This window comes from Synechococcus sp. UW69, from assembly GCF_900474185.1.
GTDB lineage: Bacteria > Cyanobacteriota > Cyanobacteriia > PCC-6307 > Cyanobiaceae > Parasynechococcus.
In genome coordinates this window covers 110,392-160,935 of sequence record NZ_UCNW01000006.1, presented here as the reverse complement: position 1 = coordinate 160,935, position 50,544 = coordinate 110,392, and the positions used below count along the sequence as shown (strand labels likewise).

At 54.1% G+C, this 50,544-nt stretch carries 66 protein-coding genes and 2 tRNA genes (1 of these 68 only partly in view); 49 read left to right on the top strand and 19 right to left on the bottom strand.

The window, feature by feature from the left end; all coding sequences use genetic code 11:
• The first annotated feature begins 148 nt into the window (after positions 1-148).
• Positions 149-1,606 (top strand): glycoside hydrolase 100 family protein, encoded by a 1,458-nt coding sequence (locus DXY29_RS03610; RefSeq protein WP_115023022.1) that lies wholly within the window; start codon positions 149-151, stop codon positions 1,604-1,606.
• A gap of 76 nt (positions 1,607-1,682) precedes the next feature.
• Here the strand turns inward: DXY29_RS03610 and petD are convergent, their stop codons facing one another.
• Both petD and petB read right to left on the bottom strand, forming a co-directional pair.
• Entirely contained in the window at positions 1,683-2,165 is a 483-nt protein-coding gene (petD, locus tag DXY29_RS03605) for a cytochrome b6-f complex subunit IV (protein ID WP_115022998.1), read from the bottom strand.
• A 39-nt stretch (positions 2,166-2,204) separates the two neighbouring features.
• Positions 2,205-2,861, bottom strand: coding sequence for a cytochrome b6 (petB, locus tag DXY29_RS03600; protein WP_011363493.1), 657 nt, complete (start codon positions 2,859-2,861; stop codon positions 2,205-2,207).
• Between the two features lie 67 nt (positions 2,862-2,928).
• Between petB and ctpZ the strand changes: the two genes are divergently transcribed.
• From ctpZ to DXY29_RS03565, 7 genes are all read left to right on the top strand, one after another.
• The gene (gene ctpZ, locus DXY29_RS03595) at positions 2,929-4,206 is read left to right on the top strand and encodes a carboxyl-terminal processing protease CtpZ (protein WP_115022996.1); all 1,278 of its coding nucleotides are present in this window, start codon (positions 2,929-2,931) and stop codon (positions 4,204-4,206) included.
• On the top strand, positions 4,203-5,477 hold the full coding sequence (locus tag DXY29_RS03590) for an HD domain-containing protein (protein ID WP_115022994.1): 1,275 nt from the start codon (positions 4,203-4,205) through the stop codon (positions 5,475-5,477). Before ctpZ ends, DXY29_RS03590 begins: the two co-directional genes overlap by 4 nt.
• The gene (gene minC / locus DXY29_RS03585; protein WP_115023020.1) at positions 5,474-6,112 is read left to right on the top strand and encodes a septum site-determining protein MinC; all 639 of its coding nucleotides are present in this window, start codon (positions 5,474-5,476) and stop codon (positions 6,110-6,112) included. Before DXY29_RS03590 ends, minC begins: the two co-directional genes overlap by 4 nt.
• A 56-nt stretch (positions 6,113-6,168) precedes the next feature.
• Positions 6,169-6,981 carry a septum site-determining protein MinD gene (gene minD / locus DXY29_RS03580; protein ID WP_115023019.1) on the top strand — a complete coding sequence of 271 codons (813 nt, stop codon included), beginning with the start codon at positions 6,169-6,171 and terminating at the stop codon, positions 6,979-6,981.
• Between the two features lie 4 nt (positions 6,982-6,985).
• A complete protein-coding gene (gene minE, locus DXY29_RS03575) occupies positions 6,986-7,273 on the top strand; it encodes a cell division topological specificity factor MinE (protein ID WP_115022992.1) in 288 nt (95 codons plus the stop codon).
• Positions 7,274-7,291: 18 nt separating this feature from the next.
• The gene (locus tag DXY29_RS03570) at positions 7,292-7,549 is read left to right on the top strand and encodes a response regulator transcription factor (protein ID WP_115022990.1); all 258 of its coding nucleotides are present in this window, start codon (positions 7,292-7,294) and stop codon (positions 7,547-7,549) included.
• Positions 7,540-7,611 (top strand) — tRNA-Thr (locus DXY29_RS03565). The genes DXY29_RS03570 and DXY29_RS03565 overlap by 10 nt, the downstream gene beginning before the upstream one ends.
• A 9-nt stretch (positions 7,612-7,620) precedes the next feature.
• On the opposite strand, the gene DXY29_RS13315 is transcribed toward DXY29_RS03565, so the two are convergent.
• The 5 genes from DXY29_RS13315 to DXY29_RS03545 form a co-directional block, all read right to left on the bottom strand.
• The gene (locus DXY29_RS13315; protein WP_170951120.1) at positions 7,621-7,794 is read right to left on the bottom strand and encodes a hypothetical protein; all 174 of its coding nucleotides are present in this window, start codon (positions 7,792-7,794) and stop codon (positions 7,621-7,623) included.
• Positions 7,791-8,405, bottom strand: coding sequence for an L-threonylcarbamoyladenylate synthase (locus DXY29_RS03560; protein WP_115022988.1), 615 nt, complete (start codon positions 8,403-8,405; stop codon positions 7,791-7,793). The genes DXY29_RS13315 and DXY29_RS03560 overlap by 4 nt, the downstream gene beginning before the upstream one ends.
• Complete coding sequence (gene prmC / locus DXY29_RS03555) at positions 8,405-9,310, bottom strand: peptide chain release factor N(5)-glutamine methyltransferase (RefSeq protein ID WP_115022986.1); 906 nt, start codon at positions 9,308-9,310, stop codon at positions 8,405-8,407. The genes DXY29_RS03560 and prmC overlap by 1 nt, the downstream gene beginning before the upstream one ends.
• On the bottom strand, positions 9,289-10,305 hold the full coding sequence (locus DXY29_RS03550) for a DNA-processing protein DprA (protein WP_115022984.1): 1,017 nt from the start codon (positions 10,303-10,305) through the stop codon (positions 9,289-9,291). Before DXY29_RS03550 ends, prmC begins: the two co-directional genes overlap by 22 nt.
• A 110-nt stretch (positions 10,306-10,415) precedes the next feature.
• Positions 10,416-10,820 (bottom strand): acyl-CoA thioesterase, encoded by a 405-nt coding sequence (locus tag DXY29_RS03545; RefSeq protein ID WP_115022981.1) that lies wholly within the window; start codon positions 10,818-10,820, stop codon positions 10,416-10,418.
• Between the two features lie 83 nt (positions 10,821-10,903).
• On the opposite strand from DXY29_RS03545, the gene DXY29_RS03540 reads away from it, so the two are divergent.
• Positions 10,904-11,752 carry a universal stress protein gene (locus DXY29_RS03540; protein ID WP_115022978.1) on the top strand — a complete coding sequence of 283 codons (849 nt, stop codon included), beginning with the start codon at positions 10,904-10,906 and terminating at the stop codon, positions 11,750-11,752.
• A 2-nt stretch (positions 11,753-11,754) separates the two neighbouring features.
• Here the strand turns inward: DXY29_RS03540 and psbM are convergent, their stop codons facing one another.
• Positions 11,755-11,859 carry a photosystem II reaction center protein PsbM gene (gene psbM, locus DXY29_RS03535; protein ID WP_115022976.1) on the bottom strand — a complete coding sequence of 35 codons (105 nt, stop codon included), beginning with the start codon at positions 11,857-11,859 and terminating at the stop codon, positions 11,755-11,757.
• Between the two features lie 59 nt (positions 11,860-11,918).
• Positions 11,919-12,395 carry a 2Fe-2S iron-sulfur cluster-binding protein gene (locus DXY29_RS03530; RefSeq protein WP_115022974.1) on the bottom strand — a complete coding sequence of 159 codons (477 nt, stop codon included), beginning with the start codon at positions 12,393-12,395 and terminating at the stop codon, positions 11,919-11,921.
• Positions 12,396-12,577: 182 nt separating this feature from the next.
• On the opposite strand from DXY29_RS03530, the gene psbB reads away from it, so the two are divergent.
• From psbB to DXY29_RS03475, 11 genes are all read left to right on the top strand, one after another.
• The gene (gene psbB, locus DXY29_RS03525; protein ID WP_115022971.1) at positions 12,578-14,137 is read left to right on the top strand and encodes a photosystem II chlorophyll-binding protein CP47; all 1,560 of its coding nucleotides are present in this window, start codon (positions 12,578-12,580) and stop codon (positions 14,135-14,137) included.
• Between the two features lie 21 nt (positions 14,138-14,158).
• Positions 14,159-14,254, top strand: a complete 96-nt coding sequence (locus tag DXY29_RS03520) for a photosystem II reaction center protein T (RefSeq protein WP_011128841.1) — start codon at positions 14,159-14,161, stop codon at positions 14,252-14,254.
• Positions 14,255-14,467: 213 nt separating this feature from the next.
• A complete protein-coding gene (gene nrdR / locus DXY29_RS03515) occupies positions 14,468-14,950 on the top strand; it encodes a transcriptional regulator NrdR (RefSeq protein ID WP_115022969.1) in 483 nt (160 codons plus the stop codon).
• A gap of 118 nt (positions 14,951-15,068) precedes the next feature.
• On the top strand, positions 15,069-16,160 hold the full coding sequence (locus tag DXY29_RS03510) for a 30S ribosomal protein S1 (protein ID WP_115022967.1): 1,092 nt from the start codon (positions 15,069-15,071) through the stop codon (positions 16,158-16,160).
• 6 nt (positions 16,161-16,166) lie between these two features.
• A complete protein-coding gene (locus DXY29_RS03505) occupies positions 16,167-16,940 on the top strand; it encodes an HAD family hydrolase (RefSeq protein WP_115022965.1) in 774 nt (257 codons plus the stop codon).
• A gap of 23 nt (positions 16,941-16,963) precedes the next feature.
• Complete coding sequence (gene metK, locus DXY29_RS03500; protein ID WP_115022963.1) at positions 16,964-18,214, top strand: methionine adenosyltransferase; 1,251 nt, start codon at positions 16,964-16,966, stop codon at positions 18,212-18,214.
• Positions 18,215-18,217: 3 nt separating this feature from the next.
• Complete coding sequence (locus DXY29_RS03495; protein ID WP_115022960.1) at positions 18,218-19,456, top strand: FGGY-family carbohydrate kinase; 1,239 nt, start codon at positions 18,218-18,220, stop codon at positions 19,454-19,456.
• A 181-nt stretch (positions 19,457-19,637) separates the two neighbouring features.
• Entirely contained in the window at positions 19,638-19,913 is a 276-nt protein-coding gene (locus tag DXY29_RS03490) for a DUF2470 domain-containing protein (protein ID WP_115022958.1), read from the top strand.
• Between the two features lie 54 nt (positions 19,914-19,967).
• Positions 19,968-20,627, top strand: a complete 660-nt coding sequence (locus tag DXY29_RS03485) for a ComF family protein (protein ID WP_115022956.1) — start codon at positions 19,968-19,970, stop codon at positions 20,625-20,627.
• A gap of 30 nt (positions 20,628-20,657) precedes the next feature.
• Positions 20,658-20,730: transfer RNA gene (locus DXY29_RS03480), tRNA-Phe, on the top strand.
• An 85-nt stretch (positions 20,731-20,815) separates the two neighbouring features.
• On the top strand, positions 20,816-20,992 hold the full coding sequence (locus DXY29_RS03475; protein ID WP_371411061.1) for a hypothetical protein: 177 nt from the start codon (positions 20,816-20,818) through the stop codon (positions 20,990-20,992).
• Here the strand turns inward: DXY29_RS03475 and DXY29_RS03470 are convergent, their stop codons facing one another.
• Positions 20,993-21,457, bottom strand: coding sequence for a hypothetical protein (locus DXY29_RS03470; protein ID WP_115022952.1), 465 nt, complete (start codon positions 21,455-21,457; stop codon positions 20,993-20,995). It abuts the gene before it with no gap.
• 64 nt (positions 21,458-21,521) lie between these two features.
• Between DXY29_RS03470 and DXY29_RS03465 the strand changes: the two genes are divergently transcribed.
• From DXY29_RS03465 to DXY29_RS13660, 11 genes are all read left to right on the top strand, one after another.
• The gene (locus tag DXY29_RS03465) at positions 21,522-22,178 is read left to right on the top strand and encodes a TVP38/TMEM64 family protein (RefSeq protein WP_115022950.1); all 657 of its coding nucleotides are present in this window, start codon (positions 21,522-21,524) and stop codon (positions 22,176-22,178) included.
• A gap of 109 nt (positions 22,179-22,287) precedes the next feature.
• Positions 22,288-22,713 carry a hypothetical protein gene (locus DXY29_RS03460; protein ID WP_115022949.1) on the top strand — a complete coding sequence of 142 codons (426 nt, stop codon included), beginning with the start codon at positions 22,288-22,290 and terminating at the stop codon, positions 22,711-22,713.
• A complete protein-coding gene (locus tag DXY29_RS03455) occupies positions 22,710-23,285 on the top strand; it encodes a phycobilisome polypeptide (RefSeq protein WP_115022948.1) in 576 nt (191 codons plus the stop codon). The genes DXY29_RS03460 and DXY29_RS03455 overlap by 4 nt, the downstream gene beginning before the upstream one ends.
• 72 nt (positions 23,286-23,357) lie before the next feature.
• Positions 23,358-24,116 (top strand): phycobilisome rod-core linker polypeptide, encoded by a 759-nt coding sequence (locus tag DXY29_RS03450; protein ID WP_115022947.1) that lies wholly within the window; start codon positions 23,358-23,360, stop codon positions 24,114-24,116.
• A gap of 1 nt (position 24,117) precedes the next feature.
• Positions 24,118-24,831 carry a pentapeptide repeat-containing protein gene (locus DXY29_RS03445; protein ID WP_115022946.1) on the top strand — a complete coding sequence of 238 codons (714 nt, stop codon included), beginning with the start codon at positions 24,118-24,120 and terminating at the stop codon, positions 24,829-24,831.
• A gap of 171 nt (positions 24,832-25,002) precedes the next feature.
• Positions 25,003-25,887 carry a phycobilisome linker polypeptide gene (locus DXY29_RS03440; RefSeq protein WP_115022945.1) on the top strand — a complete coding sequence of 295 codons (885 nt, stop codon included), beginning with the start codon at positions 25,003-25,005 and terminating at the stop codon, positions 25,885-25,887.
• Positions 25,888-25,942: 55 nt separating this feature from the next.
• Positions 25,943-27,589, top strand: a complete 1,647-nt coding sequence (locus DXY29_RS03435) for a phycobilisome rod-core linker polypeptide (protein ID WP_115022944.1) — start codon at positions 25,943-25,945, stop codon at positions 27,587-27,589.
• 74 nt (positions 27,590-27,663) lie between these two features.
• The gene (locus DXY29_RS03430) at positions 27,664-28,407 is read left to right on the top strand and encodes a phycobilisome rod-core linker polypeptide (RefSeq protein WP_115022943.1); all 744 of its coding nucleotides are present in this window, start codon (positions 27,664-27,666) and stop codon (positions 28,405-28,407) included.
• Positions 28,408-28,688: 281 nt separating this feature from the next.
• The gene (locus tag DXY29_RS03420; RefSeq protein WP_115022941.1) at positions 28,689-29,231 is read left to right on the top strand and encodes a phycobiliprotein lyase; all 543 of its coding nucleotides are present in this window, start codon (positions 28,689-28,691) and stop codon (positions 29,229-29,231) included.
• Positions 29,232-29,240: 9 nt separating this feature from the next.
• Positions 29,241-29,855: a chromophore lyase CpcT/CpeT gene (locus DXY29_RS03415; protein WP_115022939.1), complete on the top strand. Its 615-nt coding sequence runs from the start codon at positions 29,241-29,243 to the stop codon at positions 29,853-29,855.
• A 1-nt stretch (position 29,856) separates the two neighbouring features.
• Positions 29,857-30,162 carry a CpeR family transcriptional regulator gene (locus tag DXY29_RS13660; protein ID WP_115022937.1) on the top strand — a complete coding sequence of 102 codons (306 nt, stop codon included), beginning with the start codon at positions 29,857-29,859 and terminating at the stop codon, positions 30,160-30,162.
• An 8-nt stretch (positions 30,163-30,170) separates the two neighbouring features.
• On the opposite strand, the gene DXY29_RS03405 is transcribed toward DXY29_RS13660, so the two are convergent.
• From DXY29_RS03405 to DXY29_RS03395, 3 genes are all read right to left on the bottom strand, one after another.
• Positions 30,171-30,404, bottom strand: a complete 234-nt coding sequence (locus DXY29_RS03405; RefSeq protein WP_115022935.1) for a Nif11-like leader peptide family natural product precursor — start codon at positions 30,402-30,404, stop codon at positions 30,171-30,173.
• A gap of 61 nt (positions 30,405-30,465) precedes the next feature.
• Complete coding sequence (locus tag DXY29_RS03400; protein ID WP_115022933.1) at positions 30,466-30,747, bottom strand: Nif11-like leader peptide family natural product precursor; 282 nt, start codon at positions 30,745-30,747, stop codon at positions 30,466-30,468.
• A gap of 2 nt (positions 30,748-30,749) precedes the next feature.
• Positions 30,750-31,070, bottom strand: coding sequence for a hypothetical protein (locus DXY29_RS03395; protein ID WP_115022931.1), 321 nt, complete (start codon positions 31,068-31,070; stop codon positions 30,750-30,752).
• A gap of 242 nt (positions 31,071-31,312) precedes the next feature.
• Between DXY29_RS03395 and DXY29_RS03390 the strand changes: the two genes are divergently transcribed.
• The 7 genes from DXY29_RS03390 to DXY29_RS03360 all read left to right on the top strand — a co-directional run bounded on the left by DXY29_RS03390 (position 31,313) and on the right by DXY29_RS03360 (position 38,259).
• The gene (locus DXY29_RS03390) at positions 31,313-32,509 is read left to right on the top strand and encodes a HEAT repeat domain-containing protein (RefSeq protein ID WP_115022929.1); all 1,197 of its coding nucleotides are present in this window, start codon (positions 31,313-31,315) and stop codon (positions 32,507-32,509) included.
• A gap of 177 nt (positions 32,510-32,686) precedes the next feature.
• Positions 32,687-33,223 (top strand): bleomycin hydrolase, encoded by a 537-nt coding sequence (locus DXY29_RS03385; protein ID WP_006850273.1) that lies wholly within the window; start codon positions 32,687-32,689, stop codon positions 33,221-33,223.
• Between the two features lie 46 nt (positions 33,224-33,269).
• Positions 33,270-33,767: a class 2 C-phycoerythrin subunit alpha gene (gene mpeA, locus DXY29_RS03380; RefSeq protein WP_115022927.1), complete on the top strand. Its 498-nt coding sequence runs from the start codon at positions 33,270-33,272 to the stop codon at positions 33,765-33,767.
• Between the two features lie 351 nt (positions 33,768-34,118).
• A complete protein-coding gene (locus tag DXY29_RS03375) occupies positions 34,119-34,988 on the top strand; it encodes a phycobilisome rod-core linker polypeptide (protein ID WP_115022925.1) in 870 nt (289 codons plus the stop codon).
• 157 nt (positions 34,989-35,145) lie between these two features.
• Positions 35,146-36,042 (top strand): HEAT repeat domain-containing protein, encoded by an 897-nt coding sequence (locus DXY29_RS03370; RefSeq protein ID WP_115022923.1) that lies wholly within the window; start codon positions 35,146-35,148, stop codon positions 36,040-36,042.
• Positions 36,043-36,306: 264 nt separating this feature from the next.
• Positions 36,307-37,290 carry a helix-turn-helix domain-containing protein gene (locus DXY29_RS03365; RefSeq protein ID WP_244279295.1) on the top strand — a complete coding sequence of 328 codons (984 nt, stop codon included), beginning with the start codon at positions 36,307-36,309 and terminating at the stop codon, positions 37,288-37,290.
• Positions 37,291-37,293: 3 nt separating this feature from the next.
• Positions 37,294-38,259, top strand: a complete 966-nt coding sequence (locus DXY29_RS03360) for a helix-turn-helix transcriptional regulator (RefSeq protein WP_115022919.1) — start codon at positions 37,294-37,296, stop codon at positions 38,257-38,259.
• Between the two features lie 32 nt (positions 38,260-38,291).
• Here the strand turns inward: DXY29_RS03360 and DXY29_RS03355 are convergent, their stop codons facing one another.
• Complete coding sequence (locus DXY29_RS03355; RefSeq protein ID WP_170952098.1) at positions 38,292-39,443, bottom strand: HEAT repeat domain-containing protein; 1,152 nt, start codon at positions 39,441-39,443, stop codon at positions 38,292-38,294.
• 404 nt (positions 39,444-39,847) lie between these two features.
• Between DXY29_RS03355 and DXY29_RS03350 the strand changes: the two genes are divergently transcribed.
• Positions 39,848-40,192, top strand: coding sequence for a Nif11-like leader peptide family natural product precursor (locus tag DXY29_RS03350; protein ID WP_115022916.1), 345 nt, complete (start codon positions 39,848-39,850; stop codon positions 40,190-40,192).
• 11 nt (positions 40,193-40,203) lie between these two features.
• Here DXY29_RS03350 and DXY29_RS03345 read toward each other — a convergent pair whose 3' ends face one another.
• The 5 genes from DXY29_RS03345 to cpeB form a co-directional block, all read right to left on the bottom strand.
• Positions 40,204-40,842 (bottom strand): HEAT repeat domain-containing protein, encoded by a 639-nt coding sequence (locus tag DXY29_RS03345; RefSeq protein ID WP_115022914.1) that lies wholly within the window; start codon positions 40,840-40,842, stop codon positions 40,204-40,206.
• 77 nt (positions 40,843-40,919) lie between these two features.
• Entirely contained in the window at positions 40,920-42,239 is a 1,320-nt protein-coding gene (locus tag DXY29_RS03340; protein ID WP_115022912.1) for a HEAT repeat domain-containing protein, read from the bottom strand.
• Between the two features lie 495 nt (positions 42,240-42,734).
• Positions 42,735-43,169 (bottom strand): DUF2656 family protein, encoded by a 435-nt coding sequence (locus DXY29_RS03335; protein WP_115022910.1) that lies wholly within the window; start codon positions 43,167-43,169, stop codon positions 42,735-42,737.
• A gap of 136 nt (positions 43,170-43,305) precedes the next feature.
• Positions 43,306-43,800, bottom strand: a complete 495-nt coding sequence (gene cpeA, locus DXY29_RS03330) for a class 1 C-phycoerythrin subunit alpha (protein ID WP_115022908.1) — start codon at positions 43,798-43,800, stop codon at positions 43,306-43,308.
• A 61-nt stretch (positions 43,801-43,861) separates the two neighbouring features.
• Positions 43,862-44,416, bottom strand: coding sequence for a class 1 C-phycoerythrin subunit beta (cpeB, locus tag DXY29_RS03325; RefSeq protein ID WP_115022906.1), 555 nt, complete (start codon positions 44,414-44,416; stop codon positions 43,862-43,864).
• Between the two features lie 310 nt (positions 44,417-44,726).
• Here cpeB and DXY29_RS03320 point away from each other — a divergent pair, with 310 nt between their 5' ends.
• From DXY29_RS03320 to DXY29_RS03275, 10 genes are all read left to right on the top strand, one after another.
• A complete protein-coding gene (locus DXY29_RS03320) occupies positions 44,727-44,960 on the top strand; it encodes a hypothetical protein (RefSeq protein WP_115022905.1) in 234 nt (77 codons plus the stop codon).
• Between the two features lie 60 nt (positions 44,961-45,020).
• On the top strand, positions 45,021-45,632 hold the full coding sequence (locus tag DXY29_RS03315; RefSeq protein WP_115022903.1) for a phycobiliprotein lyase: 612 nt from the start codon (positions 45,021-45,023) through the stop codon (positions 45,630-45,632).
• A gap of 5 nt (positions 45,633-45,637) precedes the next feature.
• A complete protein-coding gene (locus tag DXY29_RS03310) occupies positions 45,638-46,345 on the top strand; it encodes a 15,16-dihydrobiliverdin:ferredoxin oxidoreductase (protein ID WP_115022901.1) in 708 nt (235 codons plus the stop codon).
• Positions 46,342-47,115, top strand: a complete 774-nt coding sequence (locus DXY29_RS03305; RefSeq protein WP_115022899.1) for a phycoerythrobilin:ferredoxin oxidoreductase — start codon at positions 46,342-46,344, stop codon at positions 47,113-47,115. Before DXY29_RS03310 ends, DXY29_RS03305 begins: the two co-directional genes overlap by 4 nt.
• Before the next feature lie 176 nt (positions 47,116-47,291).
• Positions 47,292-47,810, top strand: coding sequence for a phycocyanin subunit beta (locus DXY29_RS03300; protein WP_115022897.1), 519 nt, complete (start codon positions 47,292-47,294; stop codon positions 47,808-47,810).
• Positions 47,811-47,852: 42 nt separating this feature from the next.
• On the top strand, positions 47,853-48,341 hold the full coding sequence (cpcA, locus tag DXY29_RS03295) for a phycocyanin subunit alpha (protein ID WP_115022894.1): 489 nt from the start codon (positions 47,853-47,855) through the stop codon (positions 48,339-48,341).
• A gap of 74 nt (positions 48,342-48,415) precedes the next feature.
• The gene (locus tag DXY29_RS03290; RefSeq protein ID WP_115022893.1) at positions 48,416-49,009 is read left to right on the top strand and encodes a chromophore lyase CpcT/CpeT; all 594 of its coding nucleotides are present in this window, start codon (positions 48,416-48,418) and stop codon (positions 49,007-49,009) included.
• Positions 49,009-49,782, top strand: coding sequence for a HEAT repeat domain-containing protein (locus tag DXY29_RS03285; protein ID WP_115023017.1), 774 nt, complete (start codon positions 49,009-49,011; stop codon positions 49,780-49,782). Before DXY29_RS03290 ends, DXY29_RS03285 begins: the two co-directional genes overlap by 1 nt.
• Complete coding sequence (locus DXY29_RS03280; protein ID WP_115022891.1) at positions 49,782-50,414, top strand: HEAT repeat domain-containing protein; 633 nt, start codon at positions 49,782-49,784, stop codon at positions 50,412-50,414. The genes DXY29_RS03285 and DXY29_RS03280 overlap by 1 nt, the downstream gene beginning before the upstream one ends.
• Positions 50,411-50,544, top strand: the beginning of a protein-coding gene (locus DXY29_RS03275; RefSeq protein WP_115022889.1) for a low molecular weight protein-tyrosine-phosphatase. 346 nt of this gene lie beyond the right edge of the window; only the first 134 of its 480 coding nucleotides appear in the window; its start codon is at positions 50,411-50,413; the stop codon falls past the right edge of the window. Before DXY29_RS03280 ends, DXY29_RS03275 begins: the two co-directional genes overlap by 4 nt.

Genomic DNA, 50,544 nt, shown 5'->3' with positions numbered 1-50,544 from the left:
CGCGCTCGCCTCTCGGCTCCCGCGCAAGACAAAACCATAACACCACAGCTCACACTCGCGCAACAGGCACGTCGTATTCAGATCTGAAGAGTTGCTTCCACTGGCGAAACCCATTGCAAGAACTACGTTTCAGATGGAGGTCACCGCGATGCCAACGCGCTTCACCGAACAGAGCCAGCGTTTCCGCCCCAATTCGAACGAAGACCAGGTGCTGCAAAAAGCACGTGAACACTTCGAAGCCACGCTGATCGGCGTACAAGGAGAACTCGCCGGCAGCGTTGCGGCGATGGAGCATCGTCGCTCTGACGAAGCTCTCAACTACGGAGAAATCTTCCTACGGGACAACGTTCCCGTGATGATCTATCTGATGCTGGAAGGCCGCTTCGCCATCGTGAAGCAGTTTCTAAGCGTCAGCCTTCACCTGCAAAGCACCAGTGTTCAAACGCGCGGTGTCTTTCCCACCAGTTTCGTTGAAGAGGAAGGGGAACTCGTTGCGGACTACGGCCAACGCTCAATCGGTCGCATCACCTCAGTGGATGCAAGCCTGTGGTGGCCGATTCTTTGCTGGATCTACGTCAAGCGAAGTGGAGACACGGATTTCGGTCGAAGTCCTGAGGTGCAGCGTGGTTTGCAACTGCTGCTCGATCTCGTTCTTCACCCAAGTTTCGAGGGAACACCGGTGCTGTTCGTTCCGGACTGCGCCTTCATGATTGACCGCCCCATGGACGTATGGGGTGCTCCATTGGAGGTGGAAGTGTTGCTCTTTGCTGCACTCCGCAGCTGCGTGGGACTGATGGAGCTGTGCCAACGCCAGGAGAACAGTGTTCTTTTAGGAGAACGGCTGCGCTTAAGCCGGCAATGGACCCATGACTTGCGGCAGTTCCTGCTGAAGCACTACTGGGTCACCAGTAAAACCATGCAAGTGCTTCGACGACGTCCGACGGAGCAGTACGGAGACAACCAGCATCAGAACGAGTTCAACGTTCAACCGCAGGTCATCCCGGACTGGTTGCAGGACTGGCTCGAAAACCGAGGCGGTTACATGATCGGGAACATGCGAACCGGACGACCGGATTTCCGCTTCTATTCCCTGGGAAACTCACTGGCATCCCTGTTCGGGCTGCTGACCGCGCCGCAGCAACGGGCCATGTTCCGATTGGTTCTGCACAACCGGGATCACCTCATGGCCCAGATGCCGATGCGCATCTGTCATCCACCCATGGAAGGGGTGGAGTGGGAGAACAAGACAGGGTCCGATCCCAAAAACTGGCCATGGAGTTATCACAACGGCGGCCACTGGCCGAGCCTGCTCTGGTTTTTCGGAGCGTCCATCCTTCTCCATGAACGCCTGAACCCCCAAGCCGACGTGTTGCTGATGGGGCAAATGAAAACCCTGTTGGACGAGTGCTATTGGAGCCATCTCAACCAACTGCCCCGTCAGCAGTGGGCCGAATACTTCGACGGACCGACAGGGACATGGGTTGGACAGCAGTCACGTACCTATCAGACCTGGACCATCGTTGGTTTTCTGCTGATGCACCATTTCCTCCACGTCAACCCAGACGACGTCCTGATGCTGAATCTGGACGAATCCATGGGTCACTAACCAAGCTCCAATCCATCAGCACAAAAAAACCCCGACTCCATGAGTCGGGGTAAGAGATCTGAAATCTTGCGATTGATCAGAAAAGTCCGAGGGTGAGGGACTTGTCGATAGGGAGTGCAGCGCCGATACCCAGGTAGATCGTGGTAACGGTTCCGAACAGGAACACAGTCATTGCAACGGGACGACGGAACGGATTCTGGAACTTGTTGAAGCTCTCAATGAAAGGAACAAGCATCAGACCAAGGGGAACCAGAGTCTGGAGTGCAATGCCCAGAAGTTTGTTCGGAACAACCCGCAGGATTTGGAAGACCGGATAGAGGTACCACTCGGGAAGAATTTCCAGGGGTGTCGCGAAGGGATCAGCCTTGTCGGCGAGCATCGCGGGATCCAGAACAGCCAGACCCACCACACAAGCGATGGTGCCGAGGATCACCACCGGAAAGATGTAGAGCAGATCGTTGGGCCAGGCGGGCTCGCCGTAATAGTTGTGACCCATACCCTTAGCGAGCTTGGCCCGCATCTTGGGATCGGAGAGATCAGGCTTCTTGAGAATGTGCATCGGTTAGTCCAGGTGTTGAGGGAACAGTAGGAACGCAGATCACAAGGGACCGGAAATGCCCTGCTTCCGAATCATCAGGAAGTGCATGAGCATGAACACAGCCAGCAGCCAAGGCATCACGAAAGTGTGCAGGCTGTAAAAGCGCGTAAGGGTGGCCTGACCAACGCTCTCACCACCGCGAAGCAGTTCAACCATGAAGTCGCCAACCACTGGAATGGCTGCGGGAACTCCGGAGACGATTTTCACAGCCCAATAACCGACCTGATCCCAAGGGAGGGAGTATCCGGTCACGCCGAAGGACACCGTGATGACAGCCATGGTGACGCCAGTGACCCAGGTGAGCTCACGGGGGCGTTTAAAGCCACCGGTGAGATAGACGCGGAACACGTGGAGGATCAGCATCAGCACCATCATTGAGGCGCTCCAGCGGTGCACGGAGCGGATCAACCAGCCGAAGCTGACATCGGTCATCAGGTACTCGACCGACTTGTAAGCCTCCGCGACGGTGGGCTTGTAATAGAAGGTCATCGCGAACCCGGTCGCGAACTGGATCAGGAAGCACACCAACGTGATGCCACCCAAGCAATAAAAGATGTTGACGTGGGGAGGCACGTACTTGGAGCCGATGTCGTCTGCAATGTCCTGGATTTCCAGACGTTCCTGGAACCAGTCGTAAACCGGTGATGAGTTCGCCATGCACAAGCGGGCTCGAGTTGCGAAAGTCTACTGAGCACGCTTCTGCCATCGAGGCGAACCCCCCGCGATGTATCCAACTGTTAACGATCTTTCAGACTGGTTGCGGCGCAGTGGGTTTCGAGCACTGCGCCAACTGATCACAGCTGCTCTTTGCTGCTTTTTGGTGCTGGGGAACGTGTGCACAGCCGTTGCACTCAGCGATACACAACAGCTTGTGGTGGACAGCTGGCGCCTCGTGAACCAGGGCTTTTGGAACCCCGAGCAACTCGATGAGGTCCGCTGGCGACGTCAACGCCAGAAGGCCATGGAACGCAGCATCGAGAGTAGTGACGATGCCTACGCGGCCATCGAAACCATGCTCGCTCAGCTGGGAGACCCTTACACCCGGCTGCTCCGTCCGGAGGACTACGCAGCTCTGAAAAACAGCACCAGCGGAAATCTCAGCGGTGTGGGATTGCAACTGGGACCGGACGAAGGCGGCAATGGCGTTGTGGTGATTTCAGCACTGGAAGGCTCGCCAGCTGGAGAGGCAGACATCACCAGTGGAACCCAGCTGCTGTCCGTTGATGGCAAAGCGGTGGTGGATTTAGGTCTCGAGGGAACGGTGGCAGCGTTGCGGGGAGACGTGGGCTCGCAGGTGGTTCTGACTCTGGCAAACAGCAATGGCGAATCGAACGAACTGACCCTTGAGCGCCGCAGCGTTGATCTCAGGCCGGTGCGAACACGGCGCTTGCGCAACGGCAGCCACACCCTCGGGTACCTGCGAATCACCCAATTCAGCGAAGGCGTACCTGAACAGGTCAAGGAAGCCCTCGCAGAACTTCAGAACAAGGACATCGAAGGATTGGTTCTCGATCTACGCAACAACTCAGGTGGCTTGGTGAGTGCTGGATTAGCAGTCGCAGACGAGTTTCTTTCCGGTGGCGCCATCGTCGAAACCCGCAACCGCGACGGAATTAATGACACCATCCAGGCGAGTCTCCAGACGGTCTTCGACGGACCAATGGTCACCCTCGTGAATGGAGGGACAGCCAGCGCCAGTGAAATCCTGGCAGGAGCACTTCAGGACAATGAAAGAGCCACCTTGCTCGGAGGCCAAACGTTTGGGAAAGGTCTGATTCAAACGCTGACCAACCTGAGTGACGGCAGCGGACTTGCGGTGACTGTCGCGGGGTATGTAACACCCAGCGGACGGGATATTCAGGGACAGGGGATCGCACCCGATCGTGCGCTGTCCGATCCGGAGCCACTGAATCCCGGCGGTGATGGCGACCGCTGGCTCTCCGAAGCGCAGCAATGGATGGAAGCACTGCTTGAACAATCCGCAGACGACATCGAGGCATGAACCAGCGCACCTATCACGACCCTCTGCATCGGGGCATCGGTCTTGACCGACAAGCCCCAGCAGAAGGGATGGTGATGGACCTTGTGGATACGACGCCTTTTCAGCGCCTGCGTCGTATTCGGCAGCTGGGACCGGCGTACCTCACCTTCCACAGCGCCGAATCCAGTCGTTTCACCCACTCGCTGGGCGTCTTTCATCTGGCGCGACGTGCGTTTGAGCGAATGCTGCCGTTGGCGCCGGATCTGGAGCAGCACCGCGGGTTGCTCTATGGCGCTGCATTGCTCCATGACATCGGCCATGGCCCCTTGAGCCATACCGGCGAGGAAATGTTCGGCCTGCGCCACGAGCAATGGTCAGCACGGGTGATCCGGCATCACCCAAAAATCCGTCAATGTCTGGAGAGCCATCAATCCGGTACAGCAGATGCGGTGGCAGATCTTCTTGAGCATGGCCTCAGCCCACACCCATTGGTCAAACACCTGGTCAGCAGCCAACTGGATTGCGACCGTCTGGACTATCTCCTGCGCGACAGCTACAGCACTGGAACCCGCTACGGGCAGCTGGATCTCGACCGAATTCTCGGAGCACTGACCCTTGCCCCTGATGGTGAGATGGCCATTCACCCCAAAGGTCTGATGGCTGTTGAGCACTACTTGGTGGTGAGGAATCTGATGTACAGGAGCGTCTACAACCACCGGCTGAATGTGGTGTGCAATTGGCTGCTGGAAAAACTGATCCTGACGGCACGACAGCTTGGTCCTGAGCAGGTGTGGGCTGATGAAGTGATGGCCAGCTGGCTCTGGCAACCGAACATGATCAGCCTTGAGGACTTCCTCGCCAACGACGACCAACGCACCGGCTACCACCTGCAGCGATGGCAATCTGAAGCCCCAGCGCCCCTCGCTGAACTCAGCGGTCGTTTTTTAGATCGACGCCTACTCAAAGCTACGGCCGTCGAACATCTCCCCCGGGCTAATCAACTGCAACTGCTCGCGACAGCCAGGCGTTTGGCCGATCGTCATGGCCATGACCCGGAACTGTGCTGCGGATTGCGTCATCAACAACTCCGTGGGTACCACCCCTACAGAGGCGGCTTGCGCCTGTGGGATGGACGTCAGCTCCAGGCTCTGGAACAGGCATCGCCACTTGTTGCCAGTTTGGCCACACCTGCGGCGACGTCCTGGTTGATTCACCCCCGTGACATCAGTTCCGAGCTCAGGGAAGAAATGGACGTTGAATGGCCCCGATCAGCAAAGGTGAAGCAGCCATGACACTGAAGCTTCCCGACCAGCGCCTTGATCACTGGAGGGATCGATTGCCTGATCTCTTGAACAGTTGCTCCGAAACGATCGTTGATCTCGATTGCGAAGACTGGATCCTGAGCTGCACCGATCTAACGGACCTATGTGCCTTGGTTGCCGATGCAGGCCATCAACTCGGAAGGATCACAAGCCGAGCGCTGGAAACCGTCGTAAGTGCCTCAGCGCTTGGCCTGGACGCAAGCCCTGAGCACGCATCTTTTAAACGTAAAGCCCAGACGAATTCGATCCCAGCGGGCCCTACAGAGCTGTTGTTCCACCAGGGCACACTCCGCTCCGGCGATCATCTCCAGAGTGACCGGAGCATCCTCCTCTGCGGCGATGTGAATCCCGGAGCACGGATCAGCTCAGCTGCTGATGTTCTGATTTGGGGGCGCCTGCGAGGTGTAGCCCACGCTGGATGCGAGGGGTCGACGACCGCGAAAATCGTTGCCCTGCAGCTGCGACCACTGCAACTTCGGATTGCCGACGTGGTAGCGCGAGGCCCCGAGGATCTGCCGCAGGCTGGTTTAGCCGAACAAGCGGAACTCAAGGATGGCGTGATCGCCATTGAACCTGCCGTCATCCAAAGCTTTCAAAAACGCTGACACCGTTGTCAGAGCGTGAAGCCAGATTATTCTGGCCGCACCAAAGCAGAACCCTGGTGTCGACGACCCGAACCATCCTGATCTGTTCTGGCAAGGGCGGTGTCGGAAAAACAACGACCACAGCGAACCTCGGCATCGCTCTTGCTCGCCAAGGAGCCAAAACCGTGGTTCTTGACGCGGACTTCGGACTGAGAAACCTCGATCTGCTCCTGGGTCTGGAAAACCGCATCGTTTATACCGCTCAAGAGGTGCTGGCAGAGACCTGCCGGCTTGAGCAAGCCCTTGTGAAACACAAGCAGGAGCCCAATCTGGCTCTGCTGCCTGCGGGAAACCCCCGGATGCTGGAGTGGCTGACCCCCAAGGACATGCAGGCCATCGTTTCGCTGCTGGAGCGCCAGTTCGACTACGTGCTGATCGACTGTCCGGCGGGGATTGAAGACGGATTCAAGAATGCGGCTGCCGCAGCCCGCGAAGCTGTCGTGATCACAACGCCGGAAGTAGCAGCCGTTCGGGACGCTGATCGCGTGATCGGACTGCTGAATACCCAGGGGGTGCAGCCAGTGCAGCTTGTGCTCAACAGAGTCCGCCCGAAAATGATGTCGAACCAGGAAATGCTCTCGGTGGATGACGTCACCGACATCCTGGCGCTGCCTCTCCTGGGTCTTGTTTTTGAAGATGAGCAGGTGATTGTGAGCACCAACCGCGGGGAACCCTTGACGCTGACCGACTCGGCATCACCCGCGGCACAGGCTTACGGCAACATCGCCCAACGGCTTCAGGGCGAAGACATTCCCCTGATGGATCCATCCCAGGCCCGCCGCGGCCTACGCGCCAGGATGCGCAAGCTGATGCAAACCCGGATTTTCTGAGGCGATGACACTCAAAGAATTCATCGACAAACTCCTGGGCCGTCAGCCCGCCAGTGCTGAAACAGCAAGGGAGCGTCTCCAGCTGGTGCTCGCCCACGACCGCAGTGACCTCAATCCGGAGCTGCTTGAGCAGATGCGGCGCGAGATCCTCGAAGTGGTTGCCCGCTATGTGGAGATCGACCTTGAGGAAGGAGATGTGAGCCTGGAGACGGAAGACCGCGTCACTGCCCTAGTGGCCAACCTTCCCATCCGTCGCCCGATCACCCAACCATCCAAGGGTGGAACCCTCTGAGCAGCGACCTGTTCAAGCTTGACTCTTAGCCCTTTAAATCACCTCACTCCTGCTGAAAAGCGGGTGGTGCTCTTGTTGCTTGAAGGCCTCGAGAACCGAGCCATCGCCCACCGATTGGTGATTAGTCACCGCACTGTTGAGTGCCACATCAGCCGGGCACTCTCCAAGAGCGGTTGTCGAAACCGACTCGAGCTGGTGCTTTGGCTGATCAGGAATGGAGACCCTGCATTGGATCGCCAACGACGCGAAGGTACGATTCCCCCCATGCCGGCTTAGCTCAGTGGTAGAGCAGCGCTTTTGTAAAGCGAAGGCCATCGGTTCAAATCCGTTAGCCGGCTTGATCTGGATCAGGGAAATGGCCTGCGATCCGTTTCACCCGCAAAGATCCAGATGAGGATCAATCCCAGCAGCCAGGGAAGAAGATTCAGTTGAAGCGTCCAGGTGAAGAGAGCTTCAAGGGGCTCCAACACCCAATGAAGCAATGTCATCACCAGCAGGCAGAGCCCGACCAGTGGGATCACTCGAACACCTCAAGCCCTGCAGGAATCACAGCACCCCGTCGCGCCAAGCGCCAGCGTCCGACCTCAACCCAGACCAACACCGTGCTGGCCTGACCTGAGGGTTGGGACCACGGCTGAGGCCCCAGTTGAGCGACATCAGGGAAATACCGCGACGCATCTGCTGAAGTCATGCTCGCCGGTTCTCCAGAGCGGTTGGCACTGGTGGTGGCCAACGGCCCGCTGATCTGAAGCAACTCACGGGTCTGCTCGCAGGCAGGGATGCGGCAGCCGAGGGTTCTGCCCCCTGGGTTGAGATGACAAGCAGCACCACCATCACAGGCAGGTAGTACCAGCGTGAGTGCTCCAGGCCAATAGTGCTCAGCCAACGCTTCAACCTCCCGATGACACGAGACATCCACCTCCTGGAGCAAATCATCAACCGTTGCCCCCATGAGGATCAGGGGTTTATCAGCAGGTCGACGTTTCAAGTGCCAGAGGGTCTGCGCTTGATCGGGCATCACCGCGAGCCCGGGCAGGGTATCGGTGGGGATGATGGCGGCTTCACCAGCACGAAGACGCTGCACCAATGCGGTGGCTTCAAGGATCGGAGGGGGTATGAATCGTTCCTTCATCAGGACGCTGCAGCACGGTTTCGGGCAAGAGCGAAGCGACGCGTCCCCTCAAGATCAGCAGCCGCGCTGACCTCCACCAAACCCGCATCACGCATCAGCTGCATGACCAGAGCGCTCTGATCATGGTGGTGCTCGAGCAGAAGCCAACCCCCAGGCGCCAGACCCTTCGGCGCTCCGTCCACCACAGCGCGAATCGCGTCAAGCCCATCCTGTCCTCCACTCAGCGCCAAATGTGGTTCATGGTCTCGAACAACGGTCTCGAGACCATGAACCACTGAAATCGGGATATAGGGAGGGTTGCTGATCACCAGATCCAGGGTTCCCCACCAGTTCTTGAGTGGTATCCACCACGACCCGAGGTGAAGCGAGCAGTTGTGGTTCGGGGCACAACGCTTGAAATTGCGTGCCGCCAAACGCAGAGCATCGCAACTGAGATCGACTGCATGCCCCAATGCCGTCGGCCAGGCGAGGGCCAAACTCACAGCGATGGCCCCCGAGCCGGTGCCGAGGTCAGCCCAGCGGCCGGGAGGGGCCGCCTTCAAGTGGCTCAGGGCAAGATCCACCAGCAGTTCAGTTTCCTGACGGGGAATCAGCGCAGCGGGGGACGACTCGAGCAGAAGGTCCCGCCATGGACAAAGCCCAACCAAATGCTGCAGGGGAACGTTCTCCTGAAGATGGCGCTGCCAAAGTTGAGTGAGCACATCGAGGGACTGCACCATGGCAATGGTGCGTGATGGATCCAGGAGCAGCCTTTGCAAGCTTGCCCAGGGGATACCACCTGCCAGATCAATCAACCAATCGAGATCCGCCGCGGTCCCACCTAGGGCGAGTTGTCTGCGCCGCCACTGCAAAAGTTCAGTGCCAGTCAGCGTGCTGCAGTCTCTCAAGGCCGACGCTTGCGCCAGTGCAGTCCAGACTCACACAGCAATTCGCCCTGGCACTCGAGAGCCAGCAGCTGAGGGGCCAGCTCAGCAGGGGAACACTGCAAGCGATGCACCAGCTGATCCAAAGAAGCCCCGGTTCCGATAGCCCCCAACAGCTTGCGGCTCATGAGGCGCGAATCATCCGACTTCAACGGACCATCACCCAGACACCGCAGGAGATCCTCGGGATGAATCAGAGCTGTCGCTCGATCCCGAAGCAGTGCATTGCTGCCCCGACAGGACCAACGGCGGGCATCACCAGGGACGACCCATAGAGGGCAATCCATCTGACTCGCCCAGCCTGCCGAAATCAAGGCTCCGCTTCGTTGCGGACACTCCACCACCACAAGGGCTTTCGCAAAGGTCACCAGCCAACGATTCCGAGCCGCGAAGTGCCCTGGATGAACCCGACAGCCAGACCGGGTTGTGCTCAGCAGCAGCCCTTGCTCACCGACCTGCTGTTGCAGGGATCGATGGTGGGTCGGATAAACACGATCCAACGGCGTCCCTAAGACAGCGATGGGTGCTCCGTTCCTGGCCAGACAGCCGCGGTGCGCTGCAGCATCGATCCCTTCCGCAAGCCCACTAATCACAGGCCAGCCGGCTTCGGCGAGAGCGCGACCCAGCTCTTCCGCCATTGCAAGGCCATGCTCAGAGGCAGAACGCGTGCCAACCACCGCAATCGCTTCGCGGGCATTCAGATGCCGGAGCAGCGATCGAGCCCCCTGGACAAACAGTCCAGCCGGAGGGGGGTCCGCCTCGTCCAAACAGCTTGGCCAGGCAGGATCACCGGGCAGAAGAACACAGTTGGGGACCTCAAGATCGGGCGCAGCCCCCTGCTCACATCTGTATCGATGGACGGCGCACTGAAAGTGCGACGGCCAGCCCAGCGCTTGGCAAAGACGCTCTGTGGGCCAGCCCCAGAGCTGATCTGGCCCAATGGATCGGTCGCGGCAGAACGCGCGCAGATCCGCCATGCGTGAATTCCCCAGGCCCGGACAACAACTCCATCGCCACCACCAACCCCGCACCGGCTCGCCGCAAGTACTTTTGTACTAGCACAATTGCGCTTCGCCCTGGGCCCGGCTCACAAGCCGTGTCTCACAAGCTTTTGCATCACCAACTGCAACTCAGATGGCACGCGCCTCAGCACGCGACCCTGACGCAACATCACCAGCTGCACCTTCGCCTCGGCAACCACCGTGTCTCCACGGATAAAGCAAGAGGCCCATGGCCAACGCACACCCTTTTGTGCTGAACACCGACTTTCCACGCAGACCTCATCTCCGTGCCGGAGGGGATGGCGGTACTCCAGCTGTAGAGACACCACTGGCATGTCAACACCCATCGCGGTCATTGCGGCGTAACCCAGACCAGCAGCCTGCAAGGCCTCAACTCTGGCTTCCTCCAGCCACTGCACATAGGCTCCATGCCACATCACACCGGCGTAATCGGTGTGCTGCGGGAGCACACGCTTGGTCAAGGTCCACATGGTCTGCGTAACGCTGTGCCATCAGCTTGTCGCTACGTAGGAATCCTCCCCATAGGCTTCCGCAGAGACTGCTTCATACCCCTGTGTTCAGGAACCTTCTGATTGCCGACTCGGGCAAGGGTCACGTCGAGGAAATGATCCGCATGCTCCAGGACATTCCAAGCCTGAAGTCCGCGAAAATCAATCTCCTGCATGTGGTCTCTGAGCAGAGCAAATCGCAATCCGATGGCCATCGCGATGAAGCAGAAAACCTGTTGAGCAGTGCAGTGACACGCATGGGGCTCAACGCCTCGAGCGTGAGCACATTGATTCGGGAGGGCGACACCAAGCAGACCGTTCTCAAGGTTGCCGATGAAGTTCAGGCCGACCTGATCGTGATGGGGTCCCGAGGCCTCGGACGCCTTCAATCCATTCTGGCCAACAGCACCAGCCAGTACGTCTTCCAACTCTCAACGCGCCCAATGCTGCTGGTCCGTGACGACCTCTACGTGAAGCATGTCAATCGCGTGATGGTGACGGTCGACGGAACAGGGGTCGGGGACGACGCCCTGCGCACAGCCTGCGAACTGGTTCGAGAAATCCCCGGCGGAACCCTGACCGGCGTTCATGTCGTTCGCCAGGAGTCAGCACCGTCCAGGGGAGGCCGCACCAAAGCAGACGAAGTGCTCGACGCTGCTGTTCAGCGTGCGAGGGGATTCGGTGTTGACATGAAAGCCATTCACACCGAAGGGAAAGACATCGGTCGCAGCGTTTGCATGGCCGCATCTGAGTGCAACGCCGACCTTGTGGTCATCGCATCTCAAGACCGACGACCTCTTGTTGCCAGAGGGCTGGTGGACCTCGACAAGCTGCTGGGCGGATCGGTCAGCGATTACATCCGCGTTCACGCACCAGCGCCTGTGCTGCTGGTACGTGAACCGGAACAGGGCTGAGCTCAGGCCTCTTTGTTCTGCGTGCCGATGTAGAGCACGATCAGGAAGATCGCCGGAACCAGAATGAACAGGAGGCTGGCGACGAATCCGAGATCGTTGGTTTCCATGGCCGTTGGAGGGATCAAGGCGAAGGTATCACCGACAAGCGGCCTAGGGAGCGTCTCCCTTAGCCCTCGTCACCGGCGGTAGCAGCCTTGGCATCCGTGCCGTCGCCATCGATCGCATCCTGATCCTCGTCATCGAGCTCACTGACCGGTGGCGCAGGCCATGCGGTAGGCCCGGCGGGGAGTGGTGCCTGTCGAGCCGCGGCCAACCTCGAGTCCGCATTAGCGAGCCGCACCTGAGGACGGGTGAGCACCATGACGGATTTCTCCACAAGGGCCTGACAGGCCAAGCGCCACTCCTGGGGACGGCGACGCAGCTTGTTCTCTTCGACTGCAGTTCGAGCTGTCAACGCATCAACAGAGTTCTCGTCGACGACCGAAACAAAGCAAGTGATGCACTGGCCACAACCACCGCAGTTGCCCAACTGCCCCTTCAATCCGTAGAGCTCGATGCCCTCACGCCGGGCCACCTCCCTCAGGTTTTCACCTGGATAACACTCCACATCACGCCCTTCACGAACAAACCGGATAACGGGCATGAGTCCCCAAGCAACCAACCTCCATCATGGGCTCAAGCATTTCGATTTGTGAACAGCTTCTGCTCAACTTTCATGTCACTGACCGTTGCGAGGACATCCCTTTTCTCCCGCCCGTCGAGCAGAAGCCCTTACGATCGCCCATGTCTGACTGCACTAGCAGTCTTGTCCCCCGAACCTGACCCATGGGATTGCCCTGGTATCGGGTGCACACCGTCGTCATTAATGACCCGGGCCGCCTTCTGGCTGTGCACCTCATGCATACAGCCCTCGTAGCCGGCTGGGCCGGCTCCATGGCTCTCTATGAGCTGGCCATCTTTGACCCGTCCGATCCTGTCCTGAACCCAATGTGGCGTCAGGGCATGTTCGTCATGCCTTTCATGTCCCGCCTGGGAGTGACTGGTAGCTGGGGTGGATGGAGCATCACCGGCGAAACGGGTGTTGATCCCGGTTTCTGGAGTTTCGAGGGCGTCGCTGCCGCTCACATCATTTTTTCTGGCCTGCTGATGCTGGCTGCCATCTGGCATTGGACTTACTGGGATCTCGAGATCTGGCAAGACCCTCGTACAGGTGAACCTGCTCTTGACCTGCCGAAGATCTTCGGCATCCACCTGCTTCTGGCTGGTCTTGGTTGCTTCGGATTTGGCGCTTTCCACCTCACTGGTGTCTTTGGACCAGGCATGTGGGTCTCTGACCCGTATGCACTGACCGGTCATCTAGAAGCGGTGCAACCGTCGTGGGGTCCTGAAGGATTCAACCCCTTCAATCCCGGTGGAATCGTTGCCCACCACATTGCGGCTGGAATCGTTGGCATCATTGCTGGCATCTTCCACATCACCACACGTCCGCCAGAGCGTCTTTACAAGGCTCTGCGGATGGGCAACATCGAAACAGTCCTGGCGAGTGCCATTGCGGCAGTGTTCTTCGCCGCATTCATCGTTGCTGGAACGATGTGGTACGGAGCAGCAGCCACCCCTGTTGAGCTGTTTGGCCCTACTCGTTATCAGTGGGATCAGAACTACTTCAAGACAGAGATCAACCGTCGCGTCCAAACCGCCATGGACGATGGAGCGACTCGTGAAGAAGCTTTTGAGGCAGTCCCTGAAAAGCTTGCTTTCTACGATTACGTCGGCAACAGCCCTGCTAAGGGCGGCCTTTTCCGGGTTGGTCCGATGGTCAATGGCGATGGCTTAGCAACCTCCTGGATTGGTCACATCGTCTTTACCGACAAGACCGGCGAAGAGCTGGAAGTAAGGCGACTTCCGAACTTCTTCGAGAACTTCCCGGTTGTTCTCCAAGATGCCCAGGGCAATGTCCGTGCGGACATCCCCTACCGACGAGCCGAAGCCAAGTACTCCTTCGAACAGCAGGGCGTCACTGCCCAAGTCTTCGGTGGAGCACTTGATGGTCAGACCTTCACTGACCCTGCTGATGTGAAGCGTCTTGCACGCAAAGCACAACTGGGCGAAGCGTTCGACTTCGATCGCGAGACCTACAACTCCGACGGCACGTTCCGCAGTTCACCGCGAGGCTGGTTCACATTCGGCCACGCCACCTTCGCGCTGCTGTTCTTCTTCGGTCACATCTGGCACGGTGCTCGCACCCTCTACCGCGATGTGTTTGCAGGTATTGATCCCGACCTCGGTGATCAGGTTGAGTTTGGCCTCTTTGCCAAGCTGGGTGACAAAACCACCCGTCGCCTGCCCGAGGGCTACGTTCCCCCTGCTGGAACCCCCCTCAACTGATCGCCCTTCAGGAACAACACGATGGAAAGCTTCGCTTACGTCCTCATCCTTACCCTCGCGATTGCCACACTCTTTTTTGCAATCGCATTCCGCGATCCGCCGAAGATCGGTAAGTGATTTAAACCTTCAAAACCCCGCTCCGGCGGGGTTTTTTCATGCCTTGGCACGCCGGTCGTCGCAAGATGGTCTCGGCCACCAGAACAGATCAAAGCAGTCTCAAGTCACTGACAGCCGTCGACCGAATCCGCAAATGAGACTGATGTCCTACAGGCCCTTCTCAAGTCTCAAATCACTGTCTACAGTTGGTGCAACTTATTAACTCCTTCGGGGATGCAGTGCCCCTCCTGCCAAAACACAGATAGTCGCGTTCTTGAATCAAGGGCAGCCGATGGCGGACGCAGCGTGAGACGACGTCGCGAATGCCTGAACTGTGAATTTCGCTTCACCACCTACGAGCGGGTGGAAACCGTGCCGATCACGGTGATCAAACGCAACGGCAACAGGGAAATCTTCAGTCGCAGCAAGTTGCTGCATGGCTTGAATCGAGCTTGCGAGAAAACTGGCCTCGATACAACACGCCTGGAATCCCTGGTTGAAGAACTCGAATTAAAGCTTCAGCAGCGCTCCGGCAAGGAAGTCAGCAGCGTTGAGATCGGTGAGTTCGTGCTTCGAGATCTCAAGCAAATCAGCGAGGTGGCGTACATCCGATTCGCATCCGTCTACCGCCAGTTCCGTGGCATTGACGACTTCGTCTCGACGCTGGAGACGCTCAACGCCGATCAGGAACAGAACCATCTGGCCAGCGTGCGTTGAATCGGGAGGCAGATTCAGTCCCTCAGGTCTGTAAAGTCATTGATTCTCCGTGGAACGTCGGCGGGCGTTTTACGCGAATTTTTCGTACTACCCACCTGAGGTAGACCGCCAGCCCCCCATGTCTGCGACTCCGACAGAAGAACAGATCCAGGACCAAGTTCAAGAAGCGAACGCTACCGAAGCCTCACCAGAAGACTCCGCCGTTGAACAGGCGTTTGAGGGTGAGGACTTAAGCATTCCTGAGGACGTCCCCACAGCGGATGATCCCAGCAGCCGAGCCACCAGCCGCAACCTGGACGACGCCGGCTTCACCATTGATGAGTTCGCGGCTCTACTCAGCAAGTACGACTACAACTTCAAGCCAGGCGACATCGTCAATGGCACGGTCTTCGCCTTGGAATCGAAAGGCGCGATGATCGACATCGGCGCCAAGACGGCTGCCTTCATGCCTCTTCAAGAGGTGTCGATCAACCGGGTCGAGGGTCTAAGCGACGTGCTGCAGCCCGGCGAGATCCGTGAGTTCTTCATCATGAGTGAGGAGAACGAGGACGGTCAGCTGGCGCTGTCGATCCGTCGGATCGAATACCAGCGGGCATGGGAGCGGGTTCGCCAGCTCCAGAAGGAAGATGCCACCATCTATTCCGAGGTGTTTGCCACCAACCGTGGTGGTGCCCTGGTGCGCGTGGAAGGCCTGCGGGGATTCATCCCCGGCTCCCACATCAGCACCCGCAAGCCGAAGGAAGAACTGGTCGCCGACTTCCTGCCTCTGAAATTCCTCGAGGTGGACGAAGAGCGCAATCGTCTGGTGCTTAGCCACCGCCGCGCCCTGGTGGAGCGGAAGATGAACCGCCTGGAAGTGGGCGAAGTCGTGGTCGGCACCGTCCGCGGCATCAAGCCCTATGGCGCTTTTATCGACATCGGTGGTGTCAGCGGTCTGCTGCACATTTCCGAGATCAGCCACGAGCACATCGAGACCCCCCACTCGGTGCTGAACGTAAATGATCAGATGAAAGTGATGATCATTGATCTCGATGCCGAGCGCGGCCGGATCTCTCTCTCCACCAAGGCCCTGGAGCCGGAACCCGGTGACATGCTCACCGATCCTCAGAAAGTGTTTGAGAAGGCCGAAGAGATGGCCGCGCGCTACAAGCAAATGCTGCTCGAGCAGGCTGAGGAAGGCGAAGACCCGATCAACTCCATGATGATCTGAGCCTGAATGGCCACACTTCTGCTGAAGGGAACACCCATCAGCTCAATTGACGGGGTGCTGTTCGATAAGGACGGCACCCTTTCCCATAGTGAGCCTCATCTGCTGGCATTGGCAGAGGAACGCATCAACAGAGCTATTGAAATCGGGCAAGACCAGGCCCCACCACTCGAAGCCTTTGCGCTGAGAGACACCTTGCGCAGAGCGTTCGGTGTGAGCAACGGCATGCTCCATCCAGGCGGAACCCTTGCTGTTGCCTCCAGACAGGACAACATCGCCTCAACCGCAACGGTGTTTTGCCTCCTTGGCTGCTCATGGCCCCAGGCCCTGGCCATGGCCCACGCCTGCTTCGACGCGGTTGACCAGAGCGGCCTTATCAAGGCGACCCCCAGCCCCTTGCTCAACGGTGCAGAAGGACTCCTAAGGGCCCTGAATCAGCTGCATGTGACCACTGCTGTCATCAGCAATGACACCCGATCCGGCATTGATGACTTCCTGGATCACCATGAGCTCAGTGCATGCATTGATGGCATCTGGAGTGCTGACGACCATCCGCGAAAACCCGATCCGCAAGCCGTTCTGGAGCTGTGCGACGGCCTGGGCCTTCCACCCCAGCGTTGTGCATTGATCGGGGATGCTGAAACCGACCTTCAAATGGCTCTTCAGGCTGGAATTGGCTGCGTGATCGGATTCACCGGTGGTTGGAGTCGTTCCCCCGAACTGCACTCAGCCCAGCATCTGCTCCACAACTGGCACGATCTCGCCCTCAGCCCAGCCGCGTAAAGTCGCGCCATCTGGAGCTTCGAATGAGCCGTTACGTCTTTACGTCCGAGTCCGTTACGGAAGGGCATCCCGACAAAATCTGCGATCAGGTCAGCGACGCCGTTCTCGATGCTCTGCTGGCCCAGGATCCCTCCAGCCGCGTGGCCTGCGAGACCGTCGTGAACACCGGTCTCTGCATGATCACCGGTGAGGTGACATCCAAAGCACAAGTGGATTTCATCCACTTGGTTCGCAATGTGATCAAGGAGATCGGTTACAGCGGCGCCCGGGCCGGTGGATTCGATGCCAACAGCTGCGCGGTGCTGGTGGCTCTCGACCAGCAATCCCCCGACATCGCCCAGGGAGTCAACGAAGCCGACGACCACGCAGGCGATCCGCTTGATCTGGTGGGAGCAGGCGACCAGGGAATCATGTTCGGCTACGCCTGCAACGAGACACCTGAGCTGATGCCGTTGCCGATCAGCCTCGCCCACCGGCTGTCGCGCCGCCTTGCCGAAGTGCGCCACAACGGGACCCTGGATTACCTGCTACCAGATGGCAAGACACAGGTGAGCGTTGTCTACGAAAACGACAAGCCCGTTTCGATCGACACGATCCTGATCTCCACCCAGCACACGGCGGAAGTGGATGGGATCAGCGATGAACAGGGCATCCGGGAACGCATCACCAAAGACCTCTGGACCCATGTCGTGGAGCCGGCAACAGCCGACCTGGCGCTCAAGCCCTCCCGTGAAGCAACCAAATATCTGGTGAACCCAACCGGCAAGTTCGTGGTGGGCGGCCCTCAGGGAGATGCCGGCCTCACCGGCCGAAAGATCATCGTGGACACCTACGGCGGCTATGCCCGTCACGGCGGTGGCGCTTTCTCCGGCAAAGACCCCACCAAGGTGGACCGCTCGGCCGCCTATGCCGCGCGCTATGTGGCCAAGTGCCTTGTGGCCGCAGGGCTCGCCGAACGTGCCGAAGTGCAGCTGAGCTACGCCATCGGCGTCGCCAAGCCTGTGTCGATCCTCGTGGAATCCTTCGGCACCAGCCAACTGGACAACGACGCCCTCACCGCCCTCGTTCAGGAGCATTTCGATCTGCGCCCCGGCGCCATCATCGAGATATTCGGCCTACGCAACCTCCCCCAACAACGCGGCGGTCGCTTCTATCAGGACACAGCCGCCTACGGCCATTTCGGACGTAACGACTTGCAGGCGCCCTGGGAAGACGTCAGTGCAAAAAGCGAGGAACTTCGCCAAGCGAAGGTTGCACAGGGCGTCACTGCGTAGGTCATGACACAACCACCACTGGTGCTAGGCATCGACCTGGGCACCAGTGGTGTTCGCATAGCTGTGCTGGGCATGGATGGTGTGTTGCACCACACCCAGGCCAGCAACTACCACGGTTCGTTTTGCGACCCCGAGTCTTGGCGTGAGGCCTGTCGCGAGCTGCTTCAAGCCATCCCCAAGCGCCTTCAATCTCGGCTCAGGGCGCTTGCAGTTGATGGCACATCAGGCACCCTCCTGGCCTGCGACTCCCATGGTCTCCCCCTCGGGGAAGCCTTGCCTTACTCCCTGGCCTGTCCAGAGGTAGCTCCCCTTCTGCAAGAGCTGGTGGGCACAGGAAACCTTGCGCAAAGCAGCAGCAGCAGCCTGGCGAGGGCACTTCGGCTGCTAGCCATATACGGCAACGAGATCCTGTTGCGTCATCAAGCGGACTGGATCAGCGGATGGCTGCTGAACAACTGGAGCTGGGGGGAAGAAGGCAACAATCTCCGACTGGGCTGGGATCTCATCACCAACAGCTGGCCATCCAGCTTTGCCACACAACCCTGGAAGCAAACACTGCCCGACATCCGTCGCAGCGGCAGCATCCTGGGAACGATCGCCCCAAACCAGGCCAAAGCCTTGGGCTTGGCTGACGATCTGATCATCGTCGCCGGGACGACGGATTCCAATGCCGCTGTGTTGGCCGCCCATCCCCAACCGGGAGACGGGGTCACCGTGCTGGGCACCACGTTGGTGATGAAGTGCTTCACAGAAACGCCCTTGGAAGCCCCCGGCGTCACCAGTCATCGCGTTGGTGAGCGATGGCTCTGTGGAGGCGCCTCCAACGCAGGGGCAGGCGTGCTGCGGCGCTTCTACAGCGACGACCAGCTCGCGGAGCTCAGCCGCCAAATCGACCCTGATACCAATAGCGGCCTCTCACTGCGCCCCCTGCCAGGCCCGGGCGAACGCTTCCCTGTCGATGATCCTGAGCTGCTGCCGGTGCTGGAACCTCGCCCGGTGAGTGATGCCCTCTACCTGCATGGACTGCTCGAAGGCCTCGCCGAGATCGAAGCGCAGGGTTGGCAACGCCTCCAGGCTCTGGGTGCCGCCGCGCCCCAACGGATCATCAGCATCGGCGGAGGAGCGCGCAATCCCCAATGGAGACGGCTTCGGGAACGCCGTCTTGGCTGTCCTGTGACCAGTTGTCAAACACCCCCCGCTGCAGGTGTGGCGCGACTGGCCCAACAGGCCCTAGTCGGGTGAGAATTCCGGCAACAAGCCAGCCAGCCATGCCCTCCAATCTCCGCGAAATTCTGGCGATGGGGCTCTTCATCGTGTTGGCCTGTTATGTGGGATTCAGCGGCATCCGCCTCGGCCTTCTGCTGATCGAGCGCTTCGCCTGAACCAATCACTGCAAAGATTGCATTCCCCTCGTTTCATACCGATGCCTGCAGACGCCCTCACTGATGCCGTCAGCACACGGATCTGCAAACACATGAACGACGACCATGCGGAAGCGGTGCTCGCCTACGCCAAGCACTACGGCGGCGTGAGCAATCCCGCCGCCGCACGCATGGTGTCTGTGAAAGCAGAGACCATGGAACTAGAGGTGGATGGCGCGAGCATCAGCATCGCTTTCGATCACACCCTCACCGACAGCGAAGACGCCCATCGCACGTTGGTGGCCATGCTTCGGGCGATGCCCAAGGAGAACGGCTAAGCCAGGAACAATCTGATTCAGCAGTGGAACGCTCGATGCACCGAGCTTCCCGCTGTGCATCGAGCGTTCCTGACCTTCGCCCAGACCCTGCTGATCGAGCCCCGTTGCCCGATCTGTGATGGACCTTGGCAAGAGCCACAGGCACCGACATCTCCCTGCGGACAATGCCGAGACGCACTGCAGCTTCCTCCTGAGGGCATCAAGGGCCTGGAGCCCTTGCGATGGTGCGCTCTTGGGCCCTATGAGGGCGCCCTGCGCCAGCTGCTGCTGAAGGTGCGTCAGCCAACCAAACAGAACGCACTTTCACAGAACGCACTTGCGACGTTGGTTCAGATGCTGTCTGACAGCTTGAGCTTGCCTTCCGCAGCGGTGTTGGTGCCGATTCCAAGCTGGAAACGGCAGGGCATCAACCCCCTGCCTCAGCGCATTGCCATGGGCTTGGACCGACCAACAGCAGACCTGCTGCAACGAACCCGTGTCGGGCTGAGCCAACACCATCTGAACAGAAGCCAACGCCAGACGAACCTGATCGGCGCGTTCCGAGCCAGTCCCCACAACCCAGCAACGGCCCTCACCTCGGTCTGGCTCGTGGATGACATCCTCACGACAGGGGCAACCGCTTTGGCGGCTCGCCAGGCGCTGGAAGAGGCCGGCCATGGGGTGGCTGGATTGATCTGCCTGGGACGCACACCCGCAAGACAGCGCAGGCGGTGATTTAAGATTCCCAGGTCGCTTAGGCGACGCGCCGGGATAGCTCAGTTGGTAGAGCAGGCGACTGAAAATCGCCGTGTCCCCAGTTCAAATCTGGGTCCTGGCATCACATCGATGCCAAAACTGCCGTGTCATTCATCTCTCCAGATGCAGGCACAGACCGTGTTTTTGACAACGCGGACAGCTTCGCGATGGTGTTCGATCGCACCTGGAAACAACTGCGAGGCAGCAACAGCAGCGAGGTCAGCCAAGAGCAGCACCTGGAAGCCGTGTTTGAGGCGATGGCAGACCACCCCTTTCTGATCAGTTCCCCCGACATGGCACGCCAGGTGGCCGCCTTCCGGATTCGCCTGCTTGAGCTGACCTGATCAGGCAGACAGCAGATCAATCTGAGGATCATCCACGTATTCGGTGTCGTCACTGAGGGCCTCGTCCTCGACACGGTCGACGACCTCCATCTCAACCTCAGGGGTCTCTGAAACCTCTTGATCGTCAGCTGCTGAAGCATCCTCGGCATGAAGAGCCACGACCTCGCCTGGGGTCAGACGATCCCGAAGCATCCGCACTTTCTCTTCGCTGGCCAGGAGCAGTTCGCCGGCGTCATCGCTGACAGCGGCGATCTCCGCATCAACCACCTGCTGCCCCTCAACGTCGGCCAACCTCGTCTCCAGCTCCATCAGGCGATCAGCCAGTGTTTCCACCACCTCACTGAGACTGAACAGATGGGTGCACAGCTGTTGCTCGAACGCGGTGCGCGGAGAGGAGGTGGTCACCGGACAGGCCTCGGGTCGAGAGATTTCGCCGATGGTATCGATGCTGAGCTTCGTGTCCACGGCCCTGGGACAAGCCGCGACTGGCCTACATTCCCCAGGGCTTTCGAGCGATTGAGGAGAGGAGATGTCAAGGCTGAAGACAGGGCTGAAGGTCAGCGCCTGGGTCGCCGTCTTCATTGTTGCCGTCGTTTATCTGCAGCGTTACGGCATCGCACCGCTGCAGAGCGCTGTCAATGACATGGGCATCTGGGCCCCACTCGGTCTTTTTCTGCTGCGGGGGGTGAGCATCATCCTGCCGGCGCTGCCGAGTTCCGTTTATTCCTTACTGGCCGGCTCTCTGCTGGGGTTCAAGGTCGGCTACCTCACGATCATCCTCTCGGACCTGGTGTTCTGCAGCGCGGCGTTTTTCATCGCCCGCCGCTGGGGACGCGGCCCGGTCAGCCGTCTGGTGGGGGCCAGCGCGATGAAACGAATCGATGGCTTCAGCAAAAACCAACTGGAAGGCAACTTCTTTTTGATGACGGGTCTGCTGATGACCGGACTGTTTGATTTCCTTAGCTATGCCATCGGGATCAGCCGGACCCACTGGCGCATCTTTGCCCCTGCTCTGGTGATCAGCGTGCTGATCAGCGATTCGATCCTGGTGGCCGTCGGCGCAGGCGTGGCTCAGGGCGCAAGCCTCACCCTGGGCTTGGCTCTGCTAGCGATGTTTGCCCTGGCCACTGTCACGGGCCTGCTGAAAAAGAACTCCTCAGCGGTGCCCTCAGACGACACCCCCTGACGCGAAACCTCAGGGATCACTGCTGGTGCATGTCGATTCCCACGAACCGATCACCTGCACGGGGAAATTCCAGGACACTGGTTAAATTCATGTTGAGCGGCGTTTCTTGATGAGCGCACTGGCAGATCCGAGAATTGTTGTCCTTCAGGACCAGGCCGGCAGCAGCGGTGAGCTGGATCTACCAGTAGGAGATGGCTGTTTTCGGATCAATCTTCGCGATGAAAACATCGAGCTCTGGCAAGAGACGTTTGATCAACACACCTCGCCAGCCAATCTTCTGCTGGCTTGCGAAGAAAGCAGCGGCGATCTGAAAGACACGCGACTGACGTGGGTGGTCGGATCAGCCATCCGCACAGCGACGGCCTCGAATCCAGACGCCGTCGCTGTGCTGTTGTCGCAATTGGGCATACCGGCAGAACTCACCGAAGCTGCAATCACCCGTTGCCCTGGGCTTGGCCAAGACTTGGTGTGGGCCTTTTACTTGGAACGCCACGGCTGGCTCATCGCCACACCTGTGGCCACCGTCAACGCTTGAACCTCCAGAACATCGATTTCAAGACCCTGGTGCAGGGTGCGCAAGTTCAGGGCCTGAGCAAAAGCGAGGCACTGCCCCAGGCCACGCGCGCCATCCTCGAGCGTGCCGACCAGGGGCAAAGACTGCTCACACCCGGTGAACTGGCCAGCATCTGCCAGTCGTCAGGAGTGGATTGCACGCTCCCCGGCAACCTGACGAAAAGGACGAATGACTTGGTGAATCAGGCGAGGGGCCACCTGCTTGAAACCCAGCCAGAGCTCTTCGAGCCGGGCGGGGCTCTCCACCCGCAGGACAGAGCAGAGGCCTGCTGGCGCGACTGCTGGAACTTTCTGCGCGTCATCATCTATGCGGTGGCATGCAACCAAAGCCGCTTTACAAATTCCAACGGGATGGCGGCCCTGCGGGAGCTCTACAGGCGGATGAATGTGCCCATCGAGGGGATGAATATCGCCCTCGACCAGCTGAGACTGCAGGCCTTGAAAGAGATCTCGCGACCAAGCGACCGGCAGTTGATCAACGACTGCTTCCAGCACCTCAGTGCGGAGCTCAACAAATCTGCAGTTAAGAGCTGATAAGCGCAGCCACCTCACACCCAATTATCAAGGGAAGATCACACCCAAGTATTTCTACTCACGGGGCACGCCATGGCCATCCCGCTTCTTGGGTATCCGCTCAACACACAGAACGGTCGCGTCAGCAATCTTGCCGGTGACAGCAGCACCATCAAGCCTCAGATGTATGCCTCCTGTGCTGCAGGCGATGACACATCCAGAGTCGAGATCGACAGTTTGATTGAGCAGGCCTACCGGCAGGTGTTCTTCCATGCGATGCGCAGTGATCGCGAACCGTTCCTTGAATCACAGCTGCGCAGCGGAAACATCACGGTTCGGGATTTCATCCGTGGCCTGCTCCTGTCAGAACGCTTCCAGCAGGGTTACTACCAGTGCAGCTCGAACTACCGCATGGTGGACCAGGTCGTCGGCCGAGTACTCGGCCGCCCGACCCATGGCGACGCTGAACGCCGTGCCTGGTCCATCGTGATCGGCGAAAAGGGTTTCACATCCTTTGTCGACGCCCTGCTGGACAGCCCCGAATACATGAACTGCTTCGGGTATGACCTTGTTCCGCAGCAAAGGTCCCGCGTTTTGCCCGGACGGGGTCTCGGAGAAATCCCCATCTACCAACAATTCCCGCGCTACGGAACCGACTGGCGCGACGCGCTTCAAGATCGAGCGCCCAGCCAGCAAGGCGCCGAAGCACAACGACTGAACGTCGCCGCCACATGGGTGAACGACGAACCGCCTGCCTTCGCACTGAAGCTCTGGCTCGGCCTGTTTGCCGTCGGTGGATTCGAGATCGTGCGGGTGCTCCTTACGATCGTTGTTGCCATGCTCCGCAACTGAGATGTCGATGCCCAAATCTGGGGCTCTTAATCTGCGTGAATGGGCGGCACCGGAACAGTGCGGAGCAACCAGCTCCGCCAACACTCCAGTCGATGCTCGAGGAGCCGACTGGAGTGGTCAGGACTTAGGACAACTCGACCTGAGAGACGCCAAACTCTGTCGATGTGATCTACGCGGCACGAATCTCAGCAAGTGCCAACTCGAAGGAGCTGACTTACGCCTAGCCCGTTACGATCAGACAACTTTGGTACCGGAAGACTTCGCACTCAACACGAGCGGAGCCGTTGGCCCAGGGGCCAAGCTGAATGGGGCTTTTCTCAACAGCACAGATTTGCGGGGAATGGACCTCAGAGGCAGCGTGCTGATGGGTGCCTATTTGAGTGGCTCAGACTTGAGTGGAGCTCTGCTGGATGGAGTTTCCTTAGCTGGCGCGGACCTGCGATCAGCCACATTTCGCGGAGCCATGTGCCGGGGGACCCGATTCGGAACCTGCGAGATGGACATGGCCGATCTGCGCGGCGCCAACCTTGAGGGGGCGGCTCTCGACACGGTCACGTCGATTCGCGGAGCAGACTTTTCCCTGTGCACCGGGCTGGAGGATCAAATTGCCACGCTTTTGAGCCGATCAGTCGAAGAACTCGACTGCTGGAATCCGATCACCCGCTCCACGACAAGAGGAAGCCTTGAATCCCTGATCAATGGGAAAGACGCCTAAGGCGAACGTTCCGAATCAAAACTTTTCCTGCGAAACCCGCCGAGATCGCAGTCACGGGCCAGGAATCACTGCGTGACGCAACAGTTGGACACAATGGATTGAGGTTTATAAAGAATCCTCTTCACACGAAGGCTTCTGGACGACTATTAGTCGAAGCCATGCGAGTAATTCATGCCTTTCGGTCCAGCCTCGCTTCTCGGGGTCGAACGCTTCTCTGAGGAGAGCGAAGCCCCCCTCGAGCTGATCCCAGGCGATGAGGACGCCAAGAAAGAACAGATCATCCGAGCCGTTTACAAGCAAGTGCTTGGCAACGCTTACGTGATGGACAGCGAGCGGCAGATCGTCGAAGAATCCCAGTTCAAGCTTGGTGAAATCAGCGTCAGAGAGCTGGTGGGTCGCATTGCCAAAAGCGACCTGTATCGCAGCCGCTTCTTTGATAACTGCGCGCGTTACCGTTACATCGAGCTTGCGTTCCGCCACCTTCTAGGCCGCGCACCTGCTGACTACGCGGAAATGCGTGAGCACGCCGATCGCCTGGATAGCAAGGGATATGAAGCTGATATCGACAGCTTTCTGAATAGTGAGGACTATCAGAACGCCTTCGGCGAATGGACGGTCCCTTATCAGCGGGGCTGGAAGACCGAAAGCTGCGCCACCTTGCAGGAATTCACCTGGAGCTTCCAGTTGCTGCGCGGCAACAGCAGCAGCAGCCTTAAAGGTGATCTTGCAGGCAACAGCAGCAAGCTGGGAGGTTCGGCTTATCTGAACCGAGCCATCGCAGTGGTTCCCCCTTCCTCGAAAGACACCGCTGGCTGGAGTTTCCGTCCGTCCCCCAACCTTCAGGACGCACCAACGCGCCTCGGAGCTGGCGCAAGCGATCAAGGCCTCACGTATCGGGTCGAGGTCACGGCCTACAAAGCCAACAATGTCAGGCGGATTTCCCGCTACACCCGCGGCAACCGGGTCTTCTACGTGCCGTTTGACAAGCTCTCCGAGCAGTTCAAACGCATCCATAACGAAGGCGGCAAAATTGCCAGCATTACGCCGGTGACCTAAACGCTTCATCCGCACTCATCTCGACGCACACGACCCCATCTCCCCTCACAAAACAATGGCCAGCACACAATCTTCTCTTGGCTTCGGCACAACCACCAAGTGGAGTGATCCCGTTCGCTTCCAGCGCAAGGGAGTAGCCCAAACCGCTGCCCTCACCATTGGTGAGTTCCTGAAGCAGTCGTGTGATCAGATGGCGATTGGGGTTGGTCCACGCACTCACGAGGACTGCCCCCATCGCGTCACGAGCGAGTGCTACAGCCCAGAAGATGTGGCGTCACTGGCAACGGTGATCAGTGCTTCATATCGACAGGTTTTTGGCAACGCCCATGTGATGGATTTCGAGCGTTGCTCGGAATTGGAAGCTCAGCTTCGGGACGGTCGTTTGACCGTGCGTGAATTCGTTCGTGGTCTGGCCAAGTCCAGCTTCTACAAGGACCGTTTCTTCAGAAGCGTTGCCCCACAGCGGGGTGTCGAGCTGACGTTCAAGCACCTGTTGGGTCGCGCACCTGAAACACAGGCCGAGATCTCAGCGAAAATCGCCCTACAGGCAGAACACGGTCACGACGGCTTTGTCGACAGCATCGTTGACTCCGCGGAGTACCTCGAAGTCTTCGGTAGCGACGTTGTGCCCTATGCCCGCTCATGGAGTTCACCCGCTGACCTGTCAACAGCAGCCTTCCCACTGCTGGCTGCTCTTCAAAAGAGCTTTGCTGGAAGTGATAGTGCCCGCGGTGGAAGTCCTGCGCTGACCCGCAGCCTCGCCAACGGCGTTGCGCCACGGATCAGTCTCCCAAGTCAGCCTGTCGGCCTGCGTCCATCGTCCGGAAGCTACACCTCCACCCAATTCAGCAGCAAGTCACCTGGCATTACCTCAGGCAAAGACTCCGGACCAATGCGGGGCGATGCATACGTCACCTTCGGTCTTGGCCAGCGGGAGCAAGAAACCTATCAACGTTGCCCTGGTGACGGCCCGGATCAACTTGCTTCATTGATTCGCTCCACCTACAAGCAAGTGATGGGCAATCCCCATCTGATGGAGTTCGAACGCGTGATTTCCGCGGAGAGCAAATTCATCGAGGGCATCCTCAGTACGCGTGAATTCGTCCGCGCTGTTGGTCTTTCGGCCGAATACAAGCGTCGTTTTTTCGAAACCAGCGCCCCGTATCGGTTCATCGAACTGAACTTCAAACATTTCTTGGGAAGAGCTCCTCAATCCCAGGCTGAAATCAGCGAACACACCAAGATCCTTGCCGAAGGCGGCTACGAAGCTGAAATCGCTAGCTACGTCGACAGTGAGGAATACCAAAGCACCTTTGGTGAAGACACTGTTCCCTTCGCCCGGATCCTTACAGAAAGCGGCCGCTCTCAGGTTGCTTTCAACCGTCATCTGAGCCTTGCAGAAGGCTTCGCTGCAAGTGACACCGTTGTGAGCAGCTCTGCCTTGGTGGGTTCTGTCGCCACGGGGATGGTTCCCAGTGGATGGAGCAACACCACCAGCCGGGCGAACCGCACCGGTACACAGTCCGGTGCGCCCGATCCCACCAAGAAGCGTTTCCGGATTGTGGTTTCGGCTCAGACCGCGCGTTCTCGTCAACGCACGGCTGGCAACACCTACGTCGTGTCCGGCAAAGACATGAGCAGCCAGATGAAGTACATCCACGCCCGCGGAGGCAAGATCACGTCCATCACTGAGGTGATGTAAAGGCAAATCAATTGCCGCTACTGGGAGCTACTTCATGAAGCAGCTCCCTCAAATCACCTTCTAATCACATCATCATGACTGAGCCAACAACTCTTTCCTCGGCTGCCAACGTCGACACAACACATGCTTCGGATGTGATTCGACAAGCGTACCGCCAGGTTTTTGGGAATCGACACCTGATGGAGCTCGACGTGAACGCCTCGATCGAGGCATTGTTCATGAATGGAGATCTGACAGTCCAGGGATTGGTAACGGCTCTCGCGCAGTCAGAAACATACAAAAAGCTGTTTTTAGAAACCAACAGCCCATACCGCTTTGTTGAACTGAACTTCAAGCATCTCCTTGGCCGTCCACCCCGTGACCAAGCAGAATTGATGAGTCATGTCCGCCTCCTGCAAGAAGAAGGATATGAAGCAGAGATCGCTAGTTACACCTACAGCGATGAATATCTTGCGGCCTTTGGCATCGACCAAGTCCCTTACAACCGGGCCACACAGAGCGTCGTTGGCGGAAGCACGCTCTTCTTCACACGGGCAAGAGCTTTGGATGCCGGTTATGCCGGATACGACAACGCGGAAACAGATTCAAAACTCTTGAATAGTCTCTGCACTGACAGTTCACCAGAGGCACAAGATCGTAGAGGTGTTGGCAATGCCGGCACATTGACCATCAACTGGACATCCCCCCGTCAAGTTGGTGCCAATCGCAGAGCGGTCCAGAAATCAGTGGTGAACCAAACGTCCATGTCGGCAACCATCAAAACAATCTTGTCTCAGGGAGGCAAGATCCTTTCTATTGCGAAGGTTAACTCCTTTTGATTTTCGTAGAATTATCGCTGGCTCATCAGTGATGATGGCAAGATAATCAAAGATCAGTCAAAGCAGCCGTCCGGCCGCCAACTAAGGAGCAACAACCTTTCTAAACATGCCTATTCTGCGCCCACCATCAAGTGAACACCCAAGCAGGAACACAACATTCCTGCAATCTGTAGCCTCGACTCCCATGGCCATGTCCATGATGGTCGATTCAATGGTTAACATGATGCAGATAAACCGTCCTTCACTGGATGAGCTCAACCCAGAAAGCAACACAACCTCGCATGACGATTGAGCAATTTGTTGCTCAAAGTTCAGGCAAGTGGCGCTCAATGCGATCAGGGCACTCTCTAGCTTTTCAACAGTTTGAAGAAGTTCTTAGCGAAGTCACAATAGAACAGATCGATAAAGAAAACACCGCGGTAAAACAGCTACTTGAATCATCAATTATCGCGAACCAAGATGACCACTTGGTTACATCACCATTCAGGATGGAGTGGTGCGCAGAAAGCGACTGGGAACCCGAAGACCCGTCAGAAGTGTCATCAGGATCTTGCATTATTGTTCCTCTAACAAAAGACAATTGCTCAGGAAAATTAATCAGAAGTGTTGGATACGCAGAATCTGAGGCCGCAATATCTGAATATCACTTTTTGGATGATGGTACATTTACCCTTACAACTCAATATGAGCAATCAATTGCGGAAGAAAGAATCTGGTTTGTTTCAGAAAATGTTCGCTGTAGATCCTCCGTCTTGAGAACATCTGCCGGATCAGGGATACTACAAACTTCGTTTGCATCCGAAGTCAGACGCATTAATGCGTAGAGACACAAGATGAAGATGAATTTAGCCATTGCCGAATTCGCGAAGACTCTCGCTGGTGTTTACGACAACATCGAGCAGTCACAACAGAATCCAAAGGATTTTGCTCGAATCAATATCTTTTTTCGACCCTTACCGTGGCACGTCTTCCAAGGGCCTGGCTTTTATTCTGAACAATGTTACGACTATGCACCTTGGGATCCCTATAGACAGGGAATTCATCGTTTAACTGCAAGCAAAGAATCATTCATAGTAGAGAACTACGGATTCGCTAACCCGAGAAGATTGGCTGGAGCAGGTCGTGATGCCGAACTCATGAAAGACATCAACACTGCAACCTTAAAAAAACGGTGTGGATGTGCAATGCATTTCCAACAAGAAAAAGCAGGTCATTACATCGGAAAAGTTGAACCGGGAAAAAACTGCCTAGTTCCACGAGACGGAAAACTAACTTATCTTGTTAGCGAAGTTGAAGTAGATCAAGAAAATTGGATCAGCCGTGATCGAGGATTTGACCCCAAGACAGATGAACAGATCTGGGGATCCGAGCATGGCCTTCTAAAATTCAAGAGAATTAAAAGTTTCTCCGAAGAAATCACTGATGAGTGGCTAAATAGCAAAGCCTGAGATGCAGGATACACAAAAACAAATGAAAGCATGGATACGTTCTCAGCATCTAATATGCGTTGGAACGGACTTTATCTTCGAAACTGTTGATCAAACACAGCTAGAAAAATTTGATAGTTGCATACAAGCAATTGGCGGAAGAATTAGAAGAGTTAAAGCTATCGGGAATTGGCCAATGGGACCAAGGCGATCATTCAAAATACTACAAGCTACCGCAAGTGTACCTAGGCCAGGAGGAGAAGAACTTGTCACATATTGGGCCAAAAAAGGTAGCAAATCAACAAGATATTCAGAAATTAATTCTTGAGGGAATTCTTACTCTTCGAACCATCCCATCCACGTATCCTGAGTAAAGTCAGTATGTTTGCTCCACTTTCTCAAAATTGCAGAAGAATCGATTTCAAAACCATTAGCGGCAGCGATATCTATAACTTGATCTTGATTAAGAGCGGCTTTAATTTGAGCTTTTAGGTCAGGATTTTGGCGAACTAAAGAAATAAAAGCTTCTAAAGTACTGTCTTGATTTGCGCTAAGGGCAGAATTGGTCATCTAGAGCCTCTGAAATCATAGGAATGAGTCTAGACGGAACGACTGCAAACAGACAGTACAACTAGGCACCATCCATCAACATGGCTCTCCAAGGAGCAACCCTACGGAAAGCCCATGACCAATGATCGTTCGTAATGGTTTGAATGGCTAAGACTTCAGATTCAGACAAGACAACTGCATCTGATTCGACATACTGAAGCCAAGCTGAAATTGAAAACACATAATCACGGGAGGCTGCATAGTCAACAATATCTTGATCAGTCTCGCAGGCCTTCAATCCAGTGGCCATGGCATGGTCGTACACAACCAGGTTAATAAACTGCTCAATAACAGAATTCGACATCGTTAACAGCTTTCAATCCAAAGCGCAAAATTGACCTTTTCACAAATCATCTGCAGAACCAAAGGACCTCCAGGGCATCGCAACAAACGCCAAGGAATATTTTTCTCCAACACACCAGAATCAATAGTAATTTTAGGGGGACTCGTTGCCTGCTCGTAAGGAATCAGTGCTGCCCCAGTGAGTGTTGGTTCAACCTGTTTAACAATGTCTGTCAATTGAGCCAACTCAACAACCAAGTTAAGTTGATTTTGAACCTCTATAGAACTCTGAACAGCTTGCACGAACCTTGGAAGTGCTTGCTCAAGCTCAGGCGAAACAGGCATAGTGTCAAACTTCTCTTCACTACAATAACAGAAGGGAAGGATGCGTTAAAGCTGAAACCAGAAGAACGGCGATATACATTAATCATGAATCAATTACCTCTAAGCCGGATATATCGATGCTATGGTCAAAAGGACAATGGAACTCCTAAGCCGCTGCAGGCTCAGACATGATCAAGCTCAATTTGGAGCTCCACTAGCAGCTGGCAACGAAATCCAGGTTTTTCTTTAACGACCCCTAAGACATGGCCGAAAGATTCGACAACTTGGTTGAAGGCTTGACAGAGGAGCAAGCTATGGCTGTCATCTTGGCTGATCCAGACACACTTGAGAGGCCGGTTGATAAATACATGGCCGCGACAAGACTCGGCGCGAGCAACACTGAAGAATCCCTCGAAGTGCTGATTAAAGCTTCAGAGTTAGATCCGGAACATCTCTATAATCGCATCACCCGACGCAAGGCAATCGACGCCCTTGGCAGAAGAAAAAGCACAAAAGCTCTGCCCTCTCTTTTTCGCGCATTGACCTGTAGTGACGAAGCAGCAGTCATCAATTCGGTAGAGGCGATTACAAAAATAGGAGCCCCACTAACTGAAACAGATCAAGAACAATTACTGGGTGCACTCGAAGGAGAAGATATTCAGAAAAGAGCTGTCATTCAGTCCTTCTGTCGATTGGGAGTCTCCGGAGTCGTCGACAACATCAGACCACTTGCTGAAGACTGCAATCCACTGGTGGCTGGTGCAGCAAGAGCATACTTATCAAAAGTCACCCTGCAATCCAAAGGGCTGGATGTACTCATTCCTCAATTAGTCGATCCAATCGCAGGGAGAAGGCGTTCTGCCGTTATCGATCTCGGTGATGCTGGCGATGTATCAAGACTAGAGGCTCTTGTAACCGCACCTGTCTCGATGTCGTTGCGCGCTAGGAGTGCATTTCAGTTGGTCGACCCAGACAAGAAATGTCAAATTCCCGATAGGTATACCGAGTTGATCACACAACTCCTACAAGACAACCCCCAACAACTGAAACTTAGGCAGGAGTGGATTTGCGCCGTCGAACCGACGGAGATCGAAAACAACCTCCAGCATCGCGATGAAGCACGTCAGTACGGAGGCGCCTCAAGCTTGATGGCCATGGCCATGCCAGAAAGACTGGTCTTGATTGACGACATCAAAGAAAAACTATGGAGCGATTATGTAACGCACTATTACCTAACAGCCGTTGTAAGCCTTCAGGGTTTGGGAGAGCGAAGCGAACTCATCAGGCTTGCCTTGGCTGAAACGATTCCTCAATACACAAAATCCCGAATTGCGGCGGCCTGGGGATGCCTCCGCTTGGGCCTTGTGGACCAGAAGCCTCTGCTGGAGGAGCTTTCGGCCAATGCCTTCTGGCTACCACTGAAATGGAGCTGCCAACAAGTCCTTAAACAGATGTCATAAAGCGGGGCACAAAGAGATGAATAAGCCAAAGGATGGTTGGCGGAAAAACTTCACTAATTTTTCCTTTGTCAACTTGTGTGTCCTGACGACGGTGTTCAGGAAGTCGGTCTGGAAAGCAGGGGTATGTTCATTCGTGATGCGGAATGCATCTCCCCAAACAACGTATTCCACAACCCCATGCTCGACGCATTCTCCCGGGCTGCTGTCTCGGCCGATTCCAGCGGCTCCTTCATTGGTGGCGGCGAACTTGCCTCTCTGAAGTCCTTCATTGCTGATGGCAACAAGCGCCTTGACGCTGTGAACGCCATCACTTCCAACGCCAGCTGCATCGTGTCAGACGCCGTCGCCGGCATCTGCTGCGAGAACACCGGCCTGACAGCCCCTAACGGTGGTGTTTACACCAACCGCAAAATGGCTGCTTGCCTGCGCGACGGCGAGATCGTTCTGCGCTACGTCTCCTACGCACTGCTCGCCGGTGACGCTTCTGTGCTGCAGGACCGCTGCCTGAACGGTCTCCGCGAGACCTATGCAGCTCTGGGCGTTCCTACCGGATCCGCCGCTCGCGCTGTTGCCATCATGAAGGCAGCCGCCAGTGCTCTGATCACCAACACCAACAGCCAGCCCAAGAAGATGGCTCTGACTTCTGGTGATTGCGCCAGCCTGTCTGGTGAAGCTGCTAGCTACTTCGACATGGTGATCAGCGCCATCAGCTGAGCCAGAGATTGATTTTCTGCACACCTGAACAACCTTCTTCTTAATCATGAAGTCCGTCATCACCACCGTCGTCGGCGCAGCCGACAGCGCTTCCCGCTTCCCCACCGCCTCCGACATGGAGTCCGTCCAGGGCTCCATCCAGCGTGCTTCTGCTCGTCTGGAAGCTGCTGAGAAACTCGCCAGCAACTACGACCAGGTCGCTCAGGAAGCTGTCGACGCTGTCTACAGCCAGTACCCCAACGGTGCCACCGGCCGTCAGCCCCGTAAGTGCGCCACCGAAGGCAAAGAGAAGTGCAAGCGTGACTTCGTTCACTACCTGCGTCTGATCAACTACTGCCTGGTCACCGGCGGCACCGGCCCTCTGGATGAGCTGGCCATCAATGGTCAGAAAGAGGTCTACAAGGCTCTCAGCATCGATGCTGGTACCTACGTGGCTGGTTTCTCCCACATCCGTTCCCGTGGTTGCGCCCCTCGCGACATGAGCGCTCAGGCTCTGACCGCTTACAACCAGCTGCTCGACTACGTGATCAACTCCCTGGGCTGATCATCAGTTCAAGCTGAGTGATTTTTTGATCTGACTGAGGGGGTGGGCCAAAAGCCCACCCCTTTTTATTTTCAAGATCAAAAATCTGACATTGACAAGTCAGAAATACTCAGTCAGTAACACCAAAAGGCCACAAAAGCCAAGATGCTAATAGCCAATCAGGCAGTAGTGAGAACATTCATCAACGCAATGATTACTCAAGGTGACCTCAAGTGAAAGGTCTTCATTTAATCCTAGATGAAACATCACTGAATTTAAGTTTCCAGCTCGCTTGCAAGTAACGACAAATTCGTGAGCTTCTAAGCACGTTGGAAAAGGTCACTGTTATTAATCTATTCACTATTTTCCCCCATGCTAAGCACACAAACTAGTCCAGCAGGTATGGCTGCAGCAAGCCGCACCAAACCAGCGTCTTACTCCATGCCCAGCAAGGCTGGAAAAAACACAGTTCATCGGACTGTTGCTGGTGCCATCGCTGAGTTCAAGCGCAACACCTGTTCCCAGATGGGCCTCGGCATTGGTCCTCGGCTTCATAGCGAATGTCCCTTTGCGGTGACTTTCGACGAGTATCACCCAGGCAGCAGTGAAGCACTCGAGCGCACGATCATTGCCGCCTACAGGCAGGTATACGGAAACCTGCCTCCCACTGAAAACGAGCGTTGCACCTCCCTTGAGGTGCGCTTGATGAACGGAGAAATTACAGTCCGGGACTTTGTTAACGGCCTGGCAAAATCTCCTTTCTACAAGGAAAATTATTTCCATAGTGTCGCCCCCCAACGTGGGATTGAACTGAACTTCAAACACCTGCTAGGACGGGCACCCCTCACTCAAGAGGAAGTTCAAAACAGCATCAAACTTCAAGCAGAAGAGGGATTTGATGCTCTGATCGACAGCCTCACAGATTGCGCAGAATATGCCGAGGTGTTTGGATCTGAGATCGTTCCTTACATGCGAGCAGGCGATTCCTACGCAGGAATGATGACCAGCTCCTTCAACATGATGCGCGAGCTTGCCGGCACAAAGGTTGCCGTTAGTGACAACGCACAAGGACGTCGGAGTCGCACCACGACGCAACTGGCTACGGCAGCGATCAGCATGATGAAGCCGATCTTTAAGGGCGCAGCAACGCTGCCCCAACAAAAGTACGGCGGACATCAGCCTCCCAGGAGAACCGGCGCTGCTCCCTTCCGTCCCTTCGGCGTTAAGCCATTGCCATATTGATGAAGATGAATTAGGCACCGAAATGCCATCACGTCTGCCCCCTTTCCAGGAAGGGGGCATTTTTGTGTCCACGCGGCGACACTGCAAAGCCCCACAAGCCGGTAGGTGCCTGAGCAGAGTCGCTTAGATTGCGACTCAACGAAGTTGGACATCCACCGTGCTCCAGGATTTCACCGATATCTCATCAATCAGCGAAAGCCAACTCACGGAAGAAGAGGCACAGCAGCTTGCTGATGAGCTCAGCACACAGTTAGGTGAAGGTGAAATCCCTCAATCAGATGCAGAGTCACTCGAGCGAATGGTCGCCGGTCTCGGAGATGCGAGAGGAGCTCTGCGACTCACCTTTGCAAAAAGTCTTGGCGCAGTAGGAGACAAAGCTCTACCCATTCTCTGTAAAGCACTTCGAAGTCACCAGAATGTCATCGTCAGGAGAGCATCAGCAAAAACGCTCAATTTAATTGGCAACAAGGAAGCGTTACCTTATCTGCTTGAAGCCTTTTTAGAAGATAGTGATCCAGTTGTACTCGGATCTTCTGCTGGAGCAATGGCAACCATTGGCCCCGACGCCATGGATTCCTTACTAGGAATCCTGAAAAATCCAGACTGCACACCATTTCAGGTTGGCTTGATCAACCTGGCGCTAAGTTTCATCGGTGCCAAAGCACCCGAGGCATTGCTAGAGGCTGCAGATTCAGACGTGGCTGAAGTTCGAGTTGCTGCAATTTCAGCTTTAGGAGATCAAATACAAAAGAGTGATGATCCTCGGGCGCAAATCAGAGTATTCAAAGCACTAGATGACATCTCACCGGAGGTGAGAGCAGAAGCAGTTACACTGATTGGAAAATCATGCGATGCAGAAGATGTTGAACATATACTGTGCAAAAAGTTGATCGACGAAGACAATCAGGTACGCAAGAACACTGCGATGGCACTGATGAAATTAGAAGCATATAAATCAGTCGAAAGCATAGAAACAGCAAAGTCAGCAGAAACAGATGAGTCAGTACAAGCAGTATTCAATGTTGCAATCAACATACTAAGTAGAGATTCATAAGAACACAGGAGCAAGTACGAATAAGAGGGCTAAAGCATTAAAAAGATGCCCTAAGCAGCTCAACCTCTACTCCGCCTAACATAAACAGAAGGAATTCAAGCGAATCTGATAAGAATCGGATAGCAGAAAGTGAAAATTTAATCTTCAAGAAAAACATCAAGCTTCGTACACATGAGCCCCAAAAACCATAGAGTAGAAAAAATAAGCTGAAAGGTCTTGCGAAGAAAACGATCGCGAAATTATGTTTTTTGCGATACGCTCGAAATGGAAGAGTTTTGCAAGGCACATTTTGAGGAATATCATTCAACCTCCAGCTTCGGCTGCAATGTAACTCAGTTAAGCACCGGAATTCTAGAAACGCAGACCACTTGCTCACCAATTCAAGATGTCCATCTTGAAATTTTCAAATCCAACCAAACACTTCTCTACGAGGAAGAAGCCAATACAAAATCAGTATCGTTCTGCTGGCTAGATAGTTTAGCGACAAAAAATAAGGAGGTACTTACAACGATAAGCGGCCACCAGATGACGAGAAATAGTATTGCCGGATTCAATCGGATCAACAAAACAGGAGGAAATATCTGGGACATTGTGGGAGCAAATGAAGAGCTTTGCTGCATGAGTTTAAAATGGAATAAATTACAAGAAAGAATAAATAAATTGAATGCCTTTAATGCCTATGCAAGGCTCGAAGAATGCATTGGAATTGACTCGGATGATCATGCCAGCACTCAACTCAAAAAATTATTCCATGATCATTTCAATGGCCAGCCATCAAAGAAACCAAATTCCTTTTACGATCTAGCAATCATATTTCTTGACAACGAAGATAATGAATCAACATTTGATGCACATCGGTGTGAGTCAACAGACCTCATAGAAGATATGGTCAAACTAATTCACGAAGATCGTGCAGGAATGCCGCCAATCACACTCGAAGAAATTACTGAATACCTCAATTCAAACAGAGACTCTCTAAATACTACATGTCGAAGAATTTTCAACATGGATGTAATTGAGCTTGTCAGAAGAATACGTTTGGAGCAGACGCGCAAGGCATTTTTAACTCCCCATTCCTCAACCGGACTCAAAGAATTTACAAAGAAAAGAACAGCACTTTACTATGGTTTCAAAAACTGGAAAAAGTTTGAGCAATCCTACTCTTCGTATTATGGAGAAACTCCCAGTCAAACAATAGATCGATCAAACAGGAATATATATTCATTCAGTGCTTGGAAGGGAGAATAAAACATGAAAACAACTTTTGAATTTCGAGATCCACTAGAGATTTCTGAAGAGCTTGCAAAACTGGGTCAACTTACAAAAATAACGCAGCTAGATGGTGGCAATGGTATCTATACGATGCAAGCCGCAACTGCCAATAAAGTATCACTTGCAGAAATATCTGCCAACAAAACCTTGCTGTACGAGGGATGGGGCAATGGTGTTACCATCGACTTCAATTGGATTACTCCAAAAATAGACATTCAAGATGCCTTTGGATATTGTGATGGATTTAAAATGGCCCAAAATAGCCTAGCTGGGTTTGGAACCATTAACTCAGTACCAGGGAATGCATGGGGAAAATATTCCAGTGAATGCTCTAGTACTGGTTGCATGATTGATAAAAAACTACTCCTTGAATTGCTTAAAAACTGCAAAGCATACGATGGACTCGAAAGACTCACGAGTGATCAGGGAGTTTATTCCAATAATAATGCCCTAGGCCAACTCAAAAGATTAGCAAGAAAAGAGGTATCGTCAGGAATTCAGACGCCAGAAAAATACTTTGACCTAGTAATAGCATGCCTCGAAGAACCAATGAGTGAACAAAATAGTCACGGACAAAAGAACATCGGTCAATTAAGAGAAATCATCAACCTTGCCCACAGCCAAAAGTCTATGGAATCTCCTCTATCGTTGCTTGAAGTCTGCAAACATATCAACACAAGCCAGGCATCATTATATCGCGTCTGTCAGGAATTCTTTGGCATGGGAATCATTGAGCTGATGACACATATTAGGCTAGAAGAATCGAGAAGAATGATGCTCAACAAGGAAGCTCGTCAGAAATTAAAACTATACTCAATTCGTGATATTGCGATTAAATATGGGTTTAAACATCAAGGAAGATATGCGCGACGTTACTACACTGCCTTTGGCGAACTTCCAAGTCAAACCATAGAAAAATCGAGGCGGTACAAGTTACCTTTCTAAACAACTAATCAAAACAATAAAAGATCAACCCTCTACAACTTGCGTAAAACCTCTGCACATGTCCATCGAAGAGGTTCCCAACTAGACATCATAAATAGATTTTCAATCTCACTGCGACATTCGGATAAACCTAAGTTTAAGCATCCCCAAGTGGCTGCAATTTTTGATTTTGCATACTGTGGAGCTGGCTCTGATAATGATTCCTTGGTAATGAAAGATAATTCTGTTAATCCAAGTTGAGAGATCAAACAGTTGACTTGATAGTGAACGCCATAGTCGGAGCCATGATTCTCCCAAATAGAGTTGATTGCCTCCGTTAGACCAGCAACCGGCCAAGTAAACAAGGTTTTTGCACCCGAATACTGCCGTTCTTCGTCTCTATGCCTTAGTAAGTCGCAGACTTCTTTTAAATCAACAGGTACATCAACACTTTGCGTGAAACAGAGATGACGAGAATCATCCTGCAACATTTGATTGATCAGGCTTCTTTGGGATTCAGTTTTAATCTTCGGAGTTATCTTGAACGCACTTTTAGCTCTTAAGGGCATTGAAACGGCTACTTTTGCAATATTCGACAAAAGAGACGGCTCACCAGCATCACCAATATCAATAACCGACGATCTCCGATAAATAACATTGGTATTTTCGAGGTGATCTGTAAGAGTCTGCAACTTGCTCTTATCACCTTCAACTCTTATTGAATAAGCGATAGATGCGCCATTAACTAATATATTTGGATTGCTCTGTTGCTTAGAGATTATCCCATTACTGTCATGCATCTCCAAACGACTAAAGCACTGAATTGCAACACGCTTAAGTACATCTGAGCCATCTTGAATGATCTTTAAAAGAGATGATTTAAACTGAGAATCAAGTGGAACGCCAAAATTAATCAACGTATCAACCGCATTAACAATCGTCTGCTCATCGCTACTAGACATAGCATCATAAATGGTAGGCAATGTACTGAGATCACGTCGACGTCCTAGTGCTTCAATAGATTTGCGGCGTGTAATAGAGTCAAAAATATTTTCTCTGTCCCCAGTGGCAGCTAAAACTAACGCGTCAAGAGAGTCTCGCGAAGAACAAGCTCCCAGCCTTGTCGCTGCAATATACTTAATGCCAGGATTATCGAGAGTACGAATATTTTGTGAAAGCAATCTAATGGCCTGCTGTTCATCCATCCACGAAAATAAAGTATCAAATCTCTGCGAGTTAGGCACCATGCGAAACGCGTATATTTATTTCTAACAGCGGAATTTACCTATAACGATGAATTGGTAAGAATTGACCCATGCACCTGCAAAATTGATAATTAATGGATATCTAGCTTAAGAAGAATAAAGTGAAGCAAGTGATCAGAGCACGATGAGAATTTCATCCATTGCATAGGAACCAAGCAGCAACAAGCCAATCTCAAAATCAAGCTTGATTAAATACTTTGCTTTTTGCACAGAAGCCTGACAACGCGGACGGGGCCCTTACATCCAAGGAGAATGAAAAGCCCACTGGACCCTCCATAAGCAAAACAACTCTGATAAGAAGCGGATACATGCTGGTAAAATATGGATAAGCAACTAGATTCTCTATGTCGCGTGCTGAATTCATACGCTTTCTTGAAGTTCTAGAAGAAGATTTGCCATTCAGAGCTCTTTTCCAGGAAGCTGAGCCCGAGGAAATCCTCAAGCTCGCAGATCAACATGGATTTATCTTTTCGGATGAAATAAAGGGTCGTTTCCTGAATCGATGGGCAGGTGTGTATTTCTGCCCATTTGCCAATGATGTAGGCAGGTTATGCCCAAAAATGGTACCCGAAGGATTTAGCACACTCCTACATTATTCACAGACAACATGTGCCAAAGAGGATAAAGTAGAACGTTTCGATTTTCGTGCTGGAGGCTATTATGAAGGAGTAAAAACAGTAACTGGATAAAGGAAAAGATATTAACTTCTAGAATTTAATAGGTTCTGAAGTCGTGCCAATGCAGACTGAGCTGCTTCCTGAATCAATGGATCATCATTGTTTTCTTGAAGTTTATGCAAAGCATCTTCAGCCATAGGATTCGGGATATCGGCAAGAGCCTGAGATGCACTAAAGATCAAAGCCACATTTTCACTGCTGAGAGACCTTGCCAGAAGTCTTATTGCCTCTTCAGACTTAAATTGTTGCTTACCAATCTGACCGAGACACATCAAAGCACCTTGTACGACCACCATATCTGTATCATCAATCCCTTGTTCCAGCATCTCCATCACTGAATCAGGAAAAGGCTGATCAGGAAAATTCTTGAACAATTGTACGAATGCCTTCGGACAACAACGCCTTGCAGTTTGATTCTCAGTTGTTGCATAAAGTTCGATCAAAGGATCGAATGCAGAACTCCCAAAGAAACCAATTCCTTTAACAGCCGCTCTATATACTTTGGGATCATAATGACAGAAAAGTTCTAATAATTTTGGCATCGCCTCTTTCTGATAGTGCTCAGAGAGAATCAAACAGGCTTCTTCCTGAATCCTAGGATTGGGATGCATTAGATCCTCAAATAATGCATCAATTGAAGGAATAATCGAATCGTCGCTCACTTAATAGACTAATCATTGAATTTTCCATATTAGCATTGGATGTCTCGGGTCATAAGAAATTGGAATTTGGTTCTCAACTAACCAATAACTGCCTGTGCTTTCAGACGCAGCAAACTGTCGACATCCGATTCGACAAGCTGTTGTAGCTGACGTTGATGTCGAATTTGCAGACGATCTGTCTGATCAGCTTGGATTAAGAGGAGGCCTGCATAACACATATCCCAACCAGGCTTATTTTCTAGAGAAAAACAATTGTCCAGAATACAATCGTATTGGCCAGGAAACAATTTGGCGAATGATAACAAAGCCGCTGGTGGTGATTTTCTAAATTGTGGGCGCTTATCGATAATCGCATCCGAGAGGATTTTATATATTCGAACAAGGGCTTCATCACTCCAACCTGCCTTCAGTCCAAACAAACGCATCAAAAAATAGTGCGCACCGTAGTCATTATGGGCTTTTTCTCGCCAGCAATTGTCAACAGCAATCCAAGTCTCTTCAGCATCGCAGTTGAAGAGCGCCTGCATCGCAAGATAACAACGACTGAAATCTGGGTGAAACAAGCCCTCTACCAAAAGCTGTGTAGGCATAGATTCAGCGTAATGATGAAGGACAGTTATCGACCGAGGATCATCAAAAAAAAGTTGATCAACTGCTGTTATTGCGTGATCGTTTGAGAGTTTTTTTACAGGGTTATCAAATAAAGCTCGAACAGCTCGCATCCGAAATGCAGGGGAAATTGGTGCCTGGACTAAATCAGATAAAAGCTCAACAGCATTCGCGTCGATCACATCTTGTACAGCCGACTGTCGATCCATTTGATTGGAACTGTACAAATGATCTGAAAGATCAGCCAGATGTGAATGATCTCCAGATAGCTGAATCATGGCGGCGATAGCAGCACCGCGCACCGAAGGCTTTTCATGAGCTGTAAGAGCCGAAATCGTTGAAATTGCTGATTTAACAGAAAGCTTCGATAAACTTTGAATTAAGACTCTTTGATTTTGACAAGTGTCATCCACCAAATGAATCATGCGTTGATGCACTTCAGGGTCTTGACAATTCAGACGAGCCAAAGCCCAAGCAGCATTCTCAACCATATAAATATCAGAGCTATCTAAAAAACTCGCAATTTTAGGTTTGGCCTCTGTCACCCCTAATCGCGCAAGAACTTCTACAGCTTTTCGTTGTGCAAGACCTATAGGTGTAACTGTAGACGGCCTATCGAGAAAAATTAATAATGCTTGGCTTGTTATTGGGTCAGGAAAATTGATCAGGTGGGAAACGGCCATATAATAATCACTTTCACTCTCTAAATCATCAACTTTTTTAGACAGGATATTAACGGCCTCACTTTGATCAAGGCCAGCATGAATATTATCAAAAACACCGGGCATCAGAAATGACCAACTTCTCAATGATTCTACATGCTGTAGATGATTGAATGCTTCACGTCAAGATAAGAAAGTATTAGCAAGCTTGCCAACAGACGATACAAGGGGCAAAATTCTTTTTATCCACTATAAAAATTATGGGACCGTTTCCAGGACGATTGATTCAGGTTTCGACAGGAGTGATGGACGGCTGTAGGCCCTCAACGCCACACACAGTTGGTGTGGACACCCGATTCATGGCGCAATGGATGCAAGCTTTTAGAAGTTGCAAAACATCGATCACATGTGTCGGGTGGAGCAAAGCCGAGCATCGTCCATTGACAGCAACACCTAAAACGAAAGAATCGACTTCCAAGGTACGACAACTAGTTGAGAAATTGAAATCGACGTCTGAGTCTTCTTCTAGCAAGAAAACCTCAGACAAGATAGAAGAAAGTAAAGAGACTAAAAAAAGCTCTGGTCGTCGCAAAAATCGCCGAAAGCAGTCTTAAGGACTGCTTATAGGGATGCTGAGGAAACCTGAAAAATGGAATCTTCTGGACGCCCAGATTTAAGAACATCCCAATTGATCGCCTGAAGAAAAGCAACTTCATCGGTTGTTTCAACTAAGTCAACACCCCAATATCCCTCCTGGAGTGGAGCTCCAGGAGAAGCTGGGGAATCCTTCCTTCCACCGAGTGCCAAGACAACGTGGTTCATCTCATGCCCAAGTTGTCGACGGTATTGAGACCATGTCTGAACTAGATCAGCAGCCAGTTCTTGCGGCGACAAATCAGATGATATTGAGAGTTTCCAATGAGGATGATCGAGAACTGTAGTTGATGAAATATTTTCTGAAAGAGATTTAAGTGCTTGTGCAAGCTCCTCAAAATTCAATGCACGCACGTGCTCTGATTGAACTTGTAAGTTATGAGATAGAACAAACGTTGTCATCAAAAAACAGTTTCTTTGAGAAATCTAATGGAATTGAAGCTTGTCTGTGATGGGTGATTCAAGGTCTTCCATCTGACGGACACAAAAAAGGGGGGAGCAAAGTGCCCCCCCCCCTCCAGCTAGAACCTTGAGCGGATCAAGAAAGAGCGTTGATCGCGTAATCAAGGTAGCTCTTGAACTCGTTCAGAGCCTGGGGGCTCATATCACGAGGTGCACAACCGCGGTTGCGGGTGTAGGTGAGAGCTTCAATGTATGCATTGGTGGGAAGACCCAAGGTGCGATACACCTCACGTGCTCCAGCAATGCCCCACTCATCGAGAGGGCCGGTACCACCAACGATGAGGCAGTAGTTGATCAAGCGCAGGTAGTGGCCGAGATCGCGGTAGCACTTGTCGACCTTCACCTGGCTATCACCGGCTTCACCGGGTTGCCGCAGATAGGCGTACTTGTTGAAGCAAGCATCACCAGCTTCGCGGGTGACGTTGTCCAGACCGGCGGCCAGCTTTTCAGCAGCCTCCAGACGAGCAGCAGCTCGCTGAATATTGCCCTGAACAGCCTCAAGGTCGTTCTGAGAAGGGAAGCGACCGGCTGCATCAGCAGCGGTCACAACAGTGGTGACGACGGATTTCATTTGAGATCCTTAGGTAAAAGGTGCTGAGAAGGTAAAAAGAGAAGACTTGTTCGTCCGCAGATCAGCTGATAGCGCCAATCACACGATCGAAGTAGGAACCTGCTTCAGACACCAGTGCAGAGCAGTCGCCCTGAGTGGTTTCCATCTTGCGGTACTTAGCACCACCGCTTGCAGGGGTATTGGTCTGACCAATCAGAGCCGTAGCAGCGGATTTCATGATCGCAACTGCGCGGGCGGCAGACTGAGTAGGAACACCTAAAGCGATGTAGGTTTCCTTGAGGCCGTTAAGGCAACGGTCATCCAGCACGGAAGCGTCACCAGCCAGCAAGGCATAGCTGATGTAGCGAAGCACGATCTCACCATCGCGAAGGCAAGCAGCCATGCGACGCGTGGGGTAGCAGTTGCCGCCGGCCTGGATGAGACCTGTGTTTTCGCAGATCATTCCGGTTACCGCATCGGAGACGATGCAATAAGCGTTGGAGGTAATGGCGTTGACAGCGTCCAGACGCTTGTTGCCATCTTGCACATAAGAGCGGAGGCTAGCGAGGTCGCTACCACCAACAGGTGCAGTTTTGGCGTCAGCGCTGACGACTGTGCGGGAGAATGCGTCGAGCATTGGGGGCCAGACAGTTTGGGGGATGCAGTGCTTCGGGGACCGATGGGTGAGCAGGCCTTAAAGACCTGGTAGCCCAAGGGTGGTGGAAGCGCTGACCAAGGCTAAACTCAGTTGTCAGCTGGCTTTGCAAACAGACCCCTTTACGCAAAAGTTTGTCACCTTGCGGCAATAGCAAGGAGTTCCTCCAGCTGAACAGGGCACCTTCAACAGCACTCTTTCCTTTGTTTGAGCAATGCTGAGCGAAGGTTCACAAAAGCCTTAAGCAGGCGAGTTGGAGGATTAGTATCGCCAGGGTCAACATGTGAAATGCATGGACAACGCAGCGTCCGATTTACCCAGCATCAAAGAATTGCAAGAGTCTATTGAGGAATTAGCTGCCTACCGAGAAAGACTTTTTCAAGATGTAATTGGTCTAGGCAAAAAACTGCGCCTTTCACAGAAAAAAATCGACGCCACGGTAGCGGCGCATCCAGAGCTACAACGGCTCGACGAAGTCATGTCACAACTCGTCGCCCAGAAGAATGCGCAGCAGGCACAATCTTGATCCGCTTAGGCAATAATTCGTTCGTCGACTTGAATTAATCTATTCCACAGGTTCAAGCCAATGGTCCAAACACTATCCCCGCCGATGACGATGGCGGATTTTTTTCAAGCCAGCCGCGGAACTTGGTTGAACAGGCGTGCTGTTCATCACCTCGACCACCAAGATGATGAAGCGGCAGACTCGAATCTAATCATTGAACCTTTCAACTCAGATGACCCAGTCGTATCCAAAATCTGTGATTCTTTGAACATTAAGACCGAAGACAGTTCTGGTGGAGCTCGGTTTTGGTGGGAAAGCAACATCAAGAAGGGCGTCCGCAACGATGACTATGCGGCAGTCGTGATCGACGTCCCCTCCCACGATGATTCCCGCAAGGGTTTTCTTCTGAGAGATGTAGGCTATGTCGAGAAACAATCCGTACTGAGCACATACACCTTTGCTGACGACGGAGTGGTAACAATCACGACGCGATACGACACCAATGTTGGTATTGAACGGTGTTGGTTTGTGACAGATCAGATCAGAATGAGAGTAAGTTCTGTTCAGTGTTTAGACGGCGTTGCAATGACCACATATTGCACTGAGTTTCGATGCCCTACCGATGCTGAAATCGCCGGCATTTCCGAGCGTTCACAGAAACTGGCCATGGCGACCTCTACAAGCAAAGGCTGAACATCATGTTTGATCCATTTCTTGATGAATTGCATTCAGGGATCAAAGCCCGGGGCGCAGTGCCAATTGAGGTTCCCCCTGGCCTGGAGCACAATCAATCATCCAAGCGCTCCAGCACGATCCAAAGCTGGCTTTGGGACGTTCCTGGATTTCGTCGTTGGCGCGTTACAAGATTGGATGCTGGCGACAGCCTCCAGGTGCTGAATTCAGTTGCCTATCCGGATTACGCCTACGACCATCCTCTAATGGGAGTTGATCTTCTCTGGTTCGGAGCCAAGCAGAAGTTAGTGGCAGTTCTAGATTTCCAGCCCCTCGTTCAAGACAAGGATTACTTAGAACGGTACTTCGATGGTCTGAAGTCTCTCAATGCTCAATTCCCGGATCTCAACGGAGAAGAGACAATGCGGTCTTTCGACCCAAATCAGTATTTCTCCTCCTGGTTGCTTTTCTGCCGTGGCGGCTCGGAACAGGCCACAACATCACTACCTCCTGCCTTTAGTGCTTTCCTAAAAGCTTATTGGAACTTGCACGACGAAGCAGTTAAAAACTCATCGTTCATCAATCCCGAAAAAGTAGAGCAGCTTCAAAAAAACTACGATGTCTACAGCGCCGAGAGAGATCCTGCGCACGGCCTTTTCAGCAGTCATTTTGGCAGTGATTGGTCTGATCGTTTCCTGCACGAATTTCTTTTCCCTGAATCTGCTAAACCATGACGCTCCAGCGCGCTAACAGCTCTGATCCGCTCGCAATAACGGGCTGGGCATGGCAGCCATTTCTTGATGATGCGGTTGCGGCACTCCAGACATTTGAGCCGCAGCCCTACCCAATTGAACAAGATTTTTTATTCAAGCAGGGACAAATTGGCTCACGGGCGAAGCCAGTCACCGTGACCACAGCCACATGGGCTTGCCGCACTGAAAAATTTCGGCAAGTTCGTGCCGCTTGTGTCAACGGGGGGGACGCAGCATCAGTACTTAATTTTGTCATCAATCCATCCTCCAAGTACGACTTGCCCTTTTTTGGAGGTGATCTCGTCACCCTGCCTGGCGGTCATCTTCTTGCACTCGACCTTCAGCCCGCCGATAAAAGCGATGAACAACACACGCGACCGGTTTGGGATCAGTTGATGCCTATTTTTGAGCGGTGGCGGGAAAAATTACCCGACGGTGGGCCGATTCCCGAAGAAGCCCAGCCCTTCTTTTCTCCTGGCTTTCTCTGGACCCGTCTTCCTCTCGGGGAAGAAGGGGAGCACTTGATCGAAACCGTGGTGCGACCTGCCTTCAATGAGTACTTGTCTCTTTATCTGCGGCTTGCGGCCACGGCTGAACCTGTCTCTGACCAGCGCTCTGAGGTTCTCTTCGCTGGTCAACGTCGTTACACCGACTATCGCGCCGAGAAAGACCCGGCCCGAGGAATGTTGACCCGCTTTCACGGCAGTGAGTGGACAGAGGCATACATCCACGAGGTTCTTTTCGATCTTTGAGAAAAGCCTCACCACTTCCTTGTTGTAGCAAGGGAGTTAAGCATTATGAACAGCTTTCGGGAGGCTCCCGAGCTGTTGGTCAGAATCGCAGGCGACGGGATGGAGGCAATAGCCTTCAGCTATCCCTTTCATGTCTGAGATTCCCCTTCCAGACGTAGTTCACAGGAACAACAACCATGTTCGACGCCTTCACCAAGGTTGTCGCCCAGGCCGATGCCCGGGGACAATTCATCAGCACCAGCGAGATCGACGCCCTCGCTTCCATGGTTTCCGACAGCAACAAGCGTCTGGATGCCGTCAACCGCATTTCCAGCAACGCTTCCAGCATTGTTGCTTCGGCTGCACGCCAGCTGTTTGCTCAGCAGCCCTCTTTGATTTCACCAGGCGGTAACGCTTACACCTCCCGTCGCATGGCAGCTTGCCTGCGTGACATGGAGATCATCCTGCGTTACGTCACCTACTCCGCTTTCACCGGCGACGCTTCCGTGATGGAAGACCGCTGCCTGAATGGCCTGCGTGAGACCTATCTGGCCCTTGGTACTCCTGGTGCCTCGGTTGCAGCAGGCGTCAACCTGATGAAGGAGGCAGCCCTTTCCATCGTTAACGACAAAACAGGTATTTCCACTGGCGACTGCGCCTCGTTGAGTAGCGAGATCGGCACCTACTTCGATAAGGCCGCAGCATCCGTCGCCTGATCGACGCGTTGATCCGACGTCTTTCACTTCTCCTATCAACCAATGAAAACCCCTCTTACCGAAGCTGTTGCAGCAGCTGATTCCCAGGGTCGTTTCCTGAGCAACACCGAAGTTCAGGCTGCCTCCGGCCGTTTCAATCGCGCCAAAGCCAGTCTCGAAGCAGCCAAAGCCCTCACGAGCAAGGCCGATTCCTTGGTGAACGGCGCAGCACAAGCTGTGTACACCAAGTTCCCCTACACCACTCAGATGGCGGGGCCCAATTACTCAGCAACCCCTGAAGGCAAGGCCAAGTGTTCCCGTGACGTGGGCTACTACCTGCGCATGATCACTTACTGCCTGGTCGCTGGTGGTACTGGCCCCATGGACGACTACCTGATTGCCGGCCTGGCCGAAATCAACCGTACTTTTGAGCTCTCCCCTTCCTGGTACGTGGAAGCTCTGAAGCACATCAAGTCCAACCACGGCCTTAGCGGCGATGCTGCTACCGAAGCCAACAGCTACATCGACTACGCCATCAACGCCCTGATCTGATCAGGTGATGTTGTCTGCAAAGCCCCCTTCGGGGGGCTTTTTTTATTGTTCTTTTCTGGCCTTATCAGAGCGCTGTGATCACCCCCAATGTTCGGCGTTTTCTCAACCTGCTCTGCGGCGAGTACAGCAACCAGCAACAAGCCTTCGACAACCCGCCTCTCTATGCCCACATCTTCCTGAGGTATCGCCCCCTGGCACAGCTGCGTCCAGGATCGATCCTGCTCGAGCAGACCTACGCAGTCGACCCCAAGCATCCCTACCGGTTGCGAATGATCCGCGCTGAAGCACAGCCCTCCGGTGCCATCAAGCTTTGGAATCACATCTTCCGCGATCCGGAACGCTTCGCTGGGGCAACGTTTGACCCGCAACTGCGGCTTGCCATTCAGGACAGTGATCTCATCAGCCTGGATCAATGCCACTACCAGGTGGTCGAACAACAAGACGGCTACCACGGGGCCATGGAGCCCGGCTGCCAATGCATCGTGCGGCGGGATGGCAAAGACACCGTGCTGGTGAGCAGCTTTCACCTGGAGGGGGAAGCACTATCGACCCTGGACCGCGGTCATGACCCAACCACAAATGAGCGCTGCTGGGGCTCGATCGCTGGACCGTTCCAGTTCAAGAAAACCCAAAGTTGGACAGCCGACATGGCGTCGGCCTGGGTGTGATGGAACCGCTGAGTGAAGCGCAGGTGATCCAGAACCTTCGCCAAACGGAGGATCCTGCAGCGCAGTACTACGCCGCCTGGTGGCTGGGAAAGATGCGCAGCCAGCATCCAGATGCCATCCCTCTACTGCTGAAAGCCCTTGAGGCACTGAATGACACGCCGATCGATCCCGAACGACGCGGTATAGCTCTCAACGCGATCCGTGCTCTTGCTCTGCTTAGGGATGCGAGGGCAGAAGAACGCCTGCTGCTGCTGCTGAGATCGAACGACTACGCCGTGCGCGAAGAGGTCGTTCGCACTCTTGGAGCGATGGGCAGCCGTGGGGCTGTTGAGGGCATCCGCGCTTTGCTGGCCAGTGGATTGGAGGGGGCTGGACAAGAGCAGACCTCTTCCCCCTTACTCAACGAACCCTGTGAAGCCCTGCTGGAGGCCCTTGGTGACATTGGTGATGCCAGCAGCAGCAACCTCGCAGTGGTTCAGCCGTTCACGAAACATCCTCGGCCGTTGATCCGTTCAGCAGCCTGCCGAGCTCTGCTGCAGCTCACAGCGCTTGATCACTGGGGAGTTGAACTCAAAAAGCTGCTGAACCATCCCGAACCATTGGTTCGCCGTGGCGCGCTGCTCGACCTCGGAGCCACCGGCTGGATCGGCGCTATCCCCTCAATCCGCTCGGCTGCAGTAGAGCCCAGCCTCAAGCTGGTCGCACTCCGTGAACTGGCGGAACACAACGACGACCCAGACGAGGTCCTCGATGCGATGGATGGCCTGCTCTGATGACCACGACAGGACTAGCCCAGGCCATTCAGATGCTCGACCGCGCCACCAGCACCCCTGAACTGGTCCGAGCAACGCAAGCCCTCTGTGCACTGAACGACCTTGAGGCCGCCAAGCCGCTCGTGAAGGTACTTGGATTCAACAATCCTGCGGTAGCAGCCGTCGCGACGCAGGGGCTGATTCAGCTGGGACGAGACATCGTTCCCACCCTTCTGGTAAGCCTGGATTCCCGCAATTACGGAGCACGGGCATGGGTGGTGAAAGTGCTTGCAGCGCTTAGGGATCCACGGGGTCTTGATCTTCTCGAACATGCTCTCCAGGCCGACATTGCACCAAGCGTGCGGCGCTCAGCAACCCGCGGCCTGGCGGACTTAGAGCTGCCCAAAGACGCGGGGGAAGATCAGCTTGAACGTTGCTTCCAGGGACTGCTCAAAGCGGGACGAGACGACGAGTGGGTCGTGCGTTACGCAGCTGCCTATGGACTCGAGCAGCGTTTGCGCGGCACGACTGTGTCGCAGCAACTGGCAGAACAGGGCCATGCCTCGCTGAAGCAGCTCGCTTCCGATGCTGAGGGTGTCAGGGTGGTGCAGCTGCGGGCCCAACGAGCCCTCCAACGCATCAACGCCGGATGACCCAAAAACTGTTGTTCGTCTGCCTTGGCAATATCTGCCGCTCTCCAGCAGCCGAAGGCGTGTTTCTGCATCTGCTGCAGGAACGTGGTCTCAGCGATCAATTCGTGGTGGATTCCGCCGGAACAGGCGG

What these genes read in the sequence shown, in the direction of transcription:
- DXY29_RS03315 (WP_115022903.1), top strand. Translation starts at nt 45,021, where the DNA reads ATGGTCCAAACACTATCCCCGCCGATGACGATGGCGGATTTTTTTCAA.
- DXY29_RS03415 (WP_115022939.1), top strand. Translation starts at nt 29,241, where the DNA reads ATGAAGATGAATTTAGCCATTGCCGAATTCGCGAAGACTCTCGCTGGT.
- DXY29_RS03530 (WP_115022974.1), bottom strand. Translation starts at nt 12,395, where the DNA reads ATGCCCGTTATCCGGTTTGTTCGTGAAGGGCGTGATGTGGAGTGTTAT.
- psbB (WP_115022971.1), top strand. Translation starts at nt 12,578, where the DNA reads ATGGGATTGCCCTGGTATCGGGTGCACACCGTCGTCATTAATGACCCG.
- DXY29_RS03300 (WP_115022897.1), top strand. Translation starts at nt 47,292, where the DNA reads ATGTTCGACGCCTTCACCAAGGTTGTCGCCCAGGCCGATGCCCGGGGA.
- DXY29_RS03285 (WP_115023017.1), top strand. Translation starts at nt 49,009, where the DNA reads ATGGAACCGCTGAGTGAAGCGCAGGTGATCCAGAACCTTCGCCAAACG.
- DXY29_RS03495 (WP_115022960.1), top strand. Translation starts at nt 18,218, where the DNA reads ATGACACAACCACCACTGGTGCTAGGCATCGACCTGGGCACCAGTGGT.
- cpeA (WP_115022908.1), bottom strand. Translation starts at nt 43,800, where the DNA reads ATGAAATCCGTCGTCACCACTGTTGTGACCGCTGCTGATGCAGCCGGT.
- DXY29_RS03590 (WP_115022994.1), top strand. Translation starts at nt 4,203, where the DNA reads ATGAACCAGCGCACCTATCACGACCCTCTGCATCGGGGCATCGGTCTT.
- DXY29_RS03320 (WP_115022905.1), top strand. Translation starts at nt 44,727, where the DNA reads ATGGACAACGCAGCGTCCGATTTACCCAGCATCAAAGAATTGCAAGAG.
- DXY29_RS03440 (WP_115022945.1), top strand. Translation starts at nt 25,003, where the DNA reads ATGCCTTTCGGTCCAGCCTCGCTTCTCGGGGTCGAACGCTTCTCTGAG.
- DXY29_RS03385 (WP_006850273.1), top strand. Translation starts at nt 32,687, where the DNA reads ATGCTCGACGCATTCTCCCGGGCTGCTGTCTCGGCCGATTCCAGCGGC.
- DXY29_RS03550 (WP_115022984.1), bottom strand. Translation starts at nt 10,305, where the DNA reads ATGGCGGATCTGCGCGCGTTCTGCCGCGACCGATCCATTGGGCCAGAT.
- petD (WP_115022998.1), bottom strand. Translation starts at nt 2,165, where the DNA reads ATGCACATTCTCAAGAAGCCTGATCTCTCCGATCCCAAGATGCGGGCC.
- minE (WP_115022992.1), top strand. Translation starts at nt 6,986, where the DNA reads ATGACACTCAAAGAATTCATCGACAAACTCCTGGGCCGTCAGCCCGCC.
- DXY29_RS03355 (WP_170952098.1), bottom strand. Translation starts at nt 39,443, where the DNA reads ATGGATGAACAGCAGGCCATTAGATTGCTTTCACAAAATATTCGTACT.
- DXY29_RS03280 (WP_115022891.1), top strand. Translation starts at nt 49,782, where the DNA reads ATGACCACGACAGGACTAGCCCAGGCCATTCAGATGCTCGACCGCGCC.
- DXY29_RS03375 (WP_115022925.1), top strand. Translation starts at nt 34,119, where the DNA reads ATGCTAAGCACACAAACTAGTCCAGCAGGTATGGCTGCAGCAAGCCGC.
- DXY29_RS03340 (WP_115022912.1), bottom strand. Translation starts at nt 42,239, where the DNA reads ATGCCCGGTGTTTTTGATAATATTCATGCTGGCCTTGATCAAAGTGAG.
- DXY29_RS03420 (WP_115022941.1), top strand. Translation starts at nt 28,689, where the DNA reads ATGACGATTGAGCAATTTGTTGCTCAAAGTTCAGGCAAGTGGCGCTCA.
- DXY29_RS03545 (WP_115022981.1), bottom strand. Translation starts at nt 10,820, where the DNA reads ATGTGGACCTTGACCAAGCGTGTGCTCCCGCAGCACACCGATTACGCC.
- ctpZ (WP_115022996.1), top strand. Translation starts at nt 2,929, where the DNA reads ATGTATCCAACTGTTAACGATCTTTCAGACTGGTTGCGGCGCAGTGGG.
- DXY29_RS03310 (WP_115022901.1), top strand. Translation starts at nt 45,638, where the DNA reads ATGTTTGATCCATTTCTTGATGAATTGCATTCAGGGATCAAAGCCCGG.
- DXY29_RS03430 (WP_115022943.1), top strand. Translation starts at nt 27,664, where the DNA reads ATGACTGAGCCAACAACTCTTTCCTCGGCTGCCAACGTCGACACAACA.
- DXY29_RS03305 (WP_115022899.1), top strand. Translation starts at nt 46,342, where the DNA reads ATGACGCTCCAGCGCGCTAACAGCTCTGATCCGCTCGCAATAACGGGC.
- minC (WP_115023020.1), top strand. Translation starts at nt 5,474, where the DNA reads ATGACACTGAAGCTTCCCGACCAGCGCCTTGATCACTGGAGGGATCGA.
- DXY29_RS03610 (WP_115023022.1), top strand. Translation starts at nt 149, where the DNA reads ATGCCAACGCGCTTCACCGAACAGAGCCAGCGTTTCCGCCCCAATTCG.
- DXY29_RS03490 (WP_115022958.1), top strand. Translation starts at nt 19,638, where the DNA reads ATGCCTGCAGACGCCCTCACTGATGCCGTCAGCACACGGATCTGCAAA.
- cpeB (WP_115022906.1), bottom strand. Translation starts at nt 44,416, where the DNA reads ATGCTCGACGCATTCTCCCGCACAGTCGTCAGCGCTGACGCCAAAACT.
- mpeA (WP_115022927.1), top strand. Translation starts at nt 33,270, where the DNA reads ATGAAGTCCGTCATCACCACCGTCGTCGGCGCAGCCGACAGCGCTTCC.
- DXY29_RS03350 (WP_115022916.1), top strand. Translation starts at nt 39,848, where the DNA reads ATGTCGCGTGCTGAATTCATACGCTTTCTTGAAGTTCTAGAAGAAGAT.
- DXY29_RS03435 (WP_115022944.1), top strand. Translation starts at nt 25,943, where the DNA reads ATGGCCAGCACACAATCTTCTCTTGGCTTCGGCACAACCACCAAGTGG.
- metK (WP_115022963.1), top strand. Translation starts at nt 16,964, where the DNA reads ATGAGCCGTTACGTCTTTACGTCCGAGTCCGTTACGGAAGGGCATCCC.
- DXY29_RS03505 (WP_115022965.1), top strand. Translation starts at nt 16,167, where the DNA reads ATGGCCACACTTCTGCTGAAGGGAACACCCATCAGCTCAATTGACGGG.
- DXY29_RS03465 (WP_115022950.1), top strand. Translation starts at nt 21,522, where the DNA reads ATGTCAAGGCTGAAGACAGGGCTGAAGGTCAGCGCCTGGGTCGCCGTC.
- DXY29_RS03335 (WP_115022910.1), bottom strand. Translation starts at nt 43,169, where the DNA reads ATGACAACGTTTGTTCTATCTCATAACTTACAAGTTCAATCAGAGCAC.
- DXY29_RS13660 (WP_115022937.1), top strand. Translation starts at nt 29,857, where the DNA reads ATGCAGGATACACAAAAACAAATGAAAGCATGGATACGTTCTCAGCAT.
- nrdR (WP_115022969.1), top strand. Translation starts at nt 14,468, where the DNA reads ATGCAGTGCCCCTCCTGCCAAAACACAGATAGTCGCGTTCTTGAATCA.
- DXY29_RS03510 (WP_115022967.1), top strand. Translation starts at nt 15,069, where the DNA reads ATGTCTGCGACTCCGACAGAAGAACAGATCCAGGACCAAGTTCAAGAA.
- DXY29_RS03460 (WP_115022949.1), top strand. Translation starts at nt 22,288, where the DNA reads ATGAGCGCACTGGCAGATCCGAGAATTGTTGTCCTTCAGGACCAGGCC.
- DXY29_RS03560 (WP_115022988.1), bottom strand. Translation starts at nt 8,405, where the DNA reads ATGAAGGAACGATTCATACCCCCTCCGATCCTTGAAGCCACCGCATTG.
- DXY29_RS03360 (WP_115022919.1), top strand. Translation starts at nt 37,294, where the DNA reads ATGAAAACAACTTTTGAATTTCGAGATCCACTAGAGATTTCTGAAGAG.
- DXY29_RS03390 (WP_115022929.1), top strand. Translation starts at nt 31,313, where the DNA reads ATGGCCGAAAGATTCGACAACTTGGTTGAAGGCTTGACAGAGGAGCAA.
- DXY29_RS03445 (WP_115022946.1), top strand. Translation starts at nt 24,118, where the DNA reads ATGTCGATGCCCAAATCTGGGGCTCTTAATCTGCGTGAATGGGCGGCA.
- cpcA (WP_115022894.1), top strand. Translation starts at nt 47,853, where the DNA reads ATGAAAACCCCTCTTACCGAAGCTGTTGCAGCAGCTGATTCCCAGGGT.
- DXY29_RS03365 (WP_244279295.1), top strand. Translation starts at nt 36,307, where the DNA reads ATGGAAGAGTTTTGCAAGGCACATTTTGAGGAATATCATTCAACCTCC.
- DXY29_RS03475 (WP_371411061.1), top strand. Translation starts at nt 20,816, where the DNA reads ATGGTGTTCGATCGCACCTGGAAACAACTGCGAGGCAGCAACAGCAGC.
- DXY29_RS03395 (WP_115022931.1), bottom strand. Translation starts at nt 31,070, where the DNA reads ATGCCTGTTTCGCCTGAGCTTGAGCAAGCACTTCCAAGGTTCGTGCAA.
- psbM (WP_115022976.1), bottom strand. Translation starts at nt 11,859, where the DNA reads ATGGAAACCAACGATCTCGGATTCGTCGCCAGCCTCCTGTTCATTCTG.
- DXY29_RS03405 (WP_115022935.1), bottom strand. Translation starts at nt 30,404, where the DNA reads ATGACCAATTCTGCCCTTAGCGCAAATCAAGACAGTACTTTAGAAGCT.
- DXY29_RS03450 (WP_115022947.1), top strand. Translation starts at nt 23,358, where the DNA reads ATGGCCATCCCGCTTCTTGGGTATCCGCTCAACACACAGAACGGTCGC.
- DXY29_RS03520 (WP_011128841.1), top strand. Translation starts at nt 14,159, where the DNA reads ATGGAAAGCTTCGCTTACGTCCTCATCCTTACCCTCGCGATTGCCACA.
- DXY29_RS03400 (WP_115022933.1), bottom strand. Translation starts at nt 30,747, where the DNA reads ATGTCGAATTCTGTTATTGAGCAGTTTATTAACCTGGTTGTGTACGAC.
- petB (WP_011363493.1), bottom strand. Translation starts at nt 2,861, where the DNA reads ATGGCGAACTCATCACCGGTTTACGACTGGTTCCAGGAACGTCTGGAA.